At 72.9% G+C, this 57,671-nt stretch carries 43 protein-coding genes and 1 pseudogene (2 of these 44 cut by a window edge); 24 read left to right on the top strand and 20 right to left on the bottom strand.

From position 1 onward, the window contains the following. Together ACZ4XJ_RS07835 and ACZ4XJ_RS07840 are read right to left on the bottom strand one after the other, a co-directional pair. Nucleotides 1-1,442: the 5' portion of a PepSY-associated TM helix domain-containing protein gene (locus ACZ4XJ_RS07835; RefSeq protein WP_468495625.1), read on the bottom strand. The gene continues 4 nt to the left of window position 1, outside the view; 1,442 of the gene's 1,446 nt are visible here — the first part of the coding sequence; the start codon lies at nt 1,440-1,442; its stop codon lies off the left edge, out of view. A gap of 76 nt (nt 1,443-1,518) precedes the next feature. Then, a complete protein-coding gene (locus tag ACZ4XJ_RS07840; RefSeq protein WP_468495626.1) occupies nt 1,519-2,565 on the bottom strand; it encodes a hypothetical protein in 1,047 nt (348 codons plus the stop codon). Nucleotides 2,566-2,630: 65 nt separating this feature from the next. Between ACZ4XJ_RS07840 and ACZ4XJ_RS07845 the strand changes: the two genes are divergently transcribed. The 7 genes from ACZ4XJ_RS07845 (at nt 2,631) to ACZ4XJ_RS07875 (ending at nt 9,582) form a co-directional block, all read left to right on the top strand. Then, the gene (locus ACZ4XJ_RS07845) at nt 2,631-3,287 is read left to right on the top strand and encodes a rhomboid-like protein (RefSeq protein ID WP_468495627.1); all 657 of its coding nucleotides are present in this window, start codon (nt 2,631-2,633) and stop codon (nt 3,285-3,287) included. A 79-nt stretch (nt 3,288-3,366) separates the two neighbouring features. Beyond that, a complete protein-coding gene (locus ACZ4XJ_RS07850; protein ID WP_468495628.1) occupies nt 3,367-4,161 on the top strand; it encodes a tyrosine-protein phosphatase in 795 nt (264 codons plus the stop codon). A 114-nt stretch (nt 4,162-4,275) separates the two neighbouring features. Beyond that, nucleotides 4,276-6,201 carry a hypothetical protein gene (locus ACZ4XJ_RS07855; RefSeq protein WP_468495629.1) on the top strand — a complete coding sequence of 642 codons (1,926 nt, stop codon included), beginning with the start codon at nt 4,276-4,278 and terminating at the stop codon, nt 6,199-6,201. A gap of 82 nt (nt 6,202-6,283) precedes the next feature. Continuing rightward, complete coding sequence (locus ACZ4XJ_RS07860) at nt 6,284-7,180, top strand: metal-dependent hydrolase (protein WP_362877218.1); 897 nt, start codon at nt 6,284-6,286, stop codon at nt 7,178-7,180. Next, nucleotides 7,177-8,220 (top strand): PDR/VanB family oxidoreductase, encoded by a 1,044-nt coding sequence (locus ACZ4XJ_RS07865; RefSeq protein WP_468495630.1) that lies wholly within the window; start codon nt 7,177-7,179, stop codon nt 8,218-8,220. The genes ACZ4XJ_RS07860 and ACZ4XJ_RS07865 overlap by 4 nt, the downstream gene beginning before the upstream one ends. A 51-nt stretch (nt 8,221-8,271) precedes the next feature. Further along, entirely contained in the window at nt 8,272-9,024 is a 753-nt protein-coding gene (locus ACZ4XJ_RS07870) for a TetR/AcrR family transcriptional regulator (RefSeq protein ID WP_468495631.1), read from the top strand. 21 nt (nt 9,025-9,045) lie between these two features. Next, the gene (locus ACZ4XJ_RS07875; protein WP_468495632.1) at nt 9,046-9,582 is read left to right on the top strand and encodes a GNAT family N-acetyltransferase; all 537 of its coding nucleotides are present in this window, start codon (nt 9,046-9,048) and stop codon (nt 9,580-9,582) included. On the opposite strand, the gene pulA is transcribed toward ACZ4XJ_RS07875, so the two are convergent. The 3 genes from pulA to ACZ4XJ_RS07890 form a co-directional block, all read right to left on the bottom strand. Further along, nucleotides 9,569-14,911: a pullulanase-type alpha-1,6-glucosidase gene (pulA, locus tag ACZ4XJ_RS07880; RefSeq protein ID WP_468495633.1), complete on the bottom strand. Its 5,343-nt coding sequence runs from the start codon at nt 14,909-14,911 to the stop codon at nt 9,569-9,571. The genes ACZ4XJ_RS07875 and pulA overlap by 14 nt on opposite strands. Nucleotides 14,912-15,001: 90 nt before the next feature. After that, nucleotides 15,002-16,720: a carbohydrate-binding module family 20 domain-containing protein gene (locus ACZ4XJ_RS07885; protein WP_468495634.1), complete on the bottom strand. Its 1,719-nt coding sequence runs from the start codon at nt 16,718-16,720 to the stop codon at nt 15,002-15,004. A gap of 374 nt (nt 16,721-17,094) precedes the next feature. Then, on the bottom strand, nt 17,095-17,331 hold the full coding sequence (locus tag ACZ4XJ_RS07890) for a hypothetical protein (RefSeq protein WP_468495635.1): 237 nt from the start codon (nt 17,329-17,331) through the stop codon (nt 17,095-17,097). Between the two features lie 311 nt (nt 17,332-17,642). Between ACZ4XJ_RS07890 and ACZ4XJ_RS07895 the strand changes: the two genes are divergently transcribed. Beyond that, nucleotides 17,643-18,896, top strand: coding sequence for a helix-turn-helix domain-containing protein (locus ACZ4XJ_RS07895; RefSeq protein ID WP_468495636.1), 1,254 nt, complete (start codon nt 17,643-17,645; stop codon nt 18,894-18,896). 14 nt (nt 18,897-18,910) lie between these two features. Beyond that, nucleotides 18,911-19,276: a hypothetical protein gene (locus tag ACZ4XJ_RS07900; RefSeq protein ID WP_468495637.1), complete on the top strand. Its 366-nt coding sequence runs from the start codon at nt 18,911-18,913 to the stop codon at nt 19,274-19,276. Between the two features lie 202 nt (nt 19,277-19,478). On the opposite strand, the gene ACZ4XJ_RS07905 is transcribed toward ACZ4XJ_RS07900, so the two are convergent. The 5 genes from ACZ4XJ_RS07905 to ACZ4XJ_RS07925 all read right to left on the bottom strand — a co-directional run bounded on the left by ACZ4XJ_RS07905 (nt 19,479) and on the right by ACZ4XJ_RS07925 (nt 25,448). Next, nucleotides 19,479-20,495 (bottom strand): LacI family DNA-binding transcriptional regulator, encoded by a 1,017-nt coding sequence (locus ACZ4XJ_RS07905; protein ID WP_362877209.1) that lies wholly within the window; start codon nt 20,493-20,495, stop codon nt 19,479-19,481. Then, nucleotides 20,483-22,102, bottom strand: coding sequence for a glycoside hydrolase family 13 protein (locus tag ACZ4XJ_RS07910; RefSeq protein WP_362877208.1), 1,620 nt, complete (start codon nt 22,100-22,102; stop codon nt 20,483-20,485). The genes ACZ4XJ_RS07905 and ACZ4XJ_RS07910 overlap by 13 nt, the downstream gene beginning before the upstream one ends. Before the next feature lie 101 nt (nt 22,103-22,203). Further along, nucleotides 22,204-23,115, bottom strand: a complete 912-nt coding sequence (locus ACZ4XJ_RS07915; protein ID WP_468495638.1) for a sugar ABC transporter permease — start codon at nt 23,113-23,115, stop codon at nt 22,204-22,206. A 2-nt stretch (nt 23,116-23,117) separates the two neighbouring features. Beyond that, entirely contained in the window at nt 23,118-24,167 is a 1,050-nt protein-coding gene (locus ACZ4XJ_RS07920) for a carbohydrate ABC transporter permease (protein ID WP_362877207.1), read from the bottom strand. Nucleotides 24,168-24,173: 6 nt separating this feature from the next. Further along, nucleotides 24,174-25,448: an extracellular solute-binding protein gene (locus ACZ4XJ_RS07925; protein ID WP_362877206.1), complete on the bottom strand. Its 1,275-nt coding sequence runs from the start codon at nt 25,446-25,448 to the stop codon at nt 24,174-24,176. 222 nt (nt 25,449-25,670) lie between these two features. On the opposite strand from ACZ4XJ_RS07925, the gene ACZ4XJ_RS07930 reads away from it, so the two are divergent. The 3 genes from ACZ4XJ_RS07930 (at nt 25,671) to ACZ4XJ_RS07940 (ending at nt 29,525) form a co-directional block, all read left to right on the top strand. Beyond that, entirely contained in the window at nt 25,671-27,458 is a 1,788-nt protein-coding gene (locus ACZ4XJ_RS07930; protein ID WP_468495639.1) for a glycoside hydrolase family 13 protein, read from the top strand. Between the two features lie 26 nt (nt 27,459-27,484). Next, the gene (locus ACZ4XJ_RS07935; RefSeq protein ID WP_362877204.1) at nt 27,485-28,531 is read left to right on the top strand and encodes a LacI family DNA-binding transcriptional regulator; all 1,047 of its coding nucleotides are present in this window, start codon (nt 27,485-27,487) and stop codon (nt 28,529-28,531) included. Between the two features lie 97 nt (nt 28,532-28,628). Next, a complete protein-coding gene (locus ACZ4XJ_RS07940) occupies nt 28,629-29,525 on the top strand; it encodes a phosphatase PAP2 family protein (RefSeq protein ID WP_362877203.1) in 897 nt (298 codons plus the stop codon). A gap of 28 nt (nt 29,526-29,553) precedes the next feature. Here ACZ4XJ_RS07940 and ACZ4XJ_RS07945 read toward each other — a convergent pair whose 3' ends face one another. The 4 genes from ACZ4XJ_RS07945 to ACZ4XJ_RS07960 all read right to left on the bottom strand — a co-directional run bounded on the left by ACZ4XJ_RS07945 (nt 29,554) and on the right by ACZ4XJ_RS07960 (nt 35,176). Beyond that, entirely contained in the window at nt 29,554-31,623 is a 2,070-nt protein-coding gene (locus ACZ4XJ_RS07945) for a phosphocholine-specific phospholipase C (protein WP_468495640.1), read from the bottom strand. A 133-nt stretch (nt 31,624-31,756) separates the two neighbouring features. After that, nucleotides 31,757-32,008: a hypothetical protein gene (locus ACZ4XJ_RS07950; RefSeq protein ID WP_468495641.1), complete on the bottom strand. Its 252-nt coding sequence runs from the start codon at nt 32,006-32,008 to the stop codon at nt 31,757-31,759. A gap of 25 nt (nt 32,009-32,033) precedes the next feature. Then, on the bottom strand, nt 32,034-33,644 hold the full coding sequence (locus ACZ4XJ_RS07955) for an amidohydrolase (RefSeq protein ID WP_468495642.1): 1,611 nt from the start codon (nt 33,642-33,644) through the stop codon (nt 32,034-32,036). Continuing rightward, nucleotides 33,566-35,176, bottom strand: a complete 1,611-nt coding sequence (locus tag ACZ4XJ_RS07960) for an APC family permease (RefSeq protein ID WP_468495643.1) — start codon at nt 35,174-35,176, stop codon at nt 33,566-33,568. Before ACZ4XJ_RS07960 ends, ACZ4XJ_RS07955 begins: the two co-directional genes overlap by 79 nt. Nucleotides 35,177-35,296: 120 nt before the next feature. Here ACZ4XJ_RS07960 and ACZ4XJ_RS07965 point away from each other — a divergent pair, with 120 nt between their 5' ends. Continuing rightward, complete coding sequence (locus ACZ4XJ_RS07965; protein ID WP_362877199.1) at nt 35,297-35,902, top strand: TetR/AcrR family transcriptional regulator; 606 nt, start codon at nt 35,297-35,299, stop codon at nt 35,900-35,902. Nucleotides 35,903-35,921: 19 nt separating this feature from the next. Here the strand turns inward: ACZ4XJ_RS07965 and ACZ4XJ_RS07970 are convergent, their stop codons facing one another. Continuing rightward, nucleotides 35,922-38,909, bottom strand: a complete 2,988-nt coding sequence (locus ACZ4XJ_RS07970) for a bifunctional [glutamine synthetase] adenylyltransferase/[glutamine synthetase]-adenylyl-L-tyrosine phosphorylase (RefSeq protein ID WP_362877198.1) — start codon at nt 38,907-38,909, stop codon at nt 35,922-35,924. Between the two features lie 848 nt (nt 38,910-39,757). On the opposite strand from ACZ4XJ_RS07970, the gene ACZ4XJ_RS07975 reads away from it, so the two are divergent. Beyond that, complete coding sequence (locus tag ACZ4XJ_RS07975; RefSeq protein ID WP_468495644.1) at nt 39,758-41,926, top strand: PIG-L family deacetylase; 2,169 nt, start codon at nt 39,758-39,760, stop codon at nt 41,924-41,926. 300 nt (nt 41,927-42,226) lie between these two features. Next, nucleotides 42,227-44,290, top strand: a complete 2,064-nt coding sequence (locus tag ACZ4XJ_RS07980; protein ID WP_468495645.1) for a PIG-L family deacetylase — start codon at nt 42,227-42,229, stop codon at nt 44,288-44,290. A gap of 20 nt (nt 44,291-44,310) precedes the next feature. Here the strand turns inward: ACZ4XJ_RS07980 and ACZ4XJ_RS07985 are convergent, their stop codons facing one another. Continuing rightward, nucleotides 44,311-45,000, bottom strand: coding sequence for a histone deacetylase (locus ACZ4XJ_RS07985; protein ID WP_468495646.1), 690 nt, complete (start codon nt 44,998-45,000; stop codon nt 44,311-44,313). A gap of 98 nt (nt 45,001-45,098) precedes the next feature. Then, nucleotides 45,099-46,460, bottom strand: coding sequence for a type I glutamate--ammonia ligase (gene glnA / locus ACZ4XJ_RS07990; RefSeq protein ID WP_362877194.1), 1,362 nt, complete (start codon nt 46,458-46,460; stop codon nt 45,099-45,101). Nucleotides 46,461-46,634: 174 nt separating this feature from the next. Here glnA and ACZ4XJ_RS07995 point away from each other — a divergent pair, with 174 nt between their 5' ends. From ACZ4XJ_RS07995 to ACZ4XJ_RS08010, 4 genes and pseudogenes are all read left to right on the top strand, one after another. Continuing rightward, nucleotides 46,635-47,096 (top strand): hypothetical protein, encoded by a 462-nt coding sequence (locus ACZ4XJ_RS07995; RefSeq protein WP_468495647.1) that lies wholly within the window; start codon nt 46,635-46,637, stop codon nt 47,094-47,096. 68 nt (nt 47,097-47,164) lie between these two features. Further along, nucleotides 47,165-47,827 (top strand): DUF3105 domain-containing protein, encoded by a 663-nt coding sequence (locus tag ACZ4XJ_RS08000; RefSeq protein ID WP_362877192.1) that lies wholly within the window; start codon nt 47,165-47,167, stop codon nt 47,825-47,827. Next, on the top strand, nt 47,824-48,540 hold the full coding sequence (locus ACZ4XJ_RS08005) for a DUF305 domain-containing protein (RefSeq protein WP_362877191.1): 717 nt from the start codon (nt 47,824-47,826) through the stop codon (nt 48,538-48,540). Before ACZ4XJ_RS08000 ends, ACZ4XJ_RS08005 begins: the two co-directional genes overlap by 4 nt. 264 nt (nt 48,541-48,804) lie before the next feature. Then, nucleotides 48,805-49,023: pseudogene (locus ACZ4XJ_RS08010) on the top strand (CBS domain-containing protein); the annotation flags it as partial. A gap of 32 nt (nt 49,024-49,055) precedes the next feature. Here the strand turns inward: ACZ4XJ_RS08010 and ACZ4XJ_RS08015 are convergent. Both ACZ4XJ_RS08015 and ACZ4XJ_RS08020 read right to left on the bottom strand, forming a co-directional pair. After that, entirely contained in the window at nt 49,056-49,955 is a 900-nt protein-coding gene (locus ACZ4XJ_RS08015; RefSeq protein ID WP_468495648.1) for an alpha/beta fold hydrolase, read from the bottom strand. After that, nucleotides 49,952-50,662, bottom strand: coding sequence for a DUF998 domain-containing protein (locus ACZ4XJ_RS08020; protein ID WP_362877189.1), 711 nt, complete (start codon nt 50,660-50,662; stop codon nt 49,952-49,954). The genes ACZ4XJ_RS08015 and ACZ4XJ_RS08020 overlap by 4 nt, the downstream gene beginning before the upstream one ends. A gap of 316 nt (nt 50,663-50,978) precedes the next feature. On the opposite strand from ACZ4XJ_RS08020, the gene ACZ4XJ_RS08025 reads away from it, so the two are divergent. Both ACZ4XJ_RS08025 and ACZ4XJ_RS08030 read left to right on the top strand, forming a co-directional pair. Next, nucleotides 50,979-52,418: a hypothetical protein gene (locus ACZ4XJ_RS08025; protein ID WP_468495649.1), complete on the top strand. Its 1,440-nt coding sequence runs from the start codon at nt 50,979-50,981 to the stop codon at nt 52,416-52,418. Between the two features lie 64 nt (nt 52,419-52,482). Further along, a complete protein-coding gene (locus ACZ4XJ_RS08030) occupies nt 52,483-54,237 on the top strand; it encodes an NAD+ synthase (RefSeq protein ID WP_468495650.1) in 1,755 nt (584 codons plus the stop codon). Nucleotides 54,238-54,305: 68 nt separating this feature from the next. On the opposite strand, the gene ACZ4XJ_RS08035 is transcribed toward ACZ4XJ_RS08030, so the two are convergent. Further along, nucleotides 54,306-55,334, bottom strand: coding sequence for an endonuclease/exonuclease/phosphatase family protein (locus ACZ4XJ_RS08035; protein ID WP_362877186.1), 1,029 nt, complete (start codon nt 55,332-55,334; stop codon nt 54,306-54,308). Nucleotides 55,335-55,641: 307 nt separating this feature from the next. Here ACZ4XJ_RS08035 and panB point away from each other — a divergent pair, with 307 nt between their 5' ends. The 3 genes from panB to ACZ4XJ_RS08050 all read left to right on the top strand — a co-directional run. Then, a complete protein-coding gene (gene panB / locus ACZ4XJ_RS08040) occupies nt 55,642-56,499 on the top strand; it encodes a 3-methyl-2-oxobutanoate hydroxymethyltransferase (RefSeq protein ID WP_468495651.1) in 858 nt (285 codons plus the stop codon). 101 nt (nt 56,500-56,600) lie between these two features. Beyond that, nucleotides 56,601-57,632 carry an ATP-binding cassette domain-containing protein gene (locus tag ACZ4XJ_RS08045; protein WP_468495652.1) on the top strand — a complete coding sequence of 344 codons (1,032 nt, stop codon included), beginning with the start codon at nt 56,601-56,603 and terminating at the stop codon, nt 57,630-57,632. After that, nucleotides 57,629-57,671, top strand: partial view of an ABC transporter permease gene (locus ACZ4XJ_RS08050; RefSeq protein WP_468495653.1) — the 5' end (the start) only. The gene runs 812 nt beyond the window's last position; 43 of the gene's 855 nt are visible here — the first part of the coding sequence; the start codon lies at nt 57,629-57,631; its stop codon lies beyond the right edge, outside the window. The genes ACZ4XJ_RS08045 and ACZ4XJ_RS08050 overlap by 4 nt, the downstream gene beginning before the upstream one ends.

Genomic DNA, 57,671 nt, shown 5'->3' on the forward strand with positions numbered 1-57,671 from the left:
ACCTGCGGCTCAGGTGTCGTCGCCCGGCGGCGGGCGGCCACGAGGCCGAGGAGCACGTCACCCGCGAGGAAGACGAGCAGGCTGATGCCCAGCATCGGGACGAACCAGCCGACGAGCGCGGTCACGGCGGCCAACGGCAGCAGCAGGGTCACCGGCAGCTTCCGCCAGGCACCGCGCGGCTGCGGACGTCCCACCGACAGCTTGCGCTCCTTGGTGGGGCGACGCATCCACCACATCCGGTAGCCCCACACGACGAGGAACATCACGGCGACGGCCAGCGCGGCCAGGGCGAGCTGGTTGGCGAGCCCGAAGGTCAGGCCCATGTGGAGGTCGATGCCGAAGCGCGTCAGCTGGGCGAGCAACGGGTGGTCGGCGAAACGGAGTTCGTCCATGATCCGACCGTCGGCGGGGTCCACCGCGACCGCGTCCAGGTGCACCGGGAACTGCTTGTCGGTCTCCTTGACGACGTAGCCCTTGCCCTGGGCGGGGAGGGTGACGCGCAGGCTCGCGTCCACCCCGACGGCCCGGGCGGCGTCCACCGCGCGGTCGATGCCGATGTCGGCGGTGGGCGGCGGCGGGGGCATCTCCATGCCCTCCGTCATCACGTGCCCGGCGTGTTCGTCGGCGCCGCCCGCCGCGCCGTTCAGGGCGGCGGCGACGGAGGGAGTGGCTCCGCCGAGGCGGTCCTGGAGCTGCCCGATGTTCTCGCCGGCGTAGCGGGACCAGGTCAGGCCGGTGGCGGAGAGGACGACGAGTCCGACGACGGCCCACAGGCCGACGGTGCCGTGCCAGGACAGGGTCCGGCGGCGGCCGGTGGCCCCGCGGTCGGGGAGCACGAGGTGGGCCTTGCGGGAGCGGCGACGACCGATCCACAGGGCGAGCCCGCCGAGGGCGACGACCCACAGCCAACTGGCGGCCAGTTCGCTGTAGTTCCGGCCGAACTCGCCGAGCTGGAGGCTGGAGTGGAACTCGCTGAGCCAGGCCCGAAGCGGCAGCGCGTCACCGGCGGTGGCGAGCTGTCCGCGCACGTCGGCGGTGTACGGGTCGACGAACACGGTGAGGGTCTCGCCCTCACCGAGGCCCGGGCTCTCCATGATCACCCGGGTGGTCGCCTCCTCCTCGGGCGCGGGCCACACCCCGAGCACCTCGCCCTCGGGCGCGGCGGCGCGGGCGGCCCCGACCTGGGCGCTGAGCGGCAGGGCGCTCCCGCCGACCCGGGCGACGGTCAGTTCGTCGGAGTAGAGGACCTTCTCGGCCTGCCAGGAACCGGCGTACAGCAGGCCGGTGGTGGCGGCGAGGAACAGGATCGGGGCGATGAGCAGCCCCGCGTAGAAGTGGAGGCGCAGGAGCAGCGGGCGCAGGGCGGCCCAGGTGCCGCCGGTGCGCTTCGGTGGTGCGGCGGGGTCCCCGGTGGGGGCGTCCGGAAGCACGTCGAGAGACATGTCGGTCCTCAGGTTGGCGAAGGCATGGGTGGGCGGCCCCAGGTCTCGCCCCCCCCTCGCCGAGGAGGTGCGCCGGTCAGGCGCGGGCAGGACGGCCGGGGGCCGTGGCGCGGGCGATCCACCGGCCGGGCGGCCCGCGACGTACCGCGGTGTGGGCGTGGACGGCGCCGCGCAGTCGGCGCGGTCGGTCGCAGGGGGCGCGGTGCGCGGGCGGGCGCGGTACGGGGGCCACCCGGGTGCGGAGCAGCGCGAGGGCGCGGGCGAGCGGGCGGGCGGCCAGTAGCGCGCTCGCGCCGAGGACGCCGACCAGCCGGAACACGGCGGCTTCGCCGCGGGCCAGCCAGGCGGCGCAGAAGAGCCCGGCGAGGACGTGCGCGGCGATCATGCCGAGGCCGCCGTGGGCGGCCATGGCGGTCATGTCATGCAGGCCGGGCAGGGCGTGCACGCCGTCGGCCACGGCGGTCATACCGGGCAGGGCGTCGGGCGGGGCGGGCAGCGCGGCCAGGCCGTCGGGCATGCCGTTCAGGCCGTCGGTCACGCCGTTCGTGCCGTTCAGGCCGTCGGGCATGCCGATCATGCCGTCGTGGATGCCGGCCCCGGTCATCTCGTCCGTCCGGCCGGACGGGGCCGTGTCGTGGGTCAGGCCGGCCGTGCCGGCCGAGCCGTCGGCCGGGGCGGGCATGTCATGTGCCATGCCCGCCATGTCATGCGCCGTACTCGGTACGCCGTGGCCCGCACCCGGTACGCCGTGCCCCGCTCCCCCGGCCGGACCGGCCGCCGACCCGACCTCGCCGGCTCCTGCCGGCACCGCGTGCGCGGGGTCGTGGTCGAGGGGCGACGGCGGGGTCGCGGCGGGCGGGGACGCGTGGGCCTGGGCCGCCGAGAAGGTGAGGTGGAGCGCAGCCTGTACGCCGAGCAGTGCGGCGCCGATCCCGGTGGGGCCGCGGCGCCGGCCGGCCGCGAGCCAGGCGAGCGCGCCCGTCACGGCGAAGGCGGCCGTCAGCGTACCGAGGGGGACATTCATCCCGGACATGTACGAATGCCCCAGCGCACCCAGTGCCACGCACACGGCCGCGAACATCGCGGCCCGTACGACGCGCAGCGGCGCGGGGGTCCCGGACATGTTCCGGTCATATTCGCACGAGGCCCGGTGGTGCCGTCGACAGGGCGGTGTCCGATCATGGGCGGGTGAATCCATTGCCATGGTCATGGTCGTTGCCCTTCGGCGCGGTGTACGCCGCAGGGGTGCAGCTCGGCGCTCACGCCCTGGACCGGCTGGGTCCGGAACGCCGCGACCGGGTGCTGCTGGGTTGTTCGACGAACGTGGACAACCTTTCGGCCGGCCGCTGGGAAACCCTGCTGAGCAGTGCCTTCGTCGTCGAGGAACCGATGCCGCTGCCCTACGCGTTGCTGCTGGTGGCGGTGCTCGGGTACGCCGAGTACGCGTACGGGGCCTGGTGGACGGTGGCCGTGTTCCTCTTCGGGCACGCCTCCGCGACCCTGCTCGTCTACGGCGCGCTGCGGCGCACCACCGACCGCCGGACCCGGAGCGCGTTGGACGTGGGCACGAGCTACGGGTTCAACGCCGTGCTCGGCGCCCTGACCTCGGCCCTGCCGCCCGGGACCGTACGGAACGCGGCCCGGGTGGGCCTGCTGGCGCTCGCGGCGCAGCCGGTCCTGCGTCGGGAGCGGACCTTCACCGACGCCGGGCACCTCGCGGCGCTGGGCGTGGGGATCGGACTCTCCCTGGCTCTGGACCGACTGGTTCCGGACCGGCTGATTCCGGACCGGCCGGCCCTCGCCCGGCATGTGGGACCGGCTCGTCGGCATACCGCTCTTGCCTGACCCGAATGATACGAATGATCTGAATAATCCGAATGACACGAGTAATCCGACCCTCGCGCATACCGCTGGAGACGCCACGATGACCGCCACGCCCTCCACCACCGTCGCCAACCTCCGCGATCTGGGTGGCACCCCGCTCGCCGGCGGGCGGACCGTCCGGCCCGGACTCGTGCTGCGCTCGGGCTCCCTCGACCGGCTCGACCCGGCCGCGGACCCGGTGGTGGCCGCGCTGGGACTGCGTACGGTCATCGACTTCCGCAGCGACTCAGAGCGCGCCGATCACCCCGACCGGCTGCCGCAGGGCGCCCGGCTGGTGGTGCGCGACGTGTTGGCCGACAAGATGAACGACGGCAGGATGCCCGCCGCGACGCAGCTGAAGGACCTGCTCGCCGATCCGGTGGTGGCCGAGGAGCACCTGGGCGGCGGCAGGGCGCAGGAACTCTTCGGCTCGGTCTACCGGTCGTTCGTCAGCTCCGGGTCCGCGCAGGCCGCCTACCGCACGCTGCTCGTCGAGGCCGCCGACCCGGAGTCGGGTCCGCTGCTCTTCCACTGCACGGCGGGCAAGGACCGTACGGGGTGGGGCGCGACGCTGATCCTGGCGCTGCTCGGCGCCGACGACGAGACCCTCATGACGGAGTACCTGTCGGTGAACCCGGCGGTCAAGGTGGCCTTCGCCCCCATGATCGAGGGCTTCACGGCGGCGGGCGGGGACCCGGACATCGCGCTCGCCCTGATCGGGGTGTTCCCGTCCTACCTGGAGGCGGGCCTCGACGAGGTCCGCACGCGCTACGGGTCGATCGAGAAGTACGTGCGCGAGGGCCTGGGCGTGTCCGAGGAGACCATCGAGGCGCTGCGGACCAAGCTCATCGCCTGACCCCTGCCGCGTCCCCGACGACCCGGGGGCGGAGAGCGCGCCCGGGGCCCGGTTCGTCCGAACGTGTGCGCTGGGGACGGGTGACCATCCGACGAATCGCTCGTTCTGCTGAACGTGACTGCGCCGGATACCGCCACCCGCCCCCTGCCTCCCGACGTCGAGCAGGCCGAGGCCGCCATCGTCGAGCACTACCCGCGGCTGGTGCGGCTCGCCTATCTGGTGCTGCCGCCCGCCCTCGGCCGCAATCGGCGGGTCCTGACCGCCCATTCGCTGACCCAGCGCGCCCTGCCGCGCGGTCGGCGGGCCGCAGGGGCCGACGCCGCCCTGGTGCGCGGCGGGGTCCCGGCGCAGCGCGACGGGGCGGACGGGCCCGAGTCGGGCTACGCGTACGTCCGGTTGCGGGTGCTGCGCTCCGCGCTGGAGGCGGGGATCCCGCTGAGCTTCCGGGCGCTCCCGCTGCGCGGGCAGTTGCCGACGCTGCTCCCCCAGGTGTGGGGGCTGCGGCTGTTCCCGAGGTCGGGCGGGGCGGAGGAGCTGGCACTGGACCAGTGGCTGGCCGGGTTGAACGGGCCCGGTCGGGCGGCCTGTGTCCTGCGGGCGGTGGAGGGGCTGGCGGAGCCGGACGTGCTCCGGGTGCTCACCGAGGCCGGGGTCGCCGATCCGGCGGCGGCGGTCGCGGAGTCCGGGGATCCCGCGCACGACGCCCTGTTCGCTTCGCCGGAGTTCGATCCTTGCGTGCTCCAGGCCCGGCCCACCGATCTGTTGCGCCGCCGGCGGTTCACCCGGGCCGGGTTGGCGGCGGCCGCGGCTCTGGCGGTGTGCGGGGCGCTGCTGGCGTTGCCCGGCGGTGGGTGGGGTTCCGACGGGCCGGCCGCTCCGCCGTACGCGTTGAACGCGGCCGCCGAACAGGCTTTGGATCCGAGGCAGTTGGTGCGGGCTTCGACGGCGCTGTGGCGTACGTCCTCCCGTACGGACTACTCGACGTGGCCGGCGCGCGGCGACCGCGCCGACGACGTGGAGCTGCTGCGTCGGGCGTTGGCCGTATGGGCGCGGCCGGGGAAGGGGGTCGTGGTGTCGGCGACGCCGGGGACCCCGTCGGGCCCGCCGATGGGGCCGCCGCAGTTGTTGTTCGCGGGGGCCGTCGACCAGGCGGTGGTGGTGCTGCTGTACGACGGGCTGCGGGTGGTCCGGTACGCGGAGCCGCGCGCCGGGACCGCGGGGGCCGCCCTCGACTTCGCCCGGACCGACGGGGCGTCGGCGGACACCGCGACGGGGCTCGTGCTCAGCCGGGTCGACGGCAACGTCCGCTACCTGACGGCCCCGTGGGTGACCGGCGCCGCCCTGCGGGACCTCCTCAAGCCCGCCGAGGCGCCGGTGGCGCTGAAGCTGACGCCGGAGGGGATCACTCCGCCGGTGGCGAGTCCCGCCCCGGGCGGCAGTTGCGGCAGCTGGAACGCCATGGCGCTGACCGGTGACGGGGCGACCCGGCTGGTCACGGACCTGGGCGAGCTGACGCCGGCCCGGCTGACGTCGGGGGCGCCGGGCGCCGCGCGGGACGTGTCGGAGGCGGCCGAGCTGGGCGAGTGGTCGAAGATCGCCTGTCTGCTGCCCTCGGTCCGCTCGCACGGGGTACGCGGCGTCAACGCCTGGACGTACGCGAAGCAACCGCTGCCGGAGAACGACGGGACGGCGACCTGGCTGTGCACGCGGGCCGAGACCTGGCAGGGCGGGTCGGACCGGGTGCAGGCGCAGTTCCTGGCCCCGGGTGCGGCGCTGGCGGCCCAGGCGGCGAAGGCGGAGGGGACGGCGGCGTGCGGGCCGCGGGAGCCGCGGGTGTTGGCCGGGGTGCTGTGGAAGTCCCGGGCGGGGAGTTGGTACGTACTGGCGGCGGGCAGCGCGCAGTTCGCCTCGTTGTCGGTGTCGGGCGGGGTCAGCGGTTCGGCGACGGGCAACCGGTTGGCCGTGAAGGCTCCGGAGGGCGCGCAGGTCGATCTTTCGGGCAAGCTGACGGACGGTACGAAGGCCGGGGTGCTGCGGTAGGCCGCGTCGTCCCGGTGGGACGGTGGCAGATTGGCGTGCCGGAGGGGTTTTCCTCTCCGGTACCCGTCAGTACATTGACGCCATGTCTAATACGCCGCTCGTGCCCGCCCCCGTGGCGTCGGAACAGACGGACCTCCAACCGCGGAACGTCTCCTTCTCCTGGCAGGACACCCCACTGCACTGGCTGCCCGGCGATCCGTTCGCCGGGCACACCATCAACGTGCTGCACCTGCTGCTGCCCGCCGGCGAGCGCTGGTTCGTCCACGTCTACAAGCAGGTCCTCCCGCACATCACGGACGAGCGGCTGCGGGCGGACGTCATCGGCTTCATCGGGCAGGAGGCCATGCACGCCGCCGCGCACGACGACGTGCTCCCGCACCTGAAGCGGCTGGGCCTGGACCCCACCCCGTACACCGCGCAGGTGGACTGGCTGTTCGAGAAGCTGCTCGGCGACCGGACCCTGCCGCCGGGGCGGGCCCGCAGGTGGTGGCTGATGGAGCGGGTCGCGATGATCGCGGCGATCGAGCACTACACGGCGTTCCTGGGCGACTGGATACTCAACGCCGACGAGCTGGACCGGCGCGGCGCCGACCCGACGATGCTGGACCTGCTGCGCTGGCACGGCGCCGAGGAGGTGGAGCACCGCTCGGTGGCCTTCGACCTGTTCATGCACGTGGACGGCAACTACCGCCGCCGCGCCCGAACCTGGGCGACGGCCTTCACGGCCCTGGTGTTCCTGTGGCAGCGCGGCGCCCGCTTCTTCATGGAGAACGACCCGCACCTGCCGGCCGCGAGAGCTTCCCTGGGGCAGTTCTTCCGGGCGGGACAGCAGGGCGTCCTGCCCTCGGCGGGGGCGATGGCCAGGTCGATCCCGACGTACCTCTCCCGTACCTACCATCCCTCCCAGGAGGGATCCACCGCCCAGGCGGAGGCCTACCTGGCCACCTCGCCCGGCGCCAACGGCGGAGTCCGGCCGTGAGGCGGGCCCTGGCCGTGACCGCCGTGGCCGGCGCGGCGTTCCTGACCCGGCGCGCGCTGGGCCGGCGGATCCGCCGCTCCCCGCTGTGGCCGCTTCCCGCGCTGGAGAACCCGGTGTCCGGCCACTCCCCGCGCCGACTGCTGCGCACGCTGATCGTCTCCCGTACGGAGCCGGCGCAGGGCGTGCTGCGGCTGGTCCTGGAGTCCCCCGAGCTGCCGGCCTGGACCCCGGGCGCGCACGTGGACGTCGTCCTCCCGTCGGGCCTGGTCCGCCAGTACTCGCTGTGCGGGGACCCCGCCGAGGTCGGCCGGTACACGATCGCGATCCGGTTGATCGAGGACGGCCGGGGCGGCTCCCGCGAGGCGCACGCGCAGCTGGTGGAGGGCGCGGAGCTGGAGGTCCGCGCGCCCCGCAACCGGTTCGAACTCGCGCCTGCGCCCTCGTACGTCTTCGTCGCGGGCGGCATCGGCATCACCCCGATCCTCCCGATGCTCCGCGCGGCGACGACCTCGGGCGCCGACTGGACGCTCCTGTACGGCGGCCGCTCCCGCGCCTCGATGCCGTTCCTGCCCGAACTCGCGGCGTACGGGGACCGGGTCACGGTCCTGCCCGAGGACGAGACGGGCCTACCCGACCTGAGCCCCCTGGCGGCGCTCGCGCCGGGCACCCTCGTCCACTGCTGCGGCCCGGAGGCCCTGATGCGGGCCGTCACCGACGCGGTGGCGGACCCGGCGACGGTCCGCCTGGAGCGGTTCGCCCCGGCGGCGGGCGGCCCGGCGCGGCCCTTCACGGTGGAACTGGCCCGCTCGGGGCGCACGGTGGAGGTCGCGGCGGACGAGTCGACGCTGACGGCGGTCCGCCGGGAGCTCCCGAACACCCCGTACTCCTGCGAGCAGGGCTTCTGCGGCACCTGCCAACACCGGGTGTTGGCCGGGGAGATCGACCACCGCGACGCGCTGCTCACCGACGGCGAACGCGCGGACTCCATGCTCCTGTGCGTCTCCCGCGCCGCCGCGGACCGCCTGGTCCTGGACCTGTAGCGGCCGGTGGGGGCCCGACTCCCGTCCCGTGGGGCGCAGTAGGGTGTCGGCATGACAACCGGGGTGCGGCGCAGGATGGGAGTCGAGGAGCGGCGGCAGCAGCTGATCGGGGTGGCCCTGGAGCTGTTCAGCAACCGCTCCCCCGACGACGTGTCGATCGATGAGATCGCGGCGGCCGCCGGGATATCGCGGCCGCTCGTCTACCACTACTTTCCCGGCAAGCTCAGTCTGTACGAGGCCGCGCTGCGGCGGGCCGCCGACGAGTTGGCGCAGCGGTTCGTGGAGCCGCACGAGGGGCCGCTCGGGGCTCGGTTGCTGCGCGTCATGGGCCGGTACTTCGCGTTCGTGGACGATCACGGGCCCGGTTTCTCGGCGTTGATGCGCGGTGGTCCGGCGGCCGGCAGCAGTCGGGCGAACGCGATGATCGACGAGGTGCGTCAGGCGGCGTACGAGCAGATCGTCTCGCACATCGGGGTGCAGGATCCGCCCGCCCGGCTGGAGTTGGTGGTGCGCTCCTGGGTGTCGCTCGCCGAGTCGACGGCGTTGATCTGGCTGGACGGTCGGCGCATTCCGCGCGCCGAGCTGGAGTTGCAGCTGGTGCACGACTTCGCGGCGCTGGCCGCGGTCAGTGCCGCGTACGACGCGGAGATGGCGGGGATCCTGGGGCAGATCCTCGTGCACGAGCCGGCGGACGGGCCGTTCGGTGAGCTCGTGACACGGCTGGTCGGGCTGGTGCCCGGGGCCGGCTCGGCGGCCGGCTGCGGCGAAGGTGACGGACGCGGCGGGGTGCCCGCGGCCGGATGATCACCGCGCGATAATGCCCGCGTGATCATTGACGACGAGATCCTGTTCCGGCGGGCCGTGGAGAAGGACGTCGGCACGTTGGTCGACCTGTACGACCAGGCCGCCCGGTGGATGCAGAAGCGCGGGATCGAGCAGTGGAAGCCCGGTGAGAAGGACGCCGCGCACTTCGTGAAGAAGATGCGCGAGGGCGAGGTGTGGCTGGCCGGGGACCCGGACCGGCGGATCGTCGGGGCGTACGAGCTGTGGTGGTCCGACGAGGAGGCGTGGGGGGTCCAGCCGCCGGTCGCGGGGTACGTGCACCGGCTGATGGTGGACCGGCGGACCGCGCCGGTTGGGACCGGGCGCCGCATGCTCGAACACGTCGAGCGGCGCGTCGCCCGGTCCGGGCTGGCCCGGGTCCGGCTGGACTGCGTCTCCACCAACCCCCGGCTGCTCGCGTACTACCGCAACGCGGGCTACCGGGTGGTCGGGGAGTTCCCCCACAAGGAGGCGTCGGACGGCAGGGTCTACGGGGTGATCCTGCTGGAGAAGCGGCTGGACCGGCTCACCGTCGTGTGAAGACGGCGACCGAGCGGGCCGGCGTGGTGAACTCCCCCTTCGTCGCGTCGTACGAGGCGGTCTTGACCACCGGGTCCGCGCCCGCCCGCTGGACGGGGTGCAGGGCGTACGCGGTGCCCGCGAGGGCGGGGACGCGCTGCCGTTGGGCGGTGGGGGCTGCGTTGAAGACGACCACCAGGTCCCCGAGGGTCATGGTGATCACGCCGGGGGTCTCCTCGGGGCCCGAGAGCGGGAACGCCAGCTTCGACTGGACGGCGTCCGCGGTGGTGAGGGCGAAGGCGCTCTCCGTCGTGCGGATCCGCAACAGGTCGAGGTAGGCGGCCGAGGTCGCGGTGATCTCGGCGCAGCCGGGGGCCGGGCCGGTGAGCAGGGGCTTCGCGTACGTCCACTTCGACTGGTTGTCGGCCGCCGGCGGCAGGCCTCGGCCGAAGCCGTTGCCGTCCCGGCAGTCCCAGTGCAGGGCGTTGAACCAGTCGCCGCTGTCGTAGGAGTTGCGGTCCAGGGACTTCGAGCGGAGCAGGTCGGTGCCCGCCTGGGAGAGGGCCGGGCCCTGCGAGAGCGCGGCGGTGGCCATCGCCAGGACGTGCGCACGGGCCTGGTCGGCGGGCGAGGTGCCCTGCGGGAGCTTGAAGGTGAGGGCGTCGGCGAGGGTTTCGTTGTCGTGGGCGTCGACGTAGGCGAGGGCGTCGCCGGGCGCCGCCGCGTAGCCGGCCGGGGAGCCGTTGTAGTCGACCTCGGAGCCCTTGACGCGGCGGCCGGTGGTGTCGGTGAAGGTGTACGGGGCGAGGTTCCCGGACAGTCCGACCTTGATCAGGTCCTGGGAGTGCAGGAGCCGGGCGCGCTGTTCGTCGGGGGTCCCGTTGGCCGGTGAGGCGTTGGGGGCGGTGAACAGGCCGGTGGCGAAGCCCTGGACGCGCGGGTCCTCGTCGAAGGGTCCGCCGCCGCGGACGGCGTCGCGGGCGCGGTCGGAGAAGGTGGCGATGCCGGTGCCCGCCATGTTCTTCTGGGTGGCCTGGACGAAGCGGGCGTCGTCGGCGACCTCGCCGAAGTTCCATCCCTCCCCGTAGAGGACGATCTTCTTGCCGTCGACGCCGTCCTTGGCGAGGGTCAGGGCGTCGAGGGCCTTGCGGACGGCGAGGACGTTGTCCTTGGGGTGGTGGCCCATCAGGTCGAAGCGGAACCCGTCGACCTTGTACTCCTTGGCCCAGGTGACCAGGGAGTCCACGACGAGCCGGCCCATCATGGCGTTCTCCGGCGCGGTGTTGGCGCAGCAGGTGGAGGTGGCGACGCCGCCGTCGGCGAGGAGCCGCTGGTAGTAGCCGGGGACGATGCGGTCCAGGACGGACGTCTCGGCCTGCCCGGAGGCGACGGTGTGGTTGTAGACCACGTCCATCACGGTGCGCAGCCCGGCCCCGTTCAGCGACTGGACCATCCTGCGGAACTCGACGGTGCGGGCGGTGCCGTTCGGGTCGCTCGCGTACGAACCCTCGGGAACGGTGTAGTGCAGCGGGTCGTAGCCCCAGTTGTACGCGTCCTTCGCGGCGGCGGCCGCCACGCAGGCCTGTTGCTCCGCACTGTCGGGGGCGTACACCTTCAGGTCGCAGGCGGGTTCGGTGCGGTCGGCGGGCTTCTCCGGGATGGTGCCGATGTCGAAGGCCGGCAACAGGTGGACGTAGGAGGTGCCGGCGGCGGCCAGTTCCCGCAGGTGCCGCATGCCGGCCGAGCCGGTGTCGGTGAAGGCCAGGTACTGGCCGGGGTGGCGGCTGGTGCGGTCCGCGACGGAGAAGTCCCGAACGTGCAGTTCCTGGATCTGGGCGGAGGTGAAGGGGACGGCCGCCGGCTTGCGCAGGTCCTTCCAGCCGGGCGGGGCGAGCTTCGGGTCGGTGAGGTCGACGGCGAGGCTGTGCGTGGAGTCGGCGGTGAGGGCGGTGGAGTAGGGGTCGGTGACGAGGTTGCGGACGACCTGGCGGGTGCTGGGCGCCCACACGGTCACGGCGTACCGGTAGGGCTTGCCGGTCCAGGAGCGTTCGCCGCGCACCGACCAGACGCCGGTGGCGTCGTCGCGGCGCATGGGGACGGTGCGGCCGTCGAGTTCGAGGGCGACCTGCTGGGCGGTCGGCGCCCACACGGACAGGGTGGGGCGGCCGTCCTTGAAGACGGGGCCGAGGGCGGCGTTCGTCGCGTACAGGTCGTCGAGGACGCCGGCGAGCTGGACGCCCGTGGCGGCGAGGACGGCGCCGTTCGCGGTGCGGGCGCTCGCGACGAGTTGGCCGCGCGGGGCCTCCCGTACGCGGTCCCGGTCGCGGGGGTCGACGGTGAAGGCCGGGTACGCCGCCAGGTGCGGGAACTTCTGCTTCTGGGCGGCGGTGAGCTCGGAGCGGTTCAACCGCAGCCAGCCGGCGCCGGCTTCGCGCAGGACGCCGTTCTCCGCGGTGATGCGGCCTTCGCGGGAGGCGAGGAGCTGTACGGAGGCGGCTGCCGGGGGCGCCTTCCAGGCGACGGTGTCCCGGTCGATCCAGACGGCTTCGGCCTTGGTGAGGTCGAGGGCGGCGGCCGATCCGGCGGGCTGCGGCAGCAGGTACGGCTGCCGGCCGGCGAGCGTCCACACCTCGTGGCCGGTGGCCTTCAGGTCGAGGGACTGGTCGGTGGGGAGGTCCTTCTCGTCGCCCTTGTGCAGGACGTAGCTCAGGCTGGTGGCGCCGGCCGCGAGGGGCACCTCGTAGACCGCGCCCCAGGGGTCGAAGCGGGCGGGCATCAGCGGCTTCGACCAGTCGGTGGGGTTCGCCGCGCCGGTCCAGACGTGCAGGCCCCAGCCGTCGTACGCGCCGTCGGGGCGCTGGTGGTGCAGGACGGCCTTGGTCGTGTCCTGCGGCGGTTGGGCGGGCGGCTCGGTGCGGGCGGGTTCCTTGCCCTGTTCGAGCCAGATCTCGCCGGTCCTCGTCACGTCGATGGTGCGGTCGACGGCGACGTCCTTGGTGCCGTCCTTGTCGATGACCAGGTAGTTGACGGTGGAGGCGCCGGGCTTGAGCTTGACGTGGGCGAAGGCGCCGTAGGCGTCGCGGCCGGTGAAGGCGTGCCCTTCGGGCCACGGAGTGGATTCGCCCTCGGCGATGTCTCCCCAGGCGTACAGCCGCCAGTTCGCGTAGTCGCCGTCGGGGCGGTTCCAGTGGACGACCGCGTAGTCGCGTGCGGCGGCGGTCGGGGTCTCCTTCGGCGGCGTCTGCCCGGCGACGGAGGCGGCGAGGGCGCCGGCGGTGCGTCCCGCCGCGTCGATGACGACGGCCTTGTACCGCAGGGGCGTTCCGGCCGGAGCCGTGACGTGCTGGGTGACCTTGTACGGGGCGTGGTCGGCGGAGCCGAGGACCTGCCACTTCCCGGTGCCGGTCTGCGCGGCGAACACGACCCGGTTCAGGCCGCCGCCGGTGACCTCGGCGGACAGCTCGACGGTGCCGGTGGCGCCGGGCGCCGGGGCCTTCAGGGTGAGCGCGGGCTTGACGGTGGGCGCCGCGAGCGGCGCCACGGCCTGCAGGACCACCGAGCCGAGCGCGGGCAGCGGGACGGTGAGCTTGCCGGCCGCGGAGGCGCGGACCAGGGCGGTGCCCCCGTACAGGTGGCGGTACTGGGCGCCGGCGGGGGCGTCGATCTCGACGGTGCGGGCCTCGGGGGCGTTGTTCGCCGCGACCAGGTACTCGGTCCGGGTGCGGGCGTCGGTCCGGGCGAAGGCGTACACCGGCCCGTCGGCGAGGCGCTCGCTCTGCACGCCGTCGCGCAGGGCCGGGTGGGCCTTGGTGAGCTTCGACAGTTCGCTGATCCGCCGGTACAGCGGGTGCCCGGGGTCGTAGGCGTCGCTCGCGTGGGTGCGGGCCGTGCCCAGCTGGTCGTCGTCCAGGTAGTCGGCGGTGCGGGAGGCGAACAGCGGCTGGCGGGCGTCCTTGTCGCCGCCCGCGCCGGTGAAGCCCTGCTCGTCGCCGGAGTAGACCACCGGGTTGCCGCGGGAGAGGAACATCAGCTCGTTGGCGAGCCGGTAGCGGTCGAGGAGCTCCTGCTCCCCCGCCCCGGGCCGGTCCTGCTTCAGGAAGGTCCCGAAGCGGCCCATGTCGTGGTTGCCGAGGAAGGTGACCTGCTCGTACGCGTTCGCCTTGTCGGTGGTGTAGCGGTAGTCGTCGGCGAGTACGGAGCCCAGCCGGCCGGCGGCCGCGCCCTGGGAGGCGTAGGCGCGGATGGCGTCCTGGAGCGGGAAGTCGAGGGTGGCGTCGAGCCGGCCGCGGGTGACGTACGGGGAGGTGACGGCGGTGTCGGCGGAGTAGACCTCGCCGAACATGAAGAAGTCGTCGCGGCCGCGCTCGGCGGCGTACGCGTCGAGGGCGGTGGCCCACTTGGTCCAGAACTCGGTGTTGACGTGCTTGACGGTGTCGATGCGGAAGCCGTCGATCCGGAAGTCCTTGACCCACTTCTGGTAGATCTTCTCCATGCCGCTGACGACCTCGGGACGCTCGGTCCACAGGTCGTCGAGCCCGGAGAAGTCGCCCTGCTCGGAGGACTCGCCGGCGAAGGTGGAGTCGCCCCGGTTGTGGTACATGGTGGGGTCGTTGAGCCAGGCGGGGACCTTGAGGTCCTTCTTCGCGTCGGGGACGAAGGGGGTGCGGGGGAAGGACGCGGTGCCGGTCTTCGGGAACGTGGCCCGGCCGGCCGCGTAGTCGGCGTCGTCGAAGGGGACGCCGCCCTTGGTCAGGTAGGGGAACGCGCCCTTCGACAGGTAGGAGCGGGATCCCTCGCGGTAGTCGACGACGTCGGCGGTGTGGTTGGTGATGACGTCGAAGAAGACCTTCATCCCCTTCCCGTGCGCCTTGTCGATCAGCTTCTCCAGGTCGGCGTTGGTGCCGAAGTGCGGGTCGACCTGCGTGAAGTCGGTGATCCAGTAGCCGTGGTAGCCCGCCGAGGCGTCCTTGCCCTCGCCCTGGACCGGCTGGTTCTTGAAGATCGGAGCCATCCAGATGGCGGTGGTGCCGAGGCCCTTGATGTAGTCGAGCCGGTCGGTGAGGCCCTTGAGGTCACCGCCCTGGTAGAAGCCCTTGTCCGTCGGGTCCAGGCCGGTCTGCGACCGGGTGCCGGTGAGGCCGCCGCGGTCGTTGCGCGGGTCGCCGTTGGCGAACCGGTCGGGCAGGACGAAGTAGAACTGCTCCCGGGTCAGGTCGTGCCGGGCCGGCTCGGCGGCCAGCTTCGCGTCGGGGGGCGGGGCGGGGGCCTGTGCGGCGGCCGTCGCCGGGAGCACGGGCAGGAGCGTCACGGCCAGGGCGGCGGCGAGCACTCCTGCGGCAGGGCGTATCAAGGCGGGTTCTCCTCGGTCGCGGGGTGGAGGGCCGCCCGGCGGTGGCGGGTCCGATGGGTGCCGGGCGGCCCTGGTCTGCGGGGCGACGGCTCAGTTGCGCCAGGTGTCGGTCAGCGTGACCTTGCCGCTCGCGGGGACGGTGGCCGTACGGTTGGCGCCGCTCTCCCAGGTGACGTTCCCGGCGGCGTCCTTGCGCACGTACTTGTAGGCGAAGGCCGTACCGGCCGGCAGGGCGGCGTCGAGCTTCCAGACGGGGTAGGCCGCCGGGTCGAGCTTCGGGGCGGCGGCCGGGTTCCAGCTGCCGAGCTCGGGCCGGTCGCCGGTGACGTACACGTTCTGCCCGGGCACGGTCGTCGCGTTGACGGCGAACGAGGCGCCGGAGCCGGCGGAGGGCGGAGTCGTGTTGCAGGTACGGGCGTTGACGTGCAGGGCGAGGGCGGTGCCGGCGGCCAGGGTCGCCGTGAACTGCCCGGAACCGTTCACCGCGACGGGCCGTCCGCTCTGCACGTCGCAGTAGTCGCCGGCGGGGAGGGAGGTCTGGAAGGTGCGGGTGAGCGCGGACGCCTCGTGGTTGATGGCCACGTACGCCTTCGCGCCGCGCCCGAAGGCGATCCGGTCGCCGCCGTCGTCCCACCAGTTCGTGACGGACTGGCCGCGGGCCGCGTTGCGGAAGCCGACCATGGAGGAGATCTCCCGCCAGGCGTGCTGACACTTCCAGCCGTCGCTGTAACAGGAGTTGACCGTGCCGCCGTTGGGCGGGCCGGCGTCCTTGTCGGACCACTCGTAGCCGGAGTGCACGTCCGGGGAGCCGTAGGGCCAGGCCAGCATGAAGACGTTGGCCAGGGTGTAGGAGGAGCCGTCCTTGTGGCTGAGGGTGTCGCCGCCGCGCTCGGTGTCGTGGTTGTCGACGAAGGCGCCCGCCTGCGCGGACGGCATGTGGCCCCAGGCCTCGCCGAAGTTCTTCAGGTGGGCGAGGCTCTCATCGCGGAAGACCCGCTTGAGGTCGCGGGCGTACCGGAACTCCTGGACGTCGCCGCTGCCGAGGTACTCGCTCGGCGAGACGGCCTCCCCGGCCCCGAAGATGGCCTCGTGCTTCCAGTACACGCCGGGTTTGGTCAGCCGGGACTTGATGTTCGCCAGGTCGCCGGCCGGCATGTGCTTGGCGGCGTCGATCCGGAACCCGTCGACGCCGAGGGAGAGCAGGTCGTTGAGGTACCCGGCGATGCGGCCGCGTACGTACTCCTCCCCGGTGTCGAGGTCGGCGAGCTGCACCAGCTCGCAGTTCTGGACGTTGCCGCGGTCCTGGTAGTTGGAGATCGTCGCCCGGCAGTCGTCCATGTCGGCGCCGGAGTAGAGGCCGGGGTAGGCGTACTTCGTGTACGAACTCCCGCCGGTTCCGGTGTGGGTGGCGCCCGCGTCCGCCGGGCCGGCCATGTGGTTGATGACCGAGTCGGCGACGACCTTGACGCCGGCGGCGTGACAGGTGTCGACCATGGCCTTGAACGCGGCCCGGTCGCCGAGCCGTCCGGCGATCTTGTAGCTGACGGGCTGGTACGAGGTCCACCACTGGCTGCCCTGGACGTGCTCCTGGGGCGGCGAGACCTGGACGTACCCGTACCCGGCCGGGCCGAGGCTGTCGGTGCAGGCCTTGGCGACGGAGTCGAAGCGCCACTCGAAGAGCACGGCGGTCACGTCCCGCTCCCCGGGAGCGGCGGCCCGCGCCTGCGGCGCCTGGGCGGTGAGGGTCCCGGCGACGGCAACTGCCGTGACGGCGAAAAGGGTTGCAGCTCTGGCGGCTCTGACAGGCATGCGGGGTCCTCCTGGCGTAGAGGTGGGGATTGCAGGCGACCGTAGAGCCAGGCAGGGAGTGTTGCAAGAGTTTGCGCAAGAGGTTGCAGATTTGTTTCCGGGGGTGGGGCGGACGGCTGGTCGGGCCACCCGGCGCGGGGTTCGACTCGTCCGGATCAGGGAGGGTTTGGGGGGTTGGATGAGCAGGAGCGGGGCCGTCAGGGATGAGGCGAGGGGGCGGGGGTCGGCTCACCTGGCGCGCGGGGAGGTCGGAGGGCCTACGGGAGACCCACGGGTGCGGCCATAGCCCCTACCCGCCCGCCAGGACGACGACATCAGCCGCAGGAGACGTCAGACGGCCAAGACGCTTCGGATCCGTGCCTTCTTCGACCGGTTCAGCGTCTGCGAGCCGCCTGAGGTTGGTCAGCGGCAGGGGCGACATTGGCGACCGAGGTGGTGAATTCCCGGCCGGACGCGGCACGGATGTAGGCCAGCTCCATCCAGCGCTCCACTGCCGTGTCCGAGACGTTCTCGTTGACCACGGCCATCAGTTCGCCTTCGACGCCCGAAGCGATGTCGCGGACCCGGCGGCGCAGGAGCAGATGGGGAAGGTACTCGTACCGCTCACTCATCGGACGAACCCTCGATGGAGAAGACGAAGAGTTCCCAGCCGGCACATGCCCGCTCAAGCAGTTCCTCACTGATCCCGAACCACGCTCCCCAGCCCGCACCGTGGGCCCTCACGAGGGGCTGGAGCCTACTGGGCCCGTCCGAAGTCAGTCCCTCCGTGCCGTCCATTTCCATGGCATCCCTTTCCGAACTCGACGACCCGTTCGTGACGAGTCCAAGGAAACCGACGGAAGTCGGCGGACTCCACAGCATCGATGCGGCAGGCTTGACGCAGATCCGTGCACGAGGTTCCGAACTGTGAGAAGGGGCCGGCATGGGACTTGCTGGACGGCGGAGGGCCCTGGGCTACAGTCAGGAGGAACTGGCCGAACTGCTCGGCGTGGACCGTACGACGGTCGGGCGCTGGGAGAGCGGCAAGGTCGAGCCGCAACCACCCCAGCGACGACGCCTGGCAACCACCCTCGGGATCAGTCTCCAAGAGCTCGGCGACCTCCTCGCGGAGCCACGAGCCGCAGGCCCGGAGGCCCCCGGGAACCAGTGCAGTGACCACCCGACCGCGGGAGACCTCGACGAGATGATCCGCCGCGAATTCCTCCGCATCCTCACGATCAGCGGTGCGCTTTCCTCCTTCCCGATGGACGACGCCGACGCCCTCTCGGACGGGGCGGCAAGGGGGACGCCTGCAGATTTCGAGCGGATGAACGCCCACCTTTGGCAGGTCTATCGACTGGCCCGTTCGAAAGGCTCCGTCTACACGATCATCCGTGACCAGCTGACGACGTTGAACGAGGCGCTGTCCTCCGGCCGGGGCGATTCCCGCCTCCTCCTGAGTGCGGCGGCCGATCTCTTCCAAATGGCAGGCGAGGTCGCCTTTGACGGCAACAGGTACGCCGATGCGGCCGCCTCGTACACGCTCGCGGCGTCCGTCAGCAAGGACGCGGACGCCTACGACCTGTGGGCCTGCGCCCTTGTTCGCCACGCCTACGTGGACATGTCCGAGCAGCGCTACGGTCAGGCGGCACAGATGCTCGACGCGGCCGAGCGATTGGCCGGACGAGGAAACAGCAGTCTGTCCACCCGCCAGTGGGTCGCGTCGGTCCAGGCGGAGGCCTACGCGGGCCTTGGTGACCTGAGTGCCTGCGAACGTGCACTGGACCGAGCCGAGAAGGTCCGTGACCTCGCTTCCGACAGCGCCAACGGCGGATGGTTGCGATTCGACGGAACACGACTCGCCGAGGAGAGGGGAGCCCGGTACCTGAAGCTCGGCCGTTTGGACTTGGCAGAGGAGACGCTGAACCGCGCCTTGGATGAGGCCGCTCTGCTATCCGGACAGTCCTATCGTCGCAAGGGGGCCGTGCTGGCGGACTTGGCCGCCGTCGGGGCGAGGCGACGCGATCCCGAACAGCTCATGGCGTACGGGCGGCAGGCCATCCATCTGGCGCAGGCCTCATCATCCGGCTATATCGTCCGTAGACTCCTGGCGCTGTGCGCCGAGTTCGGCCCGATGAGGCACGACCGTCGCGTGGCAGAGCTGGGAGCGGACATCGCCATGCTGAACACACCATGAGGAGAAGGGTCGGCATGCCACAGACCGAAGGCGCACGATTGTTCCGGGAGACGTGGATCGCGGGCGTCCACCAGCACTTTCCCGGGGAGCCCAAGCCGGGCTACGTCACGCCGTGGGCCGATACGCCGCAGTGGGAACGCGAGGCTGCCGGCTCCGTCTACGAACAGGTACGGCACTTCGTGAAGCTCAGCGGCGGCCACACGTCCCGATTGTCACGCGAGCAGAAGGGCCGGTTCGTCGCGACATGCTGGACGGCCCAAATGTACAAGCAGTTCGAGGACCCGAAGCCCGGGTACGTCGCTGACTGGCCCGAACTGCCCACCTGGCAGCAGGAAACCGACTCGGACATCTTCGAGGCCATCGAGAAGGCCGTTGACTGAGCCGCTTCTCGCCACAGGACGGTCGTAGGACACCGGCCGCGAGAAGGGCGTAGCGATCTGCCTAATCCGGAGGCTTCCCAGGCCCTTGTGGTCGTCTCGTCGGGTGGGCGGGGCGCGGTCGTGGTCCCGGGAAGGGTGTGGCGGGCGCATGCCGTGTCGGGCAGCGCCCTCCCCTTCGCCGCACCGCTGAGGGCCCCGCCCCCTACGCCCCCGGGCCCGGGCCCGTGGAGCCGCGGACGACCAGTTCCGGTTGGAAGACGTACTCCGTGCGCTGGACCGGGGTGCCGGCCACCGCTTCGAGGAGGGCGCCGACCGCCGCCGTCGCCATGGCGCGGACGGGTTGGCGGACCGTCGTCAGGGGCGGGTCCGTGAACGCGATGAGCGGGGAGTCGTCGAAGCCGACCACCGAGACGTCCTCCGGCACCCGCAGCCCCCGTTCCCGGGCCGCCCGTACGACGCCCAGCGCCATCGGGTCGCTGCCGCACACGATGCCGGTGCAGCCCCGGTCGAGGAGGGCCCCGCCGGCGGCGTGGCCGCCCTCGACCGTGAACAGGGTGCGCTGGATCAGCCCCTCCTCCTCGGCCGAGGGAACGGCCGCCAGGAACCCCTGCTCCTTGCGCGCCGACGGCACGTACCGCGTCGGCCCGATCGCCAGGCCGATCCGCCGGTGCCCGAGTTCCTCCAGGTGCCGGACGGCCATGTCGGCGGCGGCCCGGTCGTCCGGGGAGACGAAGGGCGCGCTGATCCCCTCGTTGAACCCGTTGATCAGTACGAACGGCACGCCGCGCGCCGCCAGTCGCCGGTAGCGCGACGGGTCGGCGTGCGCGTCGGCGTGCAGTCCGGACAGGAAGACGATGCCGGTGACCCCGCGTTCCTCCAGCTGTTCCACCAGTTCGTCCTCGGTGGCCCCGCCCGGCGTCTGCGTGCACAGCACCGGCGTGTATCCGTGGCCGGCCAGCGCCTGCTCGATCACCTGGGCGAACGCCGGAAAGATCGGGTTGGTGAGTTCGGGGATGAGCAGCCCGACGAGCCCGTTGCTGCGGCGCTTGAGCCGGACGGGCCGCTCGTAGCCGAGCAGGTCGAGCGCGGCCAGCACCTTGTGCCGGGTGCCGGCGGCCACGCCCGACTTGCCGTTGAGCACGCGACTGACGGTCGCCTCGCTGACCTGGGCCTGCGCGGCGATGTCCGTCAGCCGCAACGGGGAAGTCACCCCCGCCACCACACGGCGCTGTCGGCGGGCAGAACACCGGGCAGGACGCCGGACGCGGTACCGGCGACGTCGGGAGCACAGCTGCTCAGCAGCACTTCGCTCGCGCCGGGAGCCGCGTACGCGACGGGCTCGCCGGTGGTGTTGACGGTGCACACGAAGCGGCCCCGGCGGAACGCCAGCACCCCGGCGGGGGCGGGCAGCCACTCGACGTGGTCGCCCGCGCCGAGGTCGGACTGCTCGCGGCGGATCCGCAGGGCGGCCCGGTACAGCTCCAGGGTGGACGCCGGGTCGCCGGTCTGCGCCTCGACGCTCAGGCCCGCCCACTCGGCGGGCTGCGGCAGCCAGCTGCCGCCGTCGCCGAAGCCGTACGGGGCCCGGTCGCCGGACCACGGGATCGGGACGCGGCAGCCGTCGCGCAGGCCGTCCTGCCCGTTGGCCTTGAAGAACGAGGGGTCCTGGCGGACCTCGTCCGGGAGGTCCACGACCTCGGGCAGCCCGAGTTCCTCGCCCTGGTAGACGTACGCCGATCCGGGCAGGGCCAGCATGAGCAGCGCGGCGGCGCGCGCCCGTTCCAGACTGCCGAAGCGGGTGCGGTGGCGCACGACGTCGTGGTTGGACAGCACCCAGGTGGTGGGGGCGCCGACGGGACGCATCGAGTCGAGGGAGTCGTCGATGGCGCCGCGCAGCGCTTCGGCGTCCCAACCGGTGTTCAGGTAGTGGAAGTTGAAGGCCTGGTGGAGTTCGTCGGGGCGCAGGTAGAGGGCGGTGCGGTCGGCGCTGGGGGTCCAGGCCTCGGCGACGCCGATGCGGTCGCCGGCGTACTCGTCCAGCACGGTGCGCCAGGAGCGGTAGATCTCGTGGACGCCGTCCTGGTCGAAGAAGGGCAGCACCTGGTTGCCGAGCAGCTTGAGCTGTTCGTCGCGGCCGAGGTCGGGCAGGCCGGGGGCCTTGACGAGGCCGTGGGCGACGTCGATGCGGAAGCCGTCGGCGCCGAGGTCGAGCCAGAACCGCAGGATGGAGCGGAACTCGTCCTGGACGGCGGGGTGTTCCCAGTTGAAGTCGGGCTGTTCGGGGGCGAAGAGGTGCAGGTACCACTCGCCGTCGGCGACGCGGGTCCAGGCGGGTCCACCGAAGATGGACTCCCAGTCGTTCGGGGGCTCCGCACCGTCGGCCCCCCGGCCCGGGCGGAAGTGGAAGCGCTCGCGCAGCGGGGTGCCGGGGCCCTCCCGCAGTGCCTGCTTGAACCATTCGTGCTGGTCGGAGCAGTGGTTGGGGACGAGGTCGACGATGATGCGCAGGCCCAGGTCGTGGGCTTCGCGTATCACCGCGTCGGCGTCGTGCAGGGTGCCGAACATGGGGTCGATGGCCCGGTAGTCGGCGACGTCGTAGCCGGCGTCGGCCTGCGGGGAGGCGTAGAAGGGGCTCAGCCAGACGGCGTCGACGCCGAGCTCCTTGAGGTAGGGCAGTCGGGTGCGGATGCCTTCGAGGTCCCCCATGCCGTCCCCGTTGGAGTCGGCGAAGCTGCGCGGATAGACCTGGTAGATCACCGCTTCTCTCCACCAACCGGGCAGGGTGCCGGTCGGGGCGGGAAGTGCGTCGGCGAGGTGCTGGGTCATGTCGTCCTTGGAGAGGTCGGGCCGGGAGGTGGAGCGGGCGGGCGCGGCTGCTGGTGAGCCGCCGGGTGGTGGGCGGCTCAGGTGGTCAGCGGCTCGGGTGGTCAGCCCTTGGTCGCGCCCGCCGTCATCCCGGCGACGAGGTGACGCTGGGCGAAGAGGAAGAACACGGCTGCGGGGATCGCGATGAGGACGGAGGCCGCGCTCATCGCTCCCCAGTTGGAGGTGTACTGGGTGACGAAGGTCTGGAGTCCGCCGGCCAGGGTGAGGTTCTCCTCGCCGACCATGAAGGCGGAGGCGTAGGCGACTTCGCCCCAGGCGGTGATGAAGGCGTAGAAGCCGGTGACGGCGAGGCCGGGCTTGGCGAGCGGGAGGATCAGCCGCCAGAAGGTGCCGAACGGGTTGAGTCCGTCGACGCGTCCGGATTCGTCGATCTCGACGGGGATGGTGTCGAAGAAGCCCTTCATCATCCACGCGCAGAACGGCACGGCGATGGTGAGGTACGTGATGATCAGGCCGAGCGGCTGGTTGAGCAGCCCCAGCTCGCCCATCAGGTTGTAGAGCGGGACGATGAGGATCGCCATGGGGAACATCTGCGTGATGAGCAGGGTCCACATGAGGGGCTTCATGCCGGGGAACTTGAACCGGCTGACGGCGTATCCGGTGGTGGCGGCGATGAACACGCCGAGCACGGTGGTGACGCCGGCGACGAGGACGGAGTTCGCGAACCAGCTGAGGAAGTGGGTGTCCTCCAGCAGGTGGCCGTAGTTCGCGAGGGTCGGTTCCTTGACGAAGTCGGTGGTGATGGCGTGCTGCGCGGGCTTGAGCGAGGTCAGCAGGATCCAGAGGACCGGGAAGACGGCGATCACGGACGCCCCGACGAGGGTGGCGTGCAGGGCGAAGGAGGCGAGCGGGGAGCGGCTGCCGCGCGGGCGGGCGGGGTGCGCCGCGGCGGGCGGAGCCGCCGGGCCGGTGCGCGTGCCGGTCCCGGCGTCGGTGGTCGTGGAAGTGGTCACGGTCACCACACCTCTCCCTGCTTGCGCAGCGAGCGCCGGTAGACCAGCGCGAAGATCATGAGCAGGGCCAGGATGAGGACGCCCCAGGTCGCGGAGCCGGCGAAGTCGCGCGGGCTGGCGACGAAGGCCTCGCGGAAGGCCTGGGTCACGAGGATCTCGGTGGAGTCACCGGGCCCGCCCCGGGTGAGCAGGAAGATCACCGGGAACATGTTGAAGGTCCAGATGGTGGAGAGCAGGATGACGGTCATGCTCACCGCGCGCAGTCCGGGCAGGGTGATGTGCCGGAAGCGCTGCCAGGCGGAGGCCCCGTCCATCTCGGCGGCCTCGTACAGCTCTCCGGGGATGGACTGCAGTCCGCCGAGCAGGGCGACCATCATGAAGGGGACGCCGAGCCAGACGTTGACGGCGATGACGGAGAACTTGGCCCAGGTGGGGTCGTCGAGCCACGGGATCGCGGCGATGCCGCCGCCGTCGAGGACCTTGTTGAGGATGCCGTTGTCGCGGTTGAAGAGGAACCGCCAGGCGAAGACGGAGACGAAGCCGGGGACGGCCCAGGGCAGGATGAGCGCCATCCGGTAGGCGGCGCGGCCCCGGAACTGCCGGTTGAGCATGTTGGCCAGGCCGAGGCCGAGGCCGAAGGTGATGGACACGCACGCGACGGTCCACACCACCGTCCACACCAGCCGCTGCAGGAACACCGGGTCGCCGAGGACGGCCACGTAGTTGTCGAGGCCGACGAACTCGTACGTCGCCTCGATGTGGCGGACGCCGATGGTGCGGGCGACGTTGCGTTCGTTGGCGTCGGTCAGCGACAGGTAGATGCCGCGGACGAGCGGCCAGCCGATGATCACGCCGAGGACGAGGACGACCGGGGCGATCATCGTCCAGGCGTACCAGTGCGTGGCGAGGGCCCGCTTGAAGCCGGGGCGCGGGCCGCGTGCGCCGCCGGTGCCTGCGCTGTCAGTCCTGCGGCTCCGGCCGCGGACGGGACCGGTGGTACCGGCTACCCCGTCCGCGGCCTTCGCCACCGACTGGCTGGTGTGAGCAGCCATGGTTCGTTACTTCCAGCCCTTGAGGATCTTGCGGAACTCTGCTCCGGCGGCCTTGGCGGCTTCCTCCGGGGTGGAGGTGCCGGTGAGGGCCTTGGTGTATTCGACCTTCAGCGGCTCGAAGAGGGAGCCGTTCTCCGGGATCCAGGCGCGCTCGACGGCCTTGTCGACGGCCGGCTTGAAGAACTGGACCATCTCGCTGCTCTTGACGTCCGGCTGGTCGTAGGCGGCGGTACGGGTCGGCAGCAGGCTCAGCTCCTTGGCGGACTGGACCTGCACCTCCTGCGAGGTGAGGTACTCGACGAAGGCGTGCGCCGCGGCGCGGTTCTTGGAACCGGCGTACACGGCGAGGTCGTGGCCGCCCTGGGGGGCGCCCGCCTTGACGGAGCCGGCCGGGACGGCGGCGACGCCGAGGTTGGCCTTGTCCTTGAACTGCTCACCGGCGTAGGTGTCGGCGACGGCCCAGGGGCCGTTGATCATCATGGCGACCTCGCCGGACTTGAAGGCCGTCTGCATGTTGGCGAAGCCGTCGGTGGCGTTGGTCACCGCGGCGCCCGAGGTGACGAGGTCACGCGCGGCCTTGAAGGCCTTGACGCCCGCCGGGTTGTCGACGGTGACCGTCTTGTTCTTGGCGTCGACCAGGTCGCCGCCCTCGCCGTAGATGAACGGGAAGAGCCAGTAGGAGTCGTCGCCGCGCAGGTAGAGGCCGGTCTTGCCGCTCTTCGCCTTGATCGCGGCGGCGGCCGTCTTCAGCTCCTCCAGCGTGGTGGGGGGCTGGACGCCGGCGTCCGCGAGCATCTTCTTGTTGTAGAAGAGGCCGAGGGTGTCGATGACCTGCGGGACGGCGAAGGTCTTGCCGTCGTACTTGCCGCTGGCCGCGGCCTGCGGCAGGAACTCGGCGTCGATCTTCTTGGCCGTCTCGGCGGGAACCTCGTCGAGGTAGCCGAGGGAGGCGAAGTCGGCGACCCAGCCGACGTCCGCGCGGATCACGTCAGGGGCTTCGGCGCCGGAGTTGAAGGCGTTCTTGACCTTGTTCTGCGCGTCGCCGTACGGGACGTTGACGTACTTGACCGTGACCTTCGGGTGCTTGGCGGTGAACGCCTCGGCGATCTTCTGGAAGCTCGCCTTCTCGGCCTCGTTCGAGGTGTCCCACCAGGTGACCGTGCCGCTCAGTTCACCGCCGGCCTTGATGTCCCCGGTGTCGTCCTTGGTGTCACCACCGCAAGCCGTCGCCGCGAGCGCCAGGGCCGCGACCAGCGCGGTGGCCGCTATGCCACGCCGCATATGAACTCCTTCGATGATCCCGGCCGCGTCCCTGCGGTCCCGAGTTGCCGAGAACGTAACAAGACTGAAAGCCGACCGAAAGACCTTGCGGCAATTTTCTGCAAGACGCGGCGATCGTTACATCCGTGTGTCCGTACGGTTGCCTCGGCTTGCTGTTAGTTCGACCCACCTTCGAGTGTCCGGGCCCGCAACCATGGGGTGTGTACCCGCGTTGACCCCGATATGACCCACGAGTTGACGGCCTCCGGGCTTGCAAGCGCTTCCAGCAACCCCACCACGAGCGGTGGCTGGTGGCGCGATGCCGTCATCTACCAGGTCTACGTGCGCTCCTTCGCGGACGGCGACGGCGACGGGATCGGCGACCTGCGCGGGGTCCGCGAGCGGCTCCCGCACCTGGCCCGGCTCGGCGTGGACGCGGTGTGGCTGACCCCCTTCTACGTCTCCCCCCAGGCCGACGGCGGCTACGACGTCGCCGACTACCGCGCCGTCGACCCGCTCTTCGGGGACCTCTCCGACGCCGACGACCTGGTCCGCGCCGCGCACGCGCTCGGCCTGCGGGTCATCGTCGACGTGGTGCCGAACCACACCTCCGAGCAGCACCCCTGGTTCCGGGAGGCCCTCGCCGCCGGGCCGGGCAGCCCGGCCCGGGAGCGGTACCTGTTCCGGCCCGGGCGCGGCGCGGACGGGGGGCGGCCGCCGAACGACTGGGAGTCCGTCTTCGGCGGTCCCGCCTGGACGCGGGTGCCGGACGGGGACTGGTACCTGCACCTCTTCGCCCCCGAGCAGCCCGACCTGGACTGGGAGCACCCGGAGGTGGCGGCGGAGTTCGCGTCGGTCCTGCGGTTCTGGCTGGACCTCGGGGTGGACGGCTTCCGCATCGACGTGGCCCACGGCATGGTCAAGGCACCCGGGCTGCCCGACATCGGCCGTGGCGCGCAGGCCACGCTGATCGGCACCGAACCGCTCCCCTTCTTCGATCAGGACGGGGTCCACGAGATCCACCGTTCCTGGCGCCGGCTGCTGGACTCCTACGGGGGCGAGCGGATCGGCGTCGCCGAGGCGTGGGCGCCGACCTCGGAGCGGCTCGCGCTGTACGTCCGGCCCGACGAGCTGCACCAGGCCTTCAACTTCCGGTTCCTGAACTGTCCGTGGGACCCGGCCGCGATGCGGACCGTCATCGACGAGTCCCTGGCGGCGACGGCCTCGGTGGGGGCGCCGACCACGTGGGTGCTGTCCAACCACGACGTCGTGCGGCACGTGACCCGGTACGGGGGCGGGCCGCGGGGCCTGGCCCGGGCGCGGGCGGCGGCGCTGCTGATGTTGGCGCTGCCGGGTTCGGCGTACGTGTACCAGGGGGAGGAACTGGGGCTGCCGGAGGTCACCGACCTGCCCGACGAGGCCCGCCGCGACCCGGCGTTCCGCCGCGGCCGGATCCCGCGCCAGGCCGGCTCCCCGGCCCCCGCGCCGGGGAGCGGGGAAGCGGAGGCCGCCGAGGCCGCCGGGCAGGACGGGCTCCGCGACGGGTGCCGGATCCCGCTGCCCTGGTGCGGCGAGGAGCCGCCGTACGGTTTCGGCGGCGCCGGCAGCTGGCTCCCGCAGCCCGGTGACTGGGCCGGGCTGAGCGTGGCCGCCCAGACCGGGGACCCGCACTCCACCCTGGAGCTGTACCGGGCGGCCCTGGAACTGCGCCGGGCGATGCCGGGCCTGGGCGCCCCGGAAGCCGGCCGGTGCGCGGCGGACGCTCCGCCCGCCCCGGCCGATACCGCGCCGGCCGAGGTTCCCGGCGCCCGCACCCCCGGAGCCGTCGCCCCTTCCGGCATGGAGTGGCTGCCGGCGCCCGACGGAGTCCTCCTCTTCACCCGCCCCGGCTTCGCCTGCACCGTCAACACCGGGTCGGAGCCGGTGGAGCTGCCGGCCCCGGGGCGGCCCGTCCTGTCGAGCTCGCCGGTGCGGACGGACGGGCGTACCGTCCTGCTCCCGGCGGATTCCTGCACGTGGTGGGCAATCTGAACGCGCGCCCGGTACAGTCCCATCCCGTGACCGCACGGCTAGCCGACATCGCAGCCCAGGCGGGGGTCAGCGAAGCCACAGTCAGCCGCGTGCTCAACGGCAAGCCCGGTGTGGCCGCAGGCACCCGCGAGTCCGTGCTGGCCGCCCTCGACGTCCTCGGCTACGAGCGTCCCGTACGGCTGCGGCAGCGCAGCGCGGGGCTCGTCGGGTTGATAACGCCCGAGCTGGACAACCCGATCTTCCCGGCGCTCGCGCAGGTCATCGGGCAGGCCCTGACCCGCCAGGGGTACACCCCCGTACTGGCCACGCAGACGCCCGGCGGGTCCACCGAGGACGAGCTGACGGAGATGCTGGTCGACCGCGGCGTCTCCGGGATCATCTTCGTCTCGGGATTGCACGCCGACACCACCGCCGACATGGGTCGCTACGACCAACTCCGCGGCCAGGGCGTCCCGTACGTCCTGATCAACGGGTTCTCCGACAAGGTGCGGGCCCCCTTCGTCTCCCCCGACGACCGGGCCGCCATGCAGCTCGCCGTGACCCACCTGACGGCGCTCGGGCACACCCGGATCGGGCTGGCCGTCGGGCCGAAGCGGTTCGTGCCGGTGCTGCGCAAGATCGAGGGCTTCCGGCTGGGCATGAAGGAGCGGCTCGGGCTCGACGGGGCCGAGGCGGAGGAGCTGATCCAGCACTCCCTCTACACCCTGGAGGGCGGGCAGGCCGCGGCGGCCGCGCTGATCTCCCGGGGCTGCACCGCCGTGGTGTGCGCGAGCGACATGATGGCGCTGGGCGCGATCCGTGCCGCCCGGCAGCAGGGACTGCGCGTCCCGCAGGACGTGTCGGTCGTGGGCTTCGACGACTCCCCCCTCATAGCGTTCACCGATCCGCCGCTGACCACGATCCGCCAGCCGGTCCTGGCGATGGGGCAGGCCGCGGTGCGGACCCTGCTGGAGGAGATCGGCGGTACGCCGGCCCCGCACAGCGAGTTCGTCTTCCTGCCCGAGCTGGTGGTCCGTGGTTCGACCGCTTCCGGGCCGGGCCAGCGGCGGGCCCGGGAAGCCTCGGCCCGGTAGGAGCCGGGGTTGTAGTCCGCAGGGCGGACCCCCCGCTCCCCAAGACCGTCCCGAGGGATGATCGGAGGGGAGATCCCATCTGGCAGACTCTCTCCCCATGGGTGAAGCGAGCGTGAAGACACTGGAAACCCGGACGGACGTCTCGTCACCCCCCGTGACCGAGTACGAGGCCCGTCCGGCGTCCGAACGCACCCTCCTCACGCGGCTGCGCGCACCGCGCCGGCCCCGCATCTGGTTCGAGATCCTGCTGATCGCCGTCAGCTACTGGACGTACTCGCTGATCCGCAACGCGGTGCCCGAGCAGAAGGCCGCCGCACTGGCGAACGCCGACTGGATCTGGGAGCTGGAGCGGAGCCTGGGCATCGCCGTGGAGCAGGGCGTCAACCACGGCATCAACTCGGTGACGTGGCTGATCGTCGGCATGAACTACTACTACGCGACCCTCCACTTCGTGGTGACCATCGGCGTGCTCGTGTGGATCTACCGCTTTCATCCGGGGCGGTACGCCGCGACCCGCCTGATCCTCTTCGCCACCACGGGCGTCGCCCTCGTCGGCTACTACCTGTACCCGCTCGCGCCGCCCCGGCTGATGAACGGGCAGAACTTCATCGACACGGTGCTCGTGCACCACACCTGGGGTTCCATGGCCTCCGGGAACCTGAAGAACATGTCGAACCAGTACGCCGCGATGCCGTCCATGCACATAGGGTGGTCGCTCTGGTGCGGGCTGACGATCTTCGCGGTCGCCTCGGCCCCCTGGGCCCGGATCCTGGGTCTGCTCTACCCCACGGCGACCCTCGTCGTCATCGTGGCCACCGCGAACCACTTCTGGCTCGACGCCGTCGGCGGAATGATCTGCCTGGCCTTCGGCTACGGCGTCTCGCGGGCCTGGTACGGCGCACTGCCGCACCGGCTGCCGCGCCACCCCGAGCGCGATGACGCCCACCCGGCGACGGACCTGCTGAACCGCCTGCGCCCCCGCACCCGCGCCTGAGGCGGGTGCGGACGCGCGGGCGCCGCGATCAGGAGGACTGCTCCGTCAGGATCGCCGGGTCCGACAGGCCGGCCGCGCCGGTCTCCACCTTGCCGGCGAAGCGCCGGCCGAAGTCCGCGACCTCGGACGAGGTGACCGTCACGTCGTACCAGCGCTTCGTGTTCTTCAACGGGACGCTGTGGGTGACGGTGGCGCCCTTGGCCACCGTGAGGCGCTTGGGGCCGCCGCCGTAGGCGTTGGTGACCGTGAGCGTCGCCGTCGAAGCCCCCGCGTTGGTGAGGGTGAGGTCCAGGTTGCCCGTGCCCGCGTTGTGGCGGGCCGTGACCTCGGGGCCGGCGCTGGTGCCGGGGTTGCGGAAGCCGCGCAGGAACCCGTTCGGGCCGTGGACGGTGAGGTCGGTGACACCGGCCGAGTAGCGGGTGTTCCAGGTGTCCGAGATCGTCCTGCCGGCCTCGGTGGTGTACGTCCAGGGGGCGTCGGTCCGGTTGGCCGCGGTGACGTAGAACTGCGCACCCAGGTCCGGGCCGCCGCTGAACGTCAGCCGGAACCTGCCCTCGCCGATGAGCGCCGAGCCGTCCACGTACGGGGCGTAGCCCAGCGGGCGGGTGCGGCACAGGCCCTTCTCCTGGCGCGGCATGGCGCCCACGGCCGGCGGGGTGGCCCGGAAGTCGGGGTGGCGCTCGCGGTCCTGCGGCGCCCACGCTCCGGTGTCGGGCAGCGACACCGTGGCGGTGTCCTTGCGGGCGAAGTCGAAGGCCGAGGTCAGGTCACCGCAGACGGCGCGGCGCCAGGGCGAGATGTTGGGCTCGTGCACACCGAAGCGCTGCTCCATGAAGCGCAGCACGGAGGTGTGGTCGAAGGTCTCGGAGCAGGAGTAGCCGCCGGTGCTCCACGGGGAGACGACCAGCATGGGCACGCGCGGGCCCAGCCCGTACGGTCCGGCGACGTAGCCGGCCTTGCCGGGGAAGACGTCCAGTGCGGTCGGCGTGGTCGACAGGCCCTGGTCGGCGTTCGCGGGGGCGTACGGCGGGACGACGTGGTCGAAGAAGCCGTCGTTCTCGTCGTAGGTGATGAAGAGCGCGGTACGGGCCCAGACGTCCGGGTTGGAGGTCAGCGCGTCCAGCACCTGCGCGATGTACCACGCGCCGTAGTTGGAGGGCCAGTTCGAGTGCTCGCTGAAGGCCTCGGGGGCCGCGATCCAGGAGACCTGGGGCAGCGTGCCTGCGGCGACGTCCGCGCGCAGCCGGTCGAAGTAGCCCTCGCCGGTCCGCGCGTCGGTGCCGGTGCGGGCCTTGTCGAAGAGCGGGTTCCCCGGCTGGGCGCCCCGGTACTTGTTGAAGTACAGGAGCGAGTTGTCCCCGTAGTTGCCGCGGTAGGCGTCGTTGATCCAGCCCCAGGAGCCGGCGGCGTCGAGGCCGTCGCCGATGTCCTGGTAGACCTTCCAGGAGACGCCCGCCTCCTCCAGGCGCTCGGGGTAGGTGGTCCAGTCGTATCCGGCTTCGGCGTTGTCGAGGACCGGGCCGCCGTTCTTGCCGTCGTTGCCGGTGTGGCCGGACCAGAGGTAGTAGCGGTTGGGGTCGGTCGAGCCGATGAACGAGCAGTGGTAGGCGTCGCAGATGGTGAACGCGTCGGCGAGCGCGTAGTGGAACGGGATGTCCTCGCGCGTCAGGTGGGCCATGGTCGCCGGCGTCTTGGCGGGCACCCAGTTGTCGTACTTGCCCTTGTTGAAGGCGCTCTGGCCGCCGGCCCAGTCGTGGTTGAGGCCTTGGAGGAACTCCATGCCGAGGTCGTCCGACGGCGGACGGAAGGGCAGCGTCTCCTTGCCCGCGTTGTCGCTCTGGTGCCAGACGGACTTGCCGCTCGGCAGGGTCACGGGGCGCGGGTCACCGAAGCCGCGGACGCCGCGCAGCGCACCGTAGTAGTGGTCGAAGGAACGGTTCTCCTGCATCAGGACCACGATGTGCTCGACATCGGCGATGGTCCCGGTGGTCCCCTGCGCGGGGATGGAGGCGGCGCGCGCGATGCTCTCGTTGAGCAGGCTCAGGGCGGCGGCGCCGCCGGTGAGCTGGAGAAAACGGCGGCGGTTGAGTTCTGCCATGGCGAGAGTGACCTCTGCTTTGTTCGTGGGTGTTGACCGTTCCCAAGGACAGCGCCCCGGGAAAACCGGGGAGGGAGCCGTGTATGACGGTGACGGGTACACGAGACGAACGGCAGCCGGATTCCGGCCGAGTTCACCGCGGACCGTGCGTCGGTGCGGCCGGCGGTACGGGCACGGCGCACTCCCGGTCCCCGGTGATCCGCCGGTAGGCGTGCGCGGCGACCCACATCCACGCGCCGGGCGATGCCATAAGGGCGCGCACGGCACCGGCGTGGGCCGCGGCCACGGGGCCGCGTACGGCGAGCGAGGCCTGCGAGCGCGCCTTCCCCTCCCCCACCCCCACCCCCGGGCACCGCGAGGACTGCGCCCCGCCGAAGTCGTCCACGGCATCGCCCCGCTCGACCGCCGCGTCAGGGGGCGGCGGGGCCTTGGTCGCGGTGGGTGATCCGGCCGCCCGACACCGTCAGGCGGATCGGGGCCTCGGCCAGTTCGTCCGGTGCGGCCGTGACCGGGTCGACGGCGAAGGCCGTCAGGTCCGCCCGGTGGCCGGGGGCGATCCGGCCGGCCACCCACTGCTCCCCCGCCGCGAGCGCGGCGTGCGAGGTCATCCCCTCCAGGGCCATCAGGCCCGTCAGGTAGCGGCCGGCGGCTGCCGCGCCGCGCGGGCGCAGCGCCGTCGCGAGGACCTGGCGGGCGTCGTGGTGGGCGATGGGCCAGTCGGAGCCGAGGGCCAGGACCGCGCCCGCGTCCCGCAGGTCCCGGCAGCGCCAGGCCCGGGCGGCCCGCTCGTCGCCGAGCCGTTTGGACCATTCGTCGGTGTGGTCGGCGCGGGTGTACGCGGTGTGCGGGGGCTGCATGGAGGCGATCACGCCGAGTTCGGCGAACCGCCCCAGCTGGTCGTCGGGGACGGTCTCGATGTGTTCGATCCGGTGCCGCATCGCGCCGTGCGCGCCGAGGGAGGCGACGGTGTCCAGGACGTGTCGGACGGCCGCGTCGCCGATGGCGTGGGTGGCGGTGCGGACCCCGGCGGTGTCGAGGATGCGTACGGCGCGGGCGTAGGCGGGGAGGTCGGGCCAGAAGGCGTCGGTGCCCTGGCCGTGGCAGTCGGCGTGCTCCAGCCAGGCGGTGCCGCCCTCGACGGTGCCGTCCATGAAGAACTTGACGCCGCCGACCTGCCAGTGCCGGCCGCCGGTGAGTTGCAGCTCGATGAGTTCGGCCAGTTCCTCGTCGCTCGCGCCCGGCATGCACCAGGGGGCGAGGCGCAGCCGCAGCGGCAGGTCGCCCTCGTACTCGACGGTGGCGAGGAGGGCGGGTACGTCGCCGTCGCCGAGGTCCATGACGTGGGCGCCGGTCAGGCCGGTGGCGGCCATCTCGCCGAGCAGGGCGAGGAGGCGGGCGCGGCGGGCGGCGGCGGTGGGCTTGGGGGCGACGGCGCCGACGAGGGACATCGCGGCGTGCTCGATGAGGTGGCCGGTGGGGCGTACGGCGCCGGTGGCGTCGGTGTCGCAGACGATCTCGGAGCGTTGGGCGAACGTGCGGGGGCCAGTGATGCCCGCGGCGGCGAGGGCCGGGCCGGTGGCGAGGGCGGAGTGGCCGTCGTAGAGGCGCAGGAAGGCGGGGGCGCCGGCGAGGGCGTCCTCGACGAGGGCGCGGTCGACGGGCCGGCCGCCGAAGGCGTTGTGGTCGAGGCCGTGGCCGAGGACCCAGCCGCCGGGGCCGCGCTCGGCCGTGCGCAGCGCGGCGCGCAGTTCATCGAGGTCGCGGACGGTGGAGAGGTCGGTTCCGGCGGCCATCTCGACGCCCCACACGGGGTGGCTGTGGGCGTCGGTCAGGCCGGGGGTGAGGGTGGCGCCGACCAGGTCGACGACCTCGGTGCCGGGTCCGCGCCAGTCCCGTACGTCGCTCTCCTGGCCGACGGCGATGATCTGCCCGTCGCGGACGGCTACCGCACCGGCTTCGGGGCGGGCGGGGTCGAGCGTGCGGACTCGGGCTCCGGTGAGGACGGTGTCGGCAGCGGGCACGGCTCTGCTCCTTCGAGGGGGGTGCGGGGGACTTCGGCTTCGGCTTCGGCTCGGGGTTCCGCCGCGGCTTCCGTAGGGTCCTCGGCGAAGCGGGCGTAGACCTCCGGGCGACGGGACTTGAGTCGCCGGGCGAGGCCGAGACCGAGGAGGAACACGGCGGGGACGACGGCCACGAGGACGGTGTTGACGGTGGTGGAGGCGGCGGTGAACAGGCCGACCTTGGAGACGACGAGGAAGATCGCGACGGTCAGCAGGGCGGCCGCCGTGACCGGCGCGACCAAGGTGCGCCAGGGCCCCTCGGCGTGGACGTGGCGCCGGAAGTACACCGGTACGGCGATGGCGGCGAGCAGCATCAGGGCCATGAGGCCGATCATGCCCGGGGTGTTCACCCAGAGCAGGAGCTGTTGGTACGGGTCGGCCCCGGCGAGCGCGAACACGAGGACGATGACGGCGCCGAGGACGGTCTGGGCGGCTCCGGCGAGGTACGGGGAGCCGTGCCGGGGGTGGACGCGGCCGAGGGCCGCGGGCAGCACGCCTTCCTCGGAGAGGGCGAGGACGTAGCGGTTGATGGCGTTGTGGAAGGCGAGCAGGGAGGCGATGACGCTGGTCACGATGAAGACGTGCATGAGGTCCGCCGCCCAGGGCCCGACGTACGTGGTGATCGCGGCGAAGAACAGGCCGCCCGGGTCGGCGGCCGCGGCGGTGAGCACTTCCTCGGCGCCGAAGGCCTGGATGACGGTCCACACGATGAAGGCGTAGAAGAGGCCGAGGAAGGCGACGGCGATGTAGGTGGCGCGCGGGATCGTCCGGTCGGGGTCGCGGGCCTCGCGGCGGTAGATGACGGTCGACTCGAAGCCGGTGAACGCGGCGAAGGCGAAGGCCAGCACGGCGGCGGTACCGGGGACGAGGACGGCGCCGGGGGCGAAGGAGGCGGCGGACAGGCCGTGGGCGCCGCCTTCGGCCAGGACGCCGACGGCGAGGAGGACGAGTATCCCGGTCTCGGCGACGAGGAGGACGCCGAGCAGCTTCGCGCCGAAGTCGATGGAGCGGAAGCCGCCGTACCAGATGAGCAGGAGGCCGGCGAGGGAGACCGGTGGCCAGGGGATGTCGACGCCGGCGAGGGCGTGGCCGGTGTCGGCGGTGGTGGTGCCGAGGAGGCCGTAGACGCCGATCTCCATGCCGTTGTAGCCGACGAGTGCGAGCAGGGCGGCGCCGATGCCGACGTGCTTGCCGAGGCCGCGCGCGATGTAGGCGTAGAACGCGCCGCCACTGCGGACGTGGCGGCTCATGGCGGTGAAGCCGACGGCGAAGACGGTGAGCGTGAGGCCGGCGAGGAGGTATCCGGCGGGGGCGCCGATGCCGCCGAGGAGGATCGCGACGGGCGCGACGCCGGCCATGACGGTCAGCGGGGCGGCGGCGGAGACGACGAAGAAGGAGATGTCGGCCGTACCGAGGGCGCCGCTGCGCAGGGCGGACCCGGCGGCGGTGGTGCTGGGGGTGGATCTCGGCGCGGGTTCCGGCGTTTCGGGCATGCGGGGGCACCCTTCTGCGAACGGCAGGCGGCGGGAGTCCGAAAACCTAAAGGCTTTCGGTTTGCGGCAATGTAGCCTCCGGTTCTGGCGTACGGGAAGACCTCATGGCGGGAGACACCGATGGCACGGCCGCGCACCCCCCTGCTCGACCGGGAGCGGATCGCCACGACCGCCCTCCAACTGGTGGCGGAGCACGGGGAATTCAGCGTCCCGCAGATCGCCCGGGCGCTCGGGGTGCAGACGGGCTCGCTGTATCACCACGTGGACGGTCGGGCCGCGGTGGTGGAGCTGATCCGGGAACGCGTGTGCGCCTCGATCGCCGGTTCCGCGTTGACGCTGACCCCCTGGGACCGGGCGCTGGAGGAGTGGGCCCGCTCCTACCGGGCGGCGTTCGCCGCCTACCCGCGGGCCATCCCGCTGCTGATGACCACGCCGGTACGGGCTCCGGCCGTGCTCGCCCAGTACGAACAGGCGGTCGCGCTGCTCCTCACGGCCGGGTTCGGCGAGGAGCGGGTGATGCCGCTGCTGACCGCCCTGGAGAACCTGGTGCTGGGCTCCGCGCTGGACCTCGCGGCCCCCGAAGCCATGTGGGAGCCCTCGCCGCAGACCCCCCTGCTGGCCGGGGCGCTCGCCGCGGGCGGGCCGGGGCGGGCCGACGCGGCCTTCGACCTCGGCCTCGCCGCCCTCCTCGCGCACGCCCGGGCCCTGCGGGCGGCGCGGGCGTGAACGGGGGTGGGCCGGCCGCTCAGGATCCGTAGAAGAGGTCGTCGACGACGGCCCGCGCGCGCCGCGTCGTACGGCGGTAGTCCTCCAGCATCTCGCCGACCCGGCCCTCCTGGTAGCCGAGGTAGCGCCCGACGGCCGCCAGTTCGCGGGCCTCGGACGGGAAGGTGTCCCCGGCCCGGCCGCGGACCAGCATGACGGCGTTGCGGACCCGGGTGGCGAGCACCCAGGCCTCGTCGAGGATCTGGGCCTCCTCGGTCGGGATCAGTCCGGCGGCGTGGGCTGCCGACAGCGCCCGACGGGTCCGGGTGGTGCGCAGGCCCGGCTCGGCCCAGGCGTGCCGCATCTGGAGCAGTTGGACCGTCCACTCGACGTCGCTGAGGCCGCCGCGGCCGAGTTTGGTGTGCAGGGTCGGATCGGCGCCGCGGGGCAGCCGCTCGGTCTCCATCCGCGCCTTGAGCCGGCGGATCTCCCGGACGGCTTCCTCGCCGAGGCCGTCCACGGGGTAGCGCAGGGGGTCGATCAGGTCGATGAAGCGGCTGCCGAGCTCGTCGTCCCCGGCGACCGGCACGGCGCGCAGCAGCGCCTGGCTCTCCCAGGTCAGCGACCAGCGGCGGTAGTAGGCGGCGTACGAGGGCAGGGTGCGCACGAGGGGGCCGGAGCGGCCCTCGGGGCGCAGGTCGGCGTCGATGAGCAGCGGCGGGTCGGCGGAGGGCAGTTGGAGGAGCCGCCGCATCTCGGAGATGACGGTCTGGGCGGCCTTGGCGGCCTCCTGCTCGTCGACGCCCTCGCGGGGTTCGTGGACGAACAGGACGTCGGCGTCGGAGCCGTAGCCGAGTTCGTGGCCGCCGAAGCGACCGACGCCGATGACGGCGAAGCGGGTGGGGAGGGTCTCGCCCCACTGGTCGCGGACGGCGGCGCGCAGGGCCCCGGCGATGGTGGCGGCGGTGAGGTCGGAGACGGCTTCGCCGACCCGGTCGACGAGCGCGCCGTGGTCCGTCTCGGCCGGGCTGTCCTCCGTACCGTACGAGGCGATGATGTCGGCGGCGGTGGTGCGGAAGAGTTCGCGGCGGCGGACCCCGCGGGAGGCCGCGACGGCCGCCTCGCCGCTCCCGGCGCGCCCGACGGCGGCCAGGACCTCCTGCTCCAGGGCCTCGTGCGTACGCGGCCGGAGGTTCTCGGGGTCCCCGAGGAGGGCGACGGCCTCGGGGGCGCGCATCAGCAGGTCGGGGGCGAGGCGGCCGGCGGACAGGACGCGGGCGAGGTTCTCGGCGGCGGCGCCCTCGTCGCGCAGCAGGCGCAGGTACCAGGGGGTCTTGCCGAGGGCGTCGGAGACCTTGCGGAAGTTGAGGAGGCCGGCGTCCGGGTCGGCCGAGTCCGCGAACCAGCCGAGGAGGACGGGCAGCAGGGTGCGCTGGATGGCGGCCTTGCGGCTGACGCCGGAGGCGAGGGCTTCGAGGTGGCGCAGCGCGGCGACCGGGTCGGCGTAGCCGAGGGCTTCCAGGCGCTGGCCGGCGGCGCGCGGGGAGAGCCGGGTCTCGCCGGGGGTGAGCTGGGCGACGGCGTCGAGGAGCGGACGGTAGAAGAGCTTCTCGTGCAGCCGGCGGACGGCGGAGGCGTGCCGGCGCCAGGCCTTGTTGAGCTCGGCGACCGGTTCGGTGCGCAGGCCCATGGAGCGGCCGAGGCGGCGCAGGTCGTTCTCGTCCTCGGGGACGAGGTGGGTGCGGCGCAGCCGGTAGAGCTGGATGCGGTGCTCCATGGAGCGCAGGAACCGGTACGCGTCACCGAGCTGGGCGGCGTCCGTCCGACCGACGTAGCCGCCGGCGGCCAAGGCGTGGAGGGCGTCGAGGGTGGTGCCGGAGTGCAGGGTGGCGTCGCCCCGGCCGTGGACGAGCTGGAGGAGCTGGACGGCGAACTCGACGTCGCGCAGGCCGCCGGGGCCGAGTTTCAGTTCCCGCTCCACCTGGGCGGCGGGGATGTTGTCGACGACGCGGCGGCGCATCTTCTGGACGTCGGCGACGAAGTTCTCGCGTTCGGCCGCCTGCCAGACCAGGGGCGTTATGGCCGCGATGTACTGGACGCCGAGGCCCGGGTCGCCGGCGACCGCGCGGGCCTTGAGCAGGGCCTGGAACTCCCAGGTCTTGGCCCAGCGCTGGTAGTAGGCGAGGTGGGAGGCGAGGGTCCGCACGAGGGGGCCGTTGCGGCCCTCGGGGCGCAGGTTCGCGTCGACCGGCCAGATGGTGCCCTCGACGGTGGTCTCGGAGCAGATCCGCATCAGGTGGGAGGCCAGCCGGGTGGCGGACTGGATGGCCTTGCCCTCGTCGGCGCCGGGGGCGGCGTCCGCGACGAAGATCACGTCGACGTCGGAGACGTAGTTGAGTTCGTTGCCGCCGCACTTGCCCATCGCGATGACGGCGAGCCGGCAGCGGGCGGCGTCCTCGGGGGCGGCGGCGCTCGCGATGCGCAGGGCGGCGCGCAGGGTGGCGGTGGCGAGGTCGGCGAGTTCGGCGGCGGTCTGGGCGACGTCGGTGGTGCCGCAGACGTCGCGGGCGGCGATGGACAGCAGGCAGCGGCGGTAGGCGACGCGCAGGGCGACGGGGTCGTGCGCGTCGGCGAGTCCCTGCTCGAACTCGGGCAGGCCGGGGTGCAGGTCGGCGGCCTCGTAGGTGACGAGGGCGAGCCAGTCCCGGGGGTGGCGGGCGAGGTGGTCGGCGAGAGCCTCGGAGGCGCCGAGCACGCCGAGGAGCCGGTCGCGCAGGGGCTTGGCGCTGACCAGGGTGTCGAGGAGCCCGGGCAGCTGGTCCGGCGGCTGCGCCTCGGCGAGGCGTACGAGGCCGCGCAGGGCGAGGTCCGGATCGGCGGTCGCGCCGAGGGCGTCGAGGAGCACCGGGTCGGTGCGGACGGAGGCCAGCGCGTCGGCGTCCAGGAGCCGGGCCGCGGCGGAGGGGTCGGTGAAACCGCTGCGCAGCAGCCTGATGAAGGTGCTGCTCCTGCGTCCCGGGACTGTCATCCCGCCGCCTCCCGCGTGCGTCGCGGCCGGTGGCCCGGCCAGGTCTGTGGTGAGCCTAGCCGGAGCGGCGTTCGATTCACCGGCGCGCCGTGGCGCACATCATGAGGCGGATTATCAGATTTTCTGAATACTTGTAGATCTATGCGCCAAGGGGACCGGTCCCCGGCTGACCGGCCTTGAGGAGCCCCATGTCCGAAGGACGCCCCCTCCTCGATCCCCCCTGCCCCAAGGACCCCACCGACCCCGCACCGCGGGCGCGCGGCGGGTCCGGCGTGGACGCGGGCGGCGGGGCCGGCGCGGGCGGCGGGGCGGGCGCGGTACCGGTCGCGCGCGGCCGGGGGACCTCGGGTCGGGCTGCGGGTCGGGCCTCGGAGGGGCTCGCGGGTCGCGCTTCGGAGGGGCTAGCGGGTCGAGCTTCGGAGCAGGCCTCGGACCGGGCCTCCGAGCAGACCTCGGACCACGCCGTGACGGCGTCGGTCGCATCCTCCGGAAAGCGGGCCGGGCGCGAGTCGTCCCCGACCGCCCGTCCGTCCGTGATCAAGCCGCGGTCGGCGCCGGACGCCTGTGTGCGGCACCCGCGGGGCGACTGCGCCGGGGGGCGGGGTGGTGCGGGCTCGGGTGCCGTCCGCGCGGCGGCCGCACCCGAGCCGGACGCGTCCGACGAGCACGCTCCGGCCGGCCGGCTCCCGTACGGGGGCGGGCGCGATCGCGGGGAGACTGGCGGGGCCGGGGCTGAGGCCGCGACTGAGGCCGGGGCTGAGGCTGAGGCTGAGGCCGGGGCCGAGGTCGGGACTGGGATCGGGGCCGCGACTGAGGCCGGGGTCGGGGCCGGGCGCGCGTACGGGCATGTGCACGCACACGCCCATGCCCGCCACCGCCGGCTCGCCCGGATCGTCACGGTGGTCGCCTTCTGCGCCGCCACCGCCGCCGGGAGCATGCTCGTCCTGCGGGGCAACGAGGCCCTCACCGGTCTCGGCACGCCCACCACCGCCGACTCCCGGGCCACCACCGCCACCGCCGCGGGGCTCCCGGATCCGGGCCGGGTGCTCCAGATCGTCGCGCACCCCGACGACGACCTCTACTTCATGAACCCGGACCTGCGGTACTCCATAGCCGCCGGTCACCCCGTGACCTCCGTCTACCTCACCTCCGGCGAGTCCGACGGCATCAACGCGGGCGCCGCGAAGGGCGCCGCCACCCGCCCCGACAAGCCGGCCTACGCCGAGGCCCGCCAGAACGGCATCCGCGCCGCCTACGCCAAGATGGCCACCGGCGACCGCGGCAGCGCCTGGAAGCGGACCGTCGTGCCGACCGCCGGCGGCGCGCACGCCGAGGTCGACGTGCTCGTCGCGAAGCCCGAGGTGAACCTCGTGTGGCTGCAACTGCGCGAGGCCGGCCACGTCTACCGGGACGTCCCCGACAGCCTGCACGGCCTGTGGGACGGCAAGGTCCCGCACCTGGAGTCGATGCTGGCCTCCGGGACCCCCGTCAAGCAGCCGTTCACGTACACGAAGGACCAGGTCGTCCGGACCCTCGCGGGCATCCTCGCCCGCTACCGGCCCACCACCATCCGCACCCAGGACCCCACGCCCGGCCGGACCCCGGACACCAAGCGGTACACCGACCACCAGGACCACTTCTACGGCGCCCGGTTCGTGCAGTTGGCGAGCGAGGCGTACGCGCGGGAGGTCAAGGACCGGCCGCACTTCGCGACGCAGAACTACGTCGGCTACTTCAACAGCTCGCTGCCGAGCTCCCTCGACCCGGCCGAGGCCCGCGCGAAGCTGGACATCCTGGACACGTACGCCTGGCTGGACGGGGAGAACCACTGTGGCAGCGAGGCCGGTTGCGGGGACCTCAAGGTCGCCGACCGGCCGGCGGGCAACCGTTGGACCGATTCCATCAACTATGCGCGCGGCACCGGGACTTCCTGGCTGACCTCCGACGCGCGACAGGGCCTGTGGGCCTTCAAGGTGCTCGACGGCCAGGTGGCCCTCTGGCACCGGACCGGGCTGATAGGCCGCTGGAGCGGACCGCGATTGCTGCCCGGAACCGGGATGGACCAGGGCATATCGACGGTCACGTTGAAGGACGGCCGGATCGCCGCGTTCGGCACCCGCACCTCGTTCGGGGAGGCGCCCTCGGACTACCGCCGCGAGATCGTCTACGCCGTCCAACGGACCCCTGGCTCCGAGGAGTTCGGGGCGTGGGAGTCGCTGGGCACGCCGGAGGCGGCGGACGAGGAATGGACGTCCGACATCAGCGCGCCGGCCGTGTCGGTCGACGGCGACGGGCGGATGGCGGTGTACGTGCGCGACGGCGCGTACACCCTGCGCGGCCGGACCCAGGGGGCGGACGGCGCGTGGGGGCCGTGGGAGCGGCACGGCGGCGCCGACCTGCACGGCACCCCCGTCACCGCGACGGACGGCGCCGGGCGGCTGATGGTGTTCGCCGCGACCACCCGTTCCGTGACGGGTTGGGCGCAGCCGGAACCGGGCGCGGCCTTGGGCCCGGCGACCGCCACCGGCCTGCCGGAGACGACGGTGCCGCTGACTGCCGCGGGCCGCGAGGGCGGGGTGCGGCTGTGGTTCCGCAAGCCGGGCTCGGGCAACGTCCGTACCGCCCTGATGACGGCGACCGACGGGCTGAAGGTGAACGGCGTCACCGACCTGGGCGGGCTCCAGGGCTTCGGCGCGGTGACGGCGAGCGGACACCTCCTCGCCGGCCGTGCGGCGGGCGGGCAGTTGGGCTCGGACCTCGGGCCGGACCACCTGTGGCGGCGTTCGCCGCTGATGTTCGTGGGCGCGCCGTCCAGCACGATGACGGGGAAGAACCTGGTCAGCCTGGCGGTCGTCGGGCTCGACGCGCGGCTGTACGTCACGTCCTCGGCGGGCCGGGCGGGTGGTTCGGGCGGAGCGGGTGGGACCGGGGCGGCCGGGGGCGCGGGGGCTATCGGCGGGGCGAACGCGTACCTGGCGCCGTGGATGCCGGTGGGCCCGAGCACCACCGGGCCGTAGGAAACGCCGGGTTCGCGGGTCTCGCCGACTCCCCGTCCCTCGCCGACTCCCCGTCCCTCGCCGGGTTCGCGTCCCTCGCCGGCTCCGCGTCCTCCGCCGACTCCGCTGTTCCGGCGCGGTCAACTCCGTCCATCATTCGGGCACATACGCCGCCGCGGGCCCCAACGGGCATCATCACACCCGGTCGTTTTCGGAAAGCATGCGTCATCGGCGGAATCGGTGAACCAACTCCCGCGATTTGACCTCTCACTGACCGAACAGCGGTTCTTCCCGCCCCGGAACGACGTCAAGGCGTGACCGATGCCCGTTTCCCGCCGCCGCTTCCTCCTCGCGGCCGTGTTGCCCATGCTCACCCTGGGCGCCACCGGTGTGCTCGCCGTCGCCTCGGGCCAACAGACCTCGGCCGAGGCGACCGACGCGCGGGGCTCGCTGCCCGTCGTCCCGGCGAGCACCACGGCCGGAACGGTGGTGCAGGTCGTCGCCCACCCCGACGACGACCTGTTCTTCATGAACCCCGACCTCAGCCGGTCCCTGACCGCCGGGACCCGGGTCACCACCGCCTACCTCACCTCCGGCGAGGCCGACGGTCGCAACCAGGCGCGGGGCGGCGAGGCGAAGGACCCCGAGCAGCCGGCCGACCGCGCCCACTACGCGGAGGCCCGGCAGAACGGCATCCGGTCCGCCTACGCCCAGATGGCCACCGGCGACCGCACCAGCGCGTGGAAGCGCACGGTCATACCGACGGCGGGCGGCGGAGAGGCCGAGCTCGACGTCCTCGTCGCCCGGCCGGAGATCCACCTCGTCTGGCTCCAACTGCGCGAGGCGCGCAGCCCGGCCGGCAGGAACCCGGACAGCCTGCGCGGCCTGTGGGACGGGGACATACCCGCGCTCGAAGCCCAACTGGCCTCCGGCACCCCGGTCAAGCAGCCGTTCACGTACACCAAGGACCAGGCGATACAGGCGATATCCGGGGTCCTGGAGCAGTACCGGCCGACGACGATACGGATGCAGGACCCGACACCCGGCCGGTACGAGAAGACCGGCAAGTACACCGACCACCAGGACCACATGTACGGCGCCCGCTTCGTGCAGGCCGCCACCGCCGCGTACGCGGAGCGGGTCGGGGACCGTCCCCGCTTCTCTGTGCAGAACTACCTCGGCTACCACAACGGCGACCTGCCGCACTCGCTGGACCCGCAGACGGCCGAGACGAAGACCGGCTACCTGCGGACGTACGCCTGGCATGACCGCGCGGACCACTGCGGCAGCCCCTCCGGCTGCGGCGACCGCAAGGTGGCGGGCAGTCCCACCGGCCGCAACTGGGCCCAGTCGCTGCGCTACGCCCGCGCCGACACCACCTCCTGGCTGACCGAGGGCACGCCCGGCCGGCTCTGGGCCTTCACCGCGCTGGACGGCCGGATGGGCGTCTGGACCCGCGACCGCGCCGGTACCTGGACGGGGCCCGCCCTGCTCCCCGGCACCGGCATCGACCCGGGCGCCGGCACGGCCCGGCTCCCCGACGGCCGCGTCGCGGTCCTCGCCACCCGCACCACGCTCGGGCCCCGGCCGGCCGACTACCGGCGCGAGGTCGTGCTCGCCGTCCAGACCGCCCCCGACGGGCCGTTCGCGCAGTGGCAGTCGCTCGGCACCCCCGAGACGGGCGACGAACCCGGCACCTCGGCGATCAGCGCCCCGGCCGCCGCCGTCGACCCGGCGGGCCGGCTCACCGTCTACCTGCGCGACACCCGCCGCACCCTGCGCGCGAGCGTCCAGCAGCCGTCGGGCGGCTTCGGCGACTGGCAGCGCCTGGGCGGCGAGGACCTGCAGAGCGACCCGGTGGCCGTGGTGGACGCGGCCGGGCGGCGCCACGTCTACGCCACCACCGCCGCGTCCGTCCTCGCCTGGACGCAGCCCTCCCCCGGCGCCCCGCTCGCCGGCCCCTTCCCGACCGCGCTCCCCGCCACCACGGTCCCCCTCACGGCCACCCCCGACGGCGCGGGCGTCCGCCTCTGGTTCCGCCGCCCCGACTCGGGCGCCGTGCGCAGCGCCCTGGTCACCGCGGGCGCCGCCGCCCCCCAGGTCTCCGCCCTCGCGGAGGCCGGTGGCCGGGCCGGCTACGGAGCGGTCGGCGTCGCGGGCCGCCTCGTCACGGGCCGCGCCGACACGGGCACCATCGCGGCGGCCCCCTTGGGCGGCCCGCCCGCCTGGACCGAGTCCCGCATGCTATACGCGGGCGCCCCCGCCGCCGTCCAGGAACCCGGCGGCGTCACCACGGCAGTCCTGGGCCTGGACGCCCGCCTCCACACCACAACCCCCACCCCCACCCCGACCTGGCACCCGGCCATCCCCACCCCGACCCCGTAACACCGGGCCCCCTGCCCGAGTCATCCCCGCGGGTGCGGGGAGCCGGGTTGTCGGGTCGTCAGGAGGGTGTGGACCTTCGATGGGGTCCAGGTGGTCGCGGCGCCCGGGCGGGTGGCGAGGTAGGTGGCGATGTCGTGGTGCTGCCAGGGGCCGGATTCCAGGAGGCCGCCGGCCAGGTAGCGGAGGTACGGGGCCGACGGGGGGCGGACTTCGACGTCCTGGAGGGTCCACGGGGCGGTGAACGTGACCACCGGGATGCCCTCGATCGCGCCCGGGCAGATCAGGGTCTCGTAGCGGCCGGGGCCCAGGGCGTCGCGGCCGTCGCGCAGGGTCGCCGTCAGGTCCAGGTCGGTCCCCGGGGGCGCGTACATCTCCTGGGCGGCGATGTCCGACAGTTGGCCGGTCGTCAGCAGGTGGGCGCGCGCACGCGTGCGGCCCGGGGCGGTCGGGTCGTAGAAGGCGCGGCCCCCGGTCCACACCGGGGACTCCGTCGCGAAGTAGAGGCAGCCGTCGAGCTCGACCGCGATCGAGCGTTCCGGCGCCCGGTGGTCCCGGCAGCCCGGGTAGGTGCGGGTCGCTCCGGGTGGGGTGCCGCCCGCGAGGTACGCGGCGAGGCGGTCCAGGTGCATGTTGGAGCCGTAGGAGGCGTACCAGACCCGGTCGGGTGGGGGGACCGCTCCCGCGAGCGGGGCGGCGGTGTGCACGACCATGCGCGGTTCCTCCGGGACGGCGGGCCGGAACGACTCCGGGCCGGCGGTCGTCGACCGTCGGCCCGGAACGCATGGCCCGAAAGGGCTCTGGGCTGCGCCTACAGCACCGGCATCATCTTGCGGAGTTCGAAGGCGGTGACCTCCGAGCGGTACTCCTCCCACTCCTGCTTCTTGTTGCGCAGGAAGAAGTCGAAGACGTGCTCGCCGAGGGTTTCCGCGACCAGTTCGCTGCGTTCCATCAGGGAGATGGCCTCGCCGAGGTTCTGCGGGAGGGGTTCGATGCCCATCGCGCGGCGTTCGGCGTCGGAGAGGGCCCAGACGTCGTCGTCGGCGCCCGCCGGGAGTTCGTAGCCCTCCTCGATGCCCTTGAGGCCCGCCGCGAGGAGGACGGCGTACGTCAGGTACGGGTTGGCGCCGGAGTCGATCGAGCGGACCTCGACGCGCGAGGAGCCCGTCTTGCCCGGCTTGTACATCGGGACGCGGATCAGGGCCGAGCGGTTGTTGTGGCCCCAGCAGATGTACGAGGGGGCCTCGCCGCCCATGCCGGCCGTGCGCGAGGAGCCGCCCCAGATGCGCTTGTACGAGTTGACCCACTGGTTGGTCACGGCCGCGGTCTCCGCGGCGTGCTTCAGCAGGCCCGCGATGAAGGAGCGGCCGACCTTCGAGAGCTGGTACTCGGCGCCCGACTCGTAGAAGGCGTTGCGGTCGCCCTCGAAGAGGGACAGGTGGGTGTGCATGCCCGAGCCCGGGTACTCCGAGAACGGCTTCGGCATGAAGGTGGCCTGGACGCCCTGTTCCAGGGCGACCTGCTTCATGACGAGGCGGAACGTCATGATGTTGTCGGCCGTGGAGAGGGCGTCGGCGTAGCGGAGGTCGATCTCCTGCTGGCCGGGGGCGCCCTCGTGGTGGCTGAACTCGACCGAGATGCCCATCGATTCGAGCATGGTGATCGCCTGGCGGCGGAAGTCCATGCCGACGTTCTGCGGGGTGTGGTCGAAGTAGCCGGAGTTGTCCGCGGGGACCGGGCGGGACCCGTCCAGCGGCTTGTCCTTCAGCAGGAAGAACTCGATCTCCGGGTGGGTGTAGAAGGTGAAGCCCAGGTCGGAGGTCTTGGCGAGGATGCGCTTGAGGACGTAGCGGGGGTCCGCGAAGGACGGGGAGCCGTCCGGCATGAGGATGTCGCAGAACATCCGGGCGGTCCCGGGGGCCTCGGCGCGCCACGGCAGTATCTGGAACGTGCTCGGATCCGGCTTGGCGATCATGTCGGACTCGTAGACCCGGGCGAAGCCCTCGATCGCCGAGCCGTCGAAACCGATGCCCTCGTCGAAGGCCTGCTCCAGTTCGGCCGGTGCGACCGCGACGGACTTCAGGAAGCCCAGTACGTCGGTGAACCACAGGCGCACGAAGCGGATGTCACGCTCCTCAAGCGTCCGGAGGACGAATTCCTGCTGCTTGTCCATGCCTTCATCCTCGCAGTTCAGACGGCCTGTGCACCACCGCCCCGAGGAGCGGGTGGGCACAGTCGGGCCGGCCCAGTATCGCCAGCGGTGGTTTCCGCCACATTACGCACACCCGAAAGGTGATGACACCCCGCACTGACCGCGGGCCGGTCATGAGCATTACCATCGGCGCCCATGGGGGCCGGGGAGCGGATCGGGCGCGGGGAGCGCGGGCGTACGCCCGTGCGCCGCGCTGCCGTCCTCCTGCTGATCGCGTTCTCGGTGGCGGCCGGGGTGGCCTTCCTGTGCGTGCGGCCCGCCGAGGCGCACGTCCCGGACCCCGGACGGGCGCAGCCCGCCCCGGGACGGGTACAGCCCGACCCCGCACGGGCGCAGCCCGCCCCGGTACGGGTACAGCCCGACCCCGCACGGGCGCAGCCCGCGCACGCCGTCTGCGTGTCCCCGTACGACCTGCCCGGCTGTTCGCCGCTGTCCCGGATGACGCCGGCCGTGCCGCCGGCCCCGCCGCCCGCCGCGGCCGTGGCGGGGGCCGGGCCGGGGCCCGTCGTGCGTACGGCGGCCACGGGGCCGGTCCGCCCGCCCGGAACGCTCGCCCGCGCCCCCGACCTGCACGCCCTGCAAGTGCTGCGGACCTGACGGTCCCGCCGCGCACCGTACGACAGGTTCGACCCCGACACCCCCCTCAGCAGAAGGAACCAGGGCACATGGCCAGCAGGACGCCAGACCAGCACTCCCGCCAGACGCGCATAGCCGAGATGCGCCGCGCCGACAAAGCACGCGACCGGCGCAACAAGATCATCGCGATCACGGCATCGACGGCGATCGTCGCCGGGCTCGTCGGCTTCGGCGCGTGGGTGCTGATCGAGCAGAAGCAGAAGGACGAGACGGCGGCGAAGGCCAAGGCCGCGGCCGTGAAGAACCCGGTCGGCGGCGAGCAGGAGTGGGACGCGAAGAAGCTCGGCCGCAACCACGTCGAGACGCCGGTGAAGTACGAGATGAACCCGCCGGTCGGCGGGGACCACCACCCGCGCTGGATGAACTGCAACGGCGACGTCTACACGGAGCCGGTGCCCGAGGTGAACGCCGTCCACTCCCTGGAGCACGGCGCGGTCTGGGTGACGTACAACGACAAGGCCGCCAAGGGCGACCTGGAGAAGCTCTCCGCGAAGGTGAGCAAGCTCCCGTACACGCTGATGAGCCCGGTCAAGGAGCAGGCCGGCGCGATCATGCTGAGCGCGTGGGGCAAGCAGGTGACGGTGGAGAGCGCGGCCGACCCCCGGGTCGAGCAGTTCTTCACCAAGTACGTGATGGGCGCGCAGACCCCCGAACCGGGTGCGGCCTGCACGAACGGGCTGACCGGCAAGTGAGCCGTACGTACTGGGCCGCGGGCGCGGCCGTCGTCCTGGCCGTGCTGTTCGCGGTCGGCGCCACGGTCGCCACCGCGAGCGGCGGCTCGGGCGGCGGTGCGGCGGGCCGCACCCCGGGGCTGCACTCACCGGACGCGGGCTTCGCCCGGGACATGGCGGTGCACCACCAGCAGGCGGTCGAGATGTCGTTCGTCGTCCGCGACCGCACCCAGGACGAGGCGGTCCGCAGCCTCGCCTACGACATCGCCAACACCCAGGCCAACCAGCGCGGCATGCTGCTGGGCTGGCTGGACCTGTGGGGGCTGCCGAAGGTGGTGTCCGACGAGCCGCCCATGTCGTGGATGGGGACGGGAACGGGGACGGACGCCGGGACGTCCGGGCACGGCGCGCACTCGGGGCACGGCGCCACCCCCAGCGGGACGGCGACCGGGGAGGCCGGAGCCGTCGGGTCCGGGGCGATCATGCCGGGCATGGCCACGAAGGAGGAGCTGACGCGGCTCGGCGCCGCCGGCGGCCGGGACGCCGAGGTGTTGTACCTCCAGCTGATGACCGACCACCACAAGGGCGGCGTCGCGATGGCGGAGGGCTGTGCGCGCCAGTGCCAGACCCCGGCGGAGCGGGCGCTGGCCCAGGGCATGGTGGAGGCCCAGCAGGCCGAACTCACCCTGATGGCCGACATGTTGAAGCAGCGCGGATCGGCGCCGCGCGGCTGACGCGCGGCCGGCTCGACCAAGAGCGCCCGTACGGGTCAGGGGGCCTGCCCCACCCGTACGGGCGCTTCCGTTTCCTGTCCCGCGCGTCGCGGGAGTGCCCCGCGTCGTGTTCCCGAGCGTCCCCCGCGCCGTGTTACCGAGCGTCCCCCGCGCCGCGAGCGCCCCGCGCGTCGAGGCGCCGTCGCCGCCGACCGGAATCGCCTTGAGTCGCGTACTCCGAGCGGGCGAACGAGGATGGGGACGCCGGGACGGACGCGTCCGCGCATCACGGCGGGCGACCTGGCCAAGGGCACCCCGCGCTGGATCGACGCCGCCGCGGACGTCTCCGAGGTGCTGGAGGAGATGCAGAGCCACCAGATCAAGCGGCTGCCCGTGATCAGGAACAAGAAGCTGGTCGGCATGATCAGCGAGGCCGACCTGGCCCGGCACCTGTCGGACAAGCAGATGGCCGACTGGACCGAGCACGTCTACGCCCGGGGCTGACGGCCCCGCGCCCCCGGCCCGACCCGACCTCCCTACGCCCGGGGCGGACGGGGCCGCTCCGCCGCCTCCAGGACCGCCCGTACCACCTGGTGCGGGCGGTCCAGCATGACCAGGTGTCCCGACGGTTCGGCCACCTCGAAGCGGGCGTCGAGCAACTCGGCCAGCGCCTCCTGCCGGGCCAACCAGCGCCGGGCCGGGCGGCCGTCACCGCTGTGGCCCACCACGACGGTGACGGGCGCCGCCAGCGGGTGCGTGGCGCGCAGGGCGGCCAGCTCGGCGGCCATGTCCGGGTAGCGGGAGTTCTCCAGCAGCGCCCCGCGCCAGACGCGCCCGGTGCGGTAGCAGCGGCGTACGAGGTCAACCGGTGCCGGGTCGCCGCCGCCGGTCCGGGAGGCCCGTACGACCAGGCCGCGGGCGGCCGGGCCGAGCGCGGCGGGGAGTCCGGCGGCGGTCACCGCCAGGCCGACGGCCCGGGCGGCGCCGGTGCGCAGCGCGGCGGGCAGGAACGTACGGGGGTGCTCCTCGACGCTGGAGTCGAGCAGGACGACGGCCGCGGTGCGCCCGGGGTGCAGTCGGCCGAAGGCCTCGGCGTGGAACCCGGCGAGGGAGTGCCCGACGACGGTGACGGGCCCGGGGCCGACGGCCGGGCCGAGGGCGTCGAGGAGGGCGGCGATCCGGTGCGCCTCGCCGGCCGTGCTCGGGGGCTGCGCGGCGGGTCCGCTCAGTCCGTGTCCGGGCCGGTCGAAGCGGACGACGGTGCGGCCCCGGTCGGCGAGGAGCCGGGCGACCGGGTCCCAGTCGAACCAGGCCATGGCCAGCCCGGCGGCCAGTACGCACACCGGCCCCCGCCCCTCGACGACCACGTGCAGCGGAACCCCGTCGACGCGTACGAGGCGTCCGGCGCCGCTCGGGTCCGGCGCGTCGCCGCTCACGTACGGCGTTCCCGGTGGACGGAGTGGGCGAGCAGCCCCAGCCAGAGCGCCACGAGCAGCACCTGGAGCCGCTGGCCGGCGCCGAGGGCCCAGGTGCCGTGGCCGGCGGTGAACATGGCGATGGCCGTCAGGGTCCAGGCGGTGGCGAGGAGTTCCAGGACGACGAGGGCGGGGCCGTAGCGGGCGAGCGGGGCGAACCAGCCGTAGCGGCGGGCGGCGATGGTGAGGGCGACGATGCCGGTGAGGGCGCCGGTCATGGCGAGGCTGCTGCTGACGGCATGGGCCTGATGGGTGGCGGGGACCAGTCCGGCGGTCTCGCGGGCGGCGCATTCGGGATCGACGGTGGGCGCGCAACTGAGCGGCAGCCAGGCGTCGGCGGCGGTGGCCGCGCCGAACAGGGTGACGCCGGCCCAGCCGATGACCGCCCAGGGGCGGCGGGACTCGGGGTACCGCACCAGCCGGGCCAGGGCGAGGAGTCCGCCGACCAGGACGAGCAGCCCCGCGGTGAAGTCGGTGGCGCGGAACAGGCCGCCGAGGGGCTGGTCCTGGGCGGCGAGTTCGCTGACGTACGTCTCGACGGGGTTGAGGCCGGTCGAGAGGACGACTTCCAGCACCCACGCGGTGTAGGCGGCGGCGCCGAGACCGATGAAGCCGGCGACGGGCCAGGCGCTCGGTGCGGAGGGACCGTTGCTGCCATGTCTACGCATAGTGTGACTAATCCTAAGCAGATCCGGGGCCGGACCCGTGGTCGGAACCCACCCGTCCGATCGAGGCCCACGGGGGGTAGGACGTACGGCCGCCCGCCGACGTTGCCCGAGCCGCGCGTGGCGAGCGCCACGTGCCCCCGGAGCCGGTGCGGGCGGCGCTCGGGCAGATCGGTGCGGAACGGACGAAGTCACCGGATTCCGGCCCGGCGGAGGCCCGGGGCGTGGTCCGGGGGCGCGAAGTCGGTTGGTGGGGCTGCCCGGTCGTGGCAGGCTGACGGACGCCCCTCGCCCACCCACCGCACAAGGACGCCCCGGTATGAGCACGCCCCCGAACCCGCCCAGCGACCCCGTCGGCCCGCCGACGGAACCCGAGGGCACGCCCATACCCGAGACCCCGTCCCGGCCGTCCCTGTCGAAGCCCCCGACCGACGCACCGCCGCCGACCCCCGGCCCGTCGCTGCGCAAGGCCCCGGCCGACGCGCGCCCCACCACCCCGGGCCCGTCGCTGCGCAAGGCCCCGGCCGACGCGCGCCCCACCCCCCCGGGCCCGTCGCTGGACAAGGCCCCGCAGGACGCGCCCCCGGCGACCCCCGCGCCGACGTCGGCCCCGCCGACGCCGATGCCGGCCCCGCCGCCGCCGACGCGGCATGACCACTTCGGGCCCGACGTGCCCCCGGCGGCCCCGACTCCCCCCGCCCCGCCCCTCGGTGGCTTCGGCGCCCCCACCGCACCGGGAGCCCCCGCGACCCCCACCGGCCACGCCGACCCCGCCGAGCACAACCCGTTCGCCCCGCCCGCCCCCGGCGGGTTCGCCCCGCTCGTGCCGACCCCGCCGCCCGCGCCCACCCCGCCGCCCGGCGGGTACGGTGCTCCGGCCAACGCCTGGGGAGCCCCCGTCGGCCCCGGCGGCGGCCACCCCCATCAGCCGGGCCACCCCGGCTACCCGGGCTACCCGCCGCCCGCCCCGGCGACGCCGCCCGCCAACGGGGTCGCCGTCGCCTCCCTCGTGCTCGGCATCCTGGCCGTCCCCGCCTCGTTCACGCCGTTCTTCTTCTGGATCGGCACCCTCATCGGCCTGACCGGCCTCGGTCTCGGCATCGGCGGCATGGTCTCCGCCCGCTCCGGCGCCCCGCGCAAGGGCATGGCCCTCACCGGCACGATCCTCGGCGTGGTCAGCATCCTGACCAGCATCGGCGGCTTCTTCCTCACCGTCGGCGTGCTCGACCAGGCGTCCGACCGGATGGAGCGGAGCATCGAGAACGGCGAATGGGACGGAGTGGACGACGAGCCCTTCACCCTGCCGTCGGCCGGCCCGACGGGCGGCCCGTCGGCCGGCCGACCGCCCAAGGCGCCCGCCGAGGGCCCGGGCATCAGCACCCCGCTGGCGTTCGGCCAGACGTACACGTACCCGAACGGCATCCAGGTCAGCCTGTCGTCGCCGAAGAAGTACGTCAGCAAGAGCGAGGTGTTCAAGATCGGCAACGCGGTGCAGCTGACGCTCACCATCACCAACACCACGGACAAGCCCCACGAGGTCATCTACGCGGTGCCCGACATCCGGGACGAGAAGGGCAACGAGGGCGAGGTCGTCTACGACGTCCGGATGCCGCAGCCCGTCGAGGGCGTCATCGCGCCCGGCCGGTCCGCCACCGGCACGATCGCCTACGAGATTCCCGAGGGCGCCACCACCATCGACGCCGAGGTCTCCCCCGGCGGCCTGCAACGCGACGTGAAGTTCAGCGGCCCGATCGGCTGATGCCGACCGGCCCGGGACCCCGACTCCAGGACATCGCGTCAGAAAGACGATTAGACTGGGCCCCGTGCCTCAACTTCGTCTCGCTCTGAATCAGATCGACGCGCACGTCGGCAACATCGACGCCAACGCGGACTCGATCGTCCACTGGACCCGGCACTGCGCCGAGCAGGGCGCTCACCTCGTGGCGTTCCCGGAGATGGTGCTGACCGGGTACCCCGTCGAGGACCTCGCCCTGCGCGGCTCGTTCGTCGAGGCCTCCCGCACGGCGCTCCGCGAACTCGCGGAGCGCCTCGCCGCCGAGGGACTCGGCGAGCTGCCGGTGATCGTCGGCTACCTCGACCGCACCGAGCAGGCCGTGCCCCGCCTGGGCAAACCCGCCGGGTCCCCGGAGAACGCGGCCGCCGTGCTGCACGGCGGCCGGGTGGCGCTGCGCTTCGCCAAGCACCACCTCCCCAACTACGGCGTCTTCGACGAGTTCCGGTACTTCGTGCCGGGCACCACCCAGCCGGTCGTCCGGGTGCGCGGCGTCGACGTCGCCCTGGCCATCTGCGAGGACCTCTGGCAGGACGGCGGCCGCGTCCCGGCCACCCGCGCCGCCGGAGCCGGGCTGCTGATCTCCGTCAACGCCTCCCCGTACGAGCGCAACAAGGACGACGTCCGCCTCGAACTGGTCCGCAAGCGGGCCCAGGAGGCCGGCTGCACGCTCGCCTACGTCGCCATGATGGGCGGTCAGGACGAGCTGGTGTTCGACGGCGACTCGATCGTCGTGGACGCCTCCGGCGAGGTGATCGCGCGCGCCCCGCAGTTCTCCGAGGGCTGCGTCCTCGTCGACCTGGACCTCCCGGCGGCCTCCCCGGACGCGCCCGAGGGCATCGTCGGCGACGGCCTGCGGATCGACCGGGTCGTCCTCTCCGAGGAGCCCGTGGAGCCGTACGAGCCCGTCGTCCCCGGCGGCTACGCCGAGCGGCTCGACGACGACGAGGAGATCTACGACGCGCTCGTCGTCGGCCTGCGCGCCTACGTCCGGAAGAACGGTTTCCACTCCGTCCTGATCGGGCTGTCGGGCGGCATCGACTCCGCGCTCGTCGCCGCCATCGCCTGCGACGCGGTCGGCGCGCAGAACGTGTACGGCGTCTCGATGCCCTCGAAGTACTCCTCGGACCACTCCCGGGGCGACGCCGCCGGGCTCGCCGAGCGGACCGGCCTGAACTTCCGGACCGTACCGATCGAGCCCATGTTCGACGCCTACATGGGTGCGCTTGGCCTGACCGGCCTGGCCGAGGAGAACCTCCAGTCCCGACTGCGCGGCACCCTGCTGATGGCCGTCTCCAACCAGGAGGGCCACCTCGTGCTGGCCCCGGGCAACAAGTCCGAGCTGGCGGTCGGCTACTCCACCCTCTACGGGGACTCCGTCGGCGCGTACGGCCCGATCAAGGACGTCTACAAGTCGGACGTCTTCCGCCTGGCCCGCTACCGCAACCGGGCCGCCGTCGAGCGCGACGAGATCCCGCCGATTCCGGAGAACTCGATCGTGAAGCCGCCGAGCGCCGAGCTGCGCCCGGGCCAGGTGGACACGGACTCCCTGCCGGACTATCCGGTGCTGGACGCCATCCTGGACCTGTACGTGGACCGCGACCAGGGCCTCGACGCCATCGTCGCGGCCGGCTTCGACCGCGAGCTGGTCGCCAGGACCCTGCGCATGGTCGACACGGCGGAGTACAAGCGGCGCCAGTACCCGCCGGGTACGAAGATCTCCGCGAAGGGCTTCGGGAAGGACCGCCGGCTGCCCATCACGAACGGCTGGCGCGAACGGACGTAGGCGGCGTCGGGCCGGCCGGGGTCGCGGCCGGCCCGGCCCGCCGCCCCGGCCGCCGCTACGGCCCGCCGCTACGGCTTGACGCTGAGGCGGGCGGCGACGGGCAGGTGGTCGCTGCCCGTGCGCGGCAGGGTCCAGGAGGCCTCCGGCTTCATGCCGCGCACCATGATCTGGTCGATCCGCGCCATCGGGAACTGCGCGGGCCAGCTGAAGCCGAAGCCGTCGCCCGCCGCGCCCTGCGTGGAACGCATCTGCGAGGTGACCTCGGACAGCGCCCGGTCGTTCATGGTGCCGTTGAGGTCGCCGAGCAGGATGACCTTGCGCAGGGGTTCGGAGGCGAGCGCCGCGCCCAGCGCGTCGGCGCTGTTGTCGCGCTGGTTCGCGGTGAAGCCGGCGTTGAGCTTGACCCGTACCGAGGGGAGGTGGGCGATGTACACGCCGATGTCGCCCGTGGGGCCGGCGACGGTGGTGCGCATGGCCCGGGTCCAGCCGAGCCGGATGTCGACGGGCTTGCTGGAGGTCAGCGGGTACTTGCTCCACACCCCGACGGTGCCCTCGACCGCGTGGTACTTGTACGTGCCCGCCAGCGCCTTCTCGTAGACGGGGACGGCGCTCGCCTTGAGTTCGGTGAGCGCCAGCACGTCGGCCCGGGACTTCGCCACGGACTCGGCGGTGCCGAGCGGGTCGAGGTTGTCGGCGTCCACGTTGTGCGTGGCGACCATCAGGTTGCCGCCGGAGCCCGACTTGTCGGTGACCAGCCCGCCGAAGAGGTTCGCCCAGACCACGGTGGTCAGCAGTATCGAGATCAGCGCGGTGGCGGACTTGCGCAGCACCGCCGCGACCAACAGCACCGGCACCATCAGACCCAGCCAGGGCAGGAAGGTCTCGATGAGGCTGCCGAGGTTCCCGATGTCGTTGGGCAGGTCCGCGTGGAAGATCATGACCAGTGAGGTCAGCGCGGCCAGGGACGCGGTCACGATGCCGCGCTTCCAGATGCCCCGGTCGTGCCTCAGTCCGGCCAGTCGGCGCCGCAGACCGGTTCGCGAGGGACCCGGCTCGGAGCCGCCGTTCCCCGTCTCCGTCATGTACGCCTGTGCCATGCCCATGTCCTCGCTGCCGTGCTCGCGCTCCGTCCCCGCCCCTTGACCCTAGGCGATGCGCGGAGCCTTCGGTGCCGTCCTTGGCGGCCGTACAACCGGAGGGACGAACGGCCGTGCGGCAAGGGTTCCGCTTGTCACGAAACGCGCACATTGGCTCGGGCGCGCCCGGAGCGCGCCCGGAGTGTGACGGACGGGTCATCCGCCGCCCGTCGCGGTACTTCCGTCCCGGGCCGCGCGGGTGCCACCATGGTGGGTGAGTCCGGGGACGCCGTGAGGGCGCCTCGAGATGACACAAGGAGCAGTTGCAATGTCGCATACCGTTTCGCCTGCCCGGGAAGCCTCTCCGACCCTGTACGGGGGCGCGGGCACCCGCCGCGTCACCGTCCGCGACCTCACCCTCGCCAAGGAACGCGGCGAGAAGTGGCCCATGCTCACCGCCTACGACGCGATGACCGCGTCCGTGTTCGACGAGGCCGGCATCCCGGTCGTGCTCGTCGGCGACTCGATGGGCAACTGTCACCTCGGCTACGAGAGCACCGTGCCCGTCACGATGGACGAGATGACCCTGCTGTCGGCGGCCGTCGTGCGCGGCACCAGCCGGGCCCTGGTCGTCGGCGACCTGCCGTTCGGCTCGTACCAGGAAGGCGCCGTGCAGGCGCTGCGCAGCGCGACCCGGCTGGTCAAGGAGGCGGGAGTCGGTGCGGTCAAGCTGGAGGGCGGCGAGCGTTCGCTGGCCCAGACCGAGCTGATCGTGCAGTCCGGGATCCCCGTCATGTCGCACCTGGGTCTGACCCCGCAGTCCGTGAACGCCATGGGCTACCGGGTGCAGGGCCGCACCGACGAGGCCGCGCACCAGCTGCTGCGCGACGCGAAGGCCGCGCAGGACGCGGGCGCCTTCGCGGTGGTCCTGGAGCTGGTCCCGGCCGAGCTGGCCGCCGAGGTCACCCGGTCCCTGCACATCCCGACCGTCGGCATCGGCGCCGGCTCGGAGTGCGACGCGCAGGTACTGGTGTGGACCGACATGATGGGCCTGACCGGCGGGAAGATGCCGCGGTTCGTGAAGCAGTACGCCGAGCTCCGCAAGACGATGACCGACGCGGCGAAGGCCTTCGCCGAGGACGTCGTCGGCGGCTCGTTCCCGCAGCCGGAGCACGCCTTCCACTAGAACGACCGGGGCCGCGCCGACGGCCCGCCGACACGGATGTCGGCGGGCCGTCGGCCGCCTGTCGGAAAACTGTAGGAGCTTTGTCAGTGGCGGATGGTCCCATGGTGGGCATGACGCGAAACGACAACCATCCCAACGCCGTGGAAGTGCGGGGTCTGGTCAAGCACTACGGCGAGACCAAGGCCCTCGACGGTGTCGACCTCGATGTCCGCGAGGGCACGGTCCTCGGGGTCCTCGGTCCCAACGGCGCGGGCAAGACCACCCTGGTGCGCTGCCTGTCCACCCTGGTCATCCCGGACGCCGGCACCGCCCGGGTCGCCGGTTACGACGTGGTCCGCCAGCCCCGGCAGCTGCGCCGGACCATCGGCCTGACCGGCCAGTACGCCTCGGTCGACGAGAAGCTCTCCGGCTGGGAGAACCTCTACATGATCGGCCGGCTGCTGGACCTGTCCCGCAAGGACGCCCGCAAGCGCGCGGACGAGATGCTGGAGCGGTTCTCCCTGACGGAGGCGGCCAAGAAGGCCGCCATGAACTACTCCGGCGGCATGCGGCGGCGACTCGACCTCGCCGCCTCGCTGATCGGCAACCCGGCGGTCCTCTACCTGGACGAGCCGACCACCGGCCTCGACCCCCGTACCCGCAACGAGGTGTGGGACGAGGTCCAGCGGCTGGTCGCCGAGGGCGCGACCGTCCTGCTGACCACGCAGTACATGGAGGAGGCCGAGCAGCTCGCGAGCCAACTGACGGTCATCGACCGCGGCAAGGTCATCGCCAACGGCAAGGTCGACGAGCTGAAGGCGCGCGTGGGGGGCCGCACCCTGCGGGTCCGTCCCGCGGACCCGTCCGACCTGCCGGGCATGGCCCGCTCCCTCGCGGAGGCCGGTCTCGACGGCATCGCCGGTTCGCAGGCCGTGCCGGACGAGGGCGCGCTGCTGGTCCCGATCCTGAGCGACGAGCAGCTGACCGCCGTGGTCGGACTGCTGGCCGCCCGCGGGTACGCGATCGCCGACCTCGGCACGTACCTGCCCAGCCTCGACGAGGTGTTCCTGTCCATCACCGGGCAGAAGCCGTCCTCCGTCGAGGACTCCGTCCCCACCGAGAAGACCGAGCAGAATCAGGAGGTCGCGGCATGAGCACCGTAACCACGACGAAGCCCGCCGACACCGCGGCTT

The organism is Streptomyces sp. NPDC029836 (genome assembly GCF_055574495.1).

What these genes read in the sequence shown, in the direction of transcription:
- ACZ4XJ_RS07840 (WP_468495626.1), bottom strand. Translation starts at nt 2,565, where the DNA reads ATGTCCGGGACCCCCGCGCCGCTGCGCGTCGTACGGGCCGCGATGTTC.
- ACZ4XJ_RS07850 (WP_468495628.1), top strand. Translation starts at nt 3,367, where the DNA reads ATGACCGCCACGCCCTCCACCACCGTCGCCAACCTCCGCGATCTGGGT.
- ACZ4XJ_RS07860 (WP_362877218.1), top strand. Translation starts at nt 6,284, where the DNA reads ATGTCTAATACGCCGCTCGTGCCCGCCCCCGTGGCGTCGGAACAGACG.
- ACZ4XJ_RS07870 (WP_468495631.1), top strand. Translation starts at nt 8,272, where the DNA reads ATGACAACCGGGGTGCGGCGCAGGATGGGAGTCGAGGAGCGGCGGCAG.
- ACZ4XJ_RS07885 (WP_468495634.1), bottom strand. Translation starts at nt 16,720, where the DNA reads ATGCCTGTCAGAGCCGCCAGAGCTGCAACCCTTTTCGCCGTCACGGCA.
- ACZ4XJ_RS07890 (WP_468495635.1), bottom strand. Translation starts at nt 17,331, where the DNA reads ATGAGTGAGCGGTACGAGTACCTTCCCCATCTGCTCCTGCGCCGCCGG.
- ACZ4XJ_RS07895 (WP_468495636.1), top strand. Translation starts at nt 17,643, where the DNA reads ATGGGACTTGCTGGACGGCGGAGGGCCCTGGGCTACAGTCAGGAGGAA.
- ACZ4XJ_RS07900 (WP_468495637.1), top strand. Translation starts at nt 18,911, where the DNA reads ATGCCACAGACCGAAGGCGCACGATTGTTCCGGGAGACGTGGATCGCG.
- ACZ4XJ_RS07910 (WP_362877208.1), bottom strand. Translation starts at nt 22,102, where the DNA reads ATGACCCAGCACCTCGCCGACGCACTTCCCGCCCCGACCGGCACCCTG.
- ACZ4XJ_RS07920 (WP_362877207.1), bottom strand. Translation starts at nt 24,167, where the DNA reads ATGGCTGCTCACACCAGCCAGTCGGTGGCGAAGGCCGCGGACGGGGTA.
- ACZ4XJ_RS07925 (WP_362877206.1), bottom strand. Translation starts at nt 25,448, where the DNA reads ATGCGGCGTGGCATAGCGGCCACCGCGCTGGTCGCGGCCCTGGCGCTC.
- ACZ4XJ_RS07930 (WP_468495639.1), top strand. Translation starts at nt 25,671, where the DNA reads ATGACCCACGAGTTGACGGCCTCCGGGCTTGCAAGCGCTTCCAGCAAC.
- ACZ4XJ_RS07940 (WP_362877203.1), top strand. Translation starts at nt 28,629, where the DNA reads ATGGGTGAAGCGAGCGTGAAGACACTGGAAACCCGGACGGACGTCTCG.
- ACZ4XJ_RS07945 (WP_468495640.1), bottom strand. Translation starts at nt 31,623, where the DNA reads ATGGCAGAACTCAACCGCCGCCGTTTTCTCCAGCTCACCGGCGGCGCC.
- ACZ4XJ_RS07960 (WP_468495643.1), bottom strand. Translation starts at nt 35,176, where the DNA reads ATGCCCGAAACGCCGGAACCCGCGCCGAGATCCACCCCCAGCACCACC.
- ACZ4XJ_RS07965 (WP_362877199.1), top strand. Translation starts at nt 35,297, where the DNA reads ATGGCACGGCCGCGCACCCCCCTGCTCGACCGGGAGCGGATCGCCACG.
- ACZ4XJ_RS07970 (WP_362877198.1), bottom strand. Translation starts at nt 38,909, where the DNA reads ATGACAGTCCCGGGACGCAGGAGCAGCACCTTCATCAGGCTGCTGCGC.
- ACZ4XJ_RS07980 (WP_468495645.1), top strand. Translation starts at nt 42,227, where the DNA reads ATGCCCGTTTCCCGCCGCCGCTTCCTCCTCGCGGCCGTGTTGCCCATG.
- ACZ4XJ_RS07985 (WP_468495646.1), bottom strand. Translation starts at nt 45,000, where the DNA reads ATGGTCGTGCACACCGCCGCCCCGCTCGCGGGAGCGGTCCCCCCACCC.
- glnA (WP_362877194.1), bottom strand. Translation starts at nt 46,460, where the DNA reads ATGGACAAGCAGCAGGAATTCGTCCTCCGGACGCTTGAGGAGCGTGAC.
- ACZ4XJ_RS07995 (WP_468495647.1), top strand. Translation starts at nt 46,635, where the DNA reads ATGGGGGCCGGGGAGCGGATCGGGCGCGGGGAGCGCGGGCGTACGCCC.
- ACZ4XJ_RS08000 (WP_362877192.1), top strand. Translation starts at nt 47,165, where the DNA reads ATGGCCAGCAGGACGCCAGACCAGCACTCCCGCCAGACGCGCATAGCC.
- ACZ4XJ_RS08020 (WP_362877189.1), bottom strand. Translation starts at nt 50,662, where the DNA reads ATGCGTAGACATGGCAGCAACGGTCCCTCCGCACCGAGCGCCTGGCCC.
- ACZ4XJ_RS08025 (WP_468495649.1), top strand. Translation starts at nt 50,979, where the DNA reads ATGAGCACGCCCCCGAACCCGCCCAGCGACCCCGTCGGCCCGCCGACG.
- ACZ4XJ_RS08035 (WP_362877186.1), bottom strand. Translation starts at nt 55,334, where the DNA reads ATGGCACAGGCGTACATGACGGAGACGGGGAACGGCGGCTCCGAGCCG.
- panB (WP_468495651.1), top strand. Translation starts at nt 55,642, where the DNA reads ATGTCGCATACCGTTTCGCCTGCCCGGGAAGCCTCTCCGACCCTGTAC.
- ACZ4XJ_RS08045 (WP_468495652.1), top strand. Translation starts at nt 56,601, where the DNA reads ATGGTGGGCATGACGCGAAACGACAACCATCCCAACGCCGTGGAAGTG.